At 67.1% G+C, this 57,142-nt stretch carries 52 protein-coding genes and 1 pseudogene (1 of these 53 cut by a window edge); 29 read left to right on the plus strand and 24 right to left on the minus strand.

What is annotated here, in order from left to right:
* Positions 1–108 precede the first annotated feature (108 nt).
* From AC5Y4D_RS09175 to AC5Y4D_RS09210, 8 genes are all read right to left on the minus strand, one after another.
* Positions 109–525 carry a ketosteroid isomerase family protein gene (locus AC5Y4D_RS09175; RefSeq protein ID WP_499943596.1) on the minus strand — a complete coding sequence of 139 codons (417 nt, stop codon included), beginning with the start codon at positions 523–525 and terminating at the stop codon, positions 109–111.
* A 7-nt stretch (positions 526–532) separates the two neighbouring features.
* Positions 533–1,660 (minus strand): NDMA-dependent alcohol dehydrogenase, encoded by a 1,128-nt coding sequence (locus AC5Y4D_RS09180; protein ID WP_499943595.1) that lies wholly within the window; start codon positions 1,658–1,660, stop codon positions 533–535.
* Positions 1,661–1,810: 150 nt separating this feature from the next.
* Positions 1,811–2,356: a nuclear transport factor 2-like protein gene (locus AC5Y4D_RS09185; RefSeq protein ID WP_500036987.1), complete on the minus strand. Its 546-nt coding sequence runs from the start codon at positions 2,354–2,356 to the stop codon at positions 1,811–1,813.
* Between the two features lie 2 nt (positions 2,357–2,358).
* Positions 2,359–2,565: a ferredoxin gene (locus AC5Y4D_RS09190; protein ID WP_499943593.1), complete on the minus strand. Its 207-nt coding sequence runs from the start codon at positions 2,563–2,565 to the stop codon at positions 2,359–2,361.
* Between the two features lie 5 nt (positions 2,566–2,570).
* Positions 2,571–3,929, minus strand: coding sequence for a lanosterol 14-alpha demethylase (cyp51, locus tag AC5Y4D_RS09195; RefSeq protein ID WP_500036988.1), 1,359 nt, complete (start codon positions 3,927–3,929; stop codon positions 2,571–2,573).
* Positions 3,926–4,750, minus strand: coding sequence for an SDR family oxidoreductase (locus AC5Y4D_RS09200; RefSeq protein WP_500036989.1), 825 nt, complete (start codon positions 4,748–4,750; stop codon positions 3,926–3,928). The genes cyp51 and AC5Y4D_RS09200 overlap by 4 nt, the downstream gene beginning before the upstream one ends.
* 10 nt (positions 4,751–4,760) lie before the next feature.
* A complete protein-coding gene (locus AC5Y4D_RS09205) occupies positions 4,761–5,978 on the minus strand; it encodes a cytochrome P450 (RefSeq protein ID WP_500036990.1) in 1,218 nt (405 codons plus the stop codon).
* Positions 5,975–6,601 (minus strand): TetR/AcrR family transcriptional regulator, encoded by a 627-nt coding sequence (locus AC5Y4D_RS09210; RefSeq protein WP_499943589.1) that lies wholly within the window; start codon positions 6,599–6,601, stop codon positions 5,975–5,977. The genes AC5Y4D_RS09205 and AC5Y4D_RS09210 overlap by 4 nt, the downstream gene beginning before the upstream one ends.
* 191 nt (positions 6,602–6,792) lie before the next feature.
* On the opposite strand from AC5Y4D_RS09210, the gene AC5Y4D_RS09215 reads away from it, so the two are divergent.
* The 5 genes from AC5Y4D_RS09215 (at position 6,793) to purD (ending at position 11,700) form a co-directional block, all read left to right on the plus strand.
* Positions 6,793–8,262, plus strand: a complete 1,470-nt coding sequence (locus AC5Y4D_RS09215) for an aldehyde dehydrogenase (RefSeq protein WP_500036991.1) — start codon at positions 6,793–6,795, stop codon at positions 8,260–8,262.
* Between the two features lie 11 nt (positions 8,263–8,273).
* Entirely contained in the window at positions 8,274–9,026 is a 753-nt protein-coding gene (locus AC5Y4D_RS09220; RefSeq protein ID WP_499943587.1) for an SDR family oxidoreductase, read from the plus strand.
* Positions 9,023–9,877: an NAD(P)-dependent oxidoreductase gene (locus AC5Y4D_RS09225; protein ID WP_500036992.1), complete on the plus strand. Its 855-nt coding sequence runs from the start codon at positions 9,023–9,025 to the stop codon at positions 9,875–9,877. Before AC5Y4D_RS09220 ends, AC5Y4D_RS09225 begins: the two co-directional genes overlap by 4 nt.
* Positions 9,877–10,314, plus strand: coding sequence for a carboxymuconolactone decarboxylase family protein (locus tag AC5Y4D_RS09230; protein ID WP_500036993.1), 438 nt, complete (start codon positions 9,877–9,879; stop codon positions 10,312–10,314). The genes AC5Y4D_RS09225 and AC5Y4D_RS09230 overlap by 1 nt, the downstream gene beginning before the upstream one ends.
* Positions 10,315–10,431: 117 nt before the next feature.
* A complete protein-coding gene (gene purD / locus AC5Y4D_RS09235) occupies positions 10,432–11,700 on the plus strand; it encodes a phosphoribosylamine--glycine ligase (protein WP_500036994.1) in 1,269 nt (422 codons plus the stop codon).
* 5 nt (positions 11,701–11,705) lie between these two features.
* Here the strand turns inward: purD and AC5Y4D_RS09240 are convergent, their stop codons facing one another.
* The 3 genes from AC5Y4D_RS09240 to AC5Y4D_RS09250 form a co-directional block, all read right to left on the minus strand.
* Positions 11,706–13,259, minus strand: coding sequence for a serine/threonine-protein kinase (locus AC5Y4D_RS09240; RefSeq protein WP_500036995.1), 1,554 nt, complete (start codon positions 13,257–13,259; stop codon positions 11,706–11,708).
* A 127-nt stretch (positions 13,260–13,386) separates the two neighbouring features.
* Positions 13,387–14,970 (minus strand): gamma-glutamyltransferase family protein, encoded by a 1,584-nt coding sequence (locus AC5Y4D_RS09245; RefSeq protein ID WP_500036996.1) that lies wholly within the window; start codon positions 14,968–14,970, stop codon positions 13,387–13,389.
* Between the two features lie 106 nt (positions 14,971–15,076).
* Positions 15,077–15,988 carry an alpha/beta hydrolase-fold protein gene (locus tag AC5Y4D_RS09250; protein WP_499943582.1) on the minus strand — a complete coding sequence of 304 codons (912 nt, stop codon included), beginning with the start codon at positions 15,986–15,988 and terminating at the stop codon, positions 15,077–15,079.
* A 55-nt stretch (positions 15,989–16,043) separates the two neighbouring features.
* Here AC5Y4D_RS09250 and AC5Y4D_RS09255 point away from each other — a divergent pair, with 55 nt between their 5' ends.
* The 7 genes from AC5Y4D_RS09255 to AC5Y4D_RS09285 all read left to right on the plus strand — a co-directional run bounded on the left by AC5Y4D_RS09255 (position 16,044) and on the right by AC5Y4D_RS09285 (position 26,430).
* Entirely contained in the window at positions 16,044–16,703 is a 660-nt protein-coding gene (locus AC5Y4D_RS09255) for a TetR/AcrR family transcriptional regulator (protein ID WP_499943581.1), read from the plus strand.
* 264 nt (positions 16,704–16,967) lie between these two features.
* Complete coding sequence (locus AC5Y4D_RS09260; RefSeq protein ID WP_500036997.1) at positions 16,968–17,393, plus strand: DUF2510 domain-containing protein; 426 nt, start codon at positions 16,968–16,970, stop codon at positions 17,391–17,393.
* Between the two features lie 62 nt (positions 17,394–17,455).
* Entirely contained in the window at positions 17,456–18,874 is a 1,419-nt protein-coding gene (gene purB, locus AC5Y4D_RS09265; protein WP_499943580.1) for an adenylosuccinate lyase, read from the plus strand.
* Positions 18,871–20,109 (plus strand): cytochrome P450, encoded by a 1,239-nt coding sequence (locus tag AC5Y4D_RS09270; protein ID WP_500036998.1) that lies wholly within the window; start codon positions 18,871–18,873, stop codon positions 20,107–20,109. The genes purB and AC5Y4D_RS09270 overlap by 4 nt, the downstream gene beginning before the upstream one ends.
* Before the next feature lie 78 nt (positions 20,110–20,187).
* Positions 20,188–21,921 (plus strand): fatty acyl-AMP ligase, encoded by a 1,734-nt coding sequence (locus tag AC5Y4D_RS09275; RefSeq protein ID WP_500036999.1) that lies wholly within the window; start codon positions 20,188–20,190, stop codon positions 21,919–21,921.
* A gap of 88 nt (positions 21,922–22,009) precedes the next feature.
* Complete coding sequence (locus AC5Y4D_RS09280; protein WP_499943577.1) at positions 22,010–22,276, plus strand: acyl carrier protein; 267 nt, start codon at positions 22,010–22,012, stop codon at positions 22,274–22,276.
* The gene (locus AC5Y4D_RS09285; protein WP_500037000.1) at positions 22,276–26,430 is read left to right on the plus strand and encodes a type I polyketide synthase; all 4,155 of its coding nucleotides are present in this window, start codon (positions 22,276–22,278) and stop codon (positions 26,428–26,430) included. Before AC5Y4D_RS09280 ends, AC5Y4D_RS09285 begins: the two co-directional genes overlap by 1 nt.
* Here the strand turns inward: AC5Y4D_RS09285 and AC5Y4D_RS09290 are convergent.
* Positions 26,411–27,028, minus strand: coding sequence for a hypothetical protein (locus AC5Y4D_RS09290; protein WP_499943574.1), 618 nt, complete (start codon positions 27,026–27,028; stop codon positions 26,411–26,413). The genes AC5Y4D_RS09285 and AC5Y4D_RS09290 overlap by 20 nt on opposite strands.
* Before the next feature lie 74 nt (positions 27,029–27,102).
* Here AC5Y4D_RS09290 and AC5Y4D_RS09295 point away from each other — a divergent pair, with 74 nt between their 5' ends.
* Positions 27,103–28,008 carry a phosphoribosylaminoimidazolesuccinocarboxamide synthase gene (locus tag AC5Y4D_RS09295; RefSeq protein ID WP_499943573.1) on the plus strand — a complete coding sequence of 302 codons (906 nt, stop codon included), beginning with the start codon at positions 27,103–27,105 and terminating at the stop codon, positions 28,006–28,008.
* Complete coding sequence (locus tag AC5Y4D_RS09300) at positions 28,005–30,104, plus strand: S9 family peptidase (protein ID WP_499943572.1); 2,100 nt, start codon at positions 28,005–28,007, stop codon at positions 30,102–30,104. The genes AC5Y4D_RS09295 and AC5Y4D_RS09300 overlap by 4 nt, the downstream gene beginning before the upstream one ends.
* Here AC5Y4D_RS09300 and AC5Y4D_RS09305 read toward each other — a convergent pair.
* Positions 30,101–31,663 carry a DHA2 family efflux MFS transporter permease subunit gene (locus tag AC5Y4D_RS09305; RefSeq protein ID WP_499990117.1) on the minus strand — a complete coding sequence of 521 codons (1,563 nt, stop codon included), beginning with the start codon at positions 31,661–31,663 and terminating at the stop codon, positions 30,101–30,103. The two genes, AC5Y4D_RS09300 and AC5Y4D_RS09305, sit on opposite strands and share 4 nt — an antisense overlap.
* Before the next feature lie 110 nt (positions 31,664–31,773).
* Between AC5Y4D_RS09305 and AC5Y4D_RS09310 the strand changes: the two genes are divergently transcribed.
* Positions 31,774–32,478, plus strand: coding sequence for a DUF2334 domain-containing protein (locus tag AC5Y4D_RS09310; RefSeq protein WP_499943571.1), 705 nt, complete (start codon positions 31,774–31,776; stop codon positions 32,476–32,478).
* A gap of 24 nt (positions 32,479–32,502) precedes the next feature.
* Complete coding sequence (locus AC5Y4D_RS09315; RefSeq protein ID WP_500037108.1) at positions 32,503–34,197, plus strand: FAD-binding dehydrogenase; 1,695 nt, start codon at positions 32,503–32,505, stop codon at positions 34,195–34,197.
* A gap of 90 nt (positions 34,198–34,287) precedes the next feature.
* Here the strand turns inward: AC5Y4D_RS09315 and AC5Y4D_RS09320 are convergent, their stop codons facing one another.
* Positions 34,288–34,926: an MBL fold metallo-hydrolase gene (locus AC5Y4D_RS09320; RefSeq protein WP_500037001.1), complete on the minus strand. Its 639-nt coding sequence runs from the start codon at positions 34,924–34,926 to the stop codon at positions 34,288–34,290.
* On the opposite strand from AC5Y4D_RS09320, the gene AC5Y4D_RS09325 reads away from it, so the two are divergent.
* The 4 genes from AC5Y4D_RS09325 (at position 34,903) to purQ (ending at position 37,448) form a co-directional block, all read left to right on the plus strand.
* Positions 34,903–35,646 carry an ATPase gene (locus AC5Y4D_RS09325; protein WP_500037002.1) on the plus strand — a complete coding sequence of 248 codons (744 nt, stop codon included), beginning with the start codon at positions 34,903–34,905 and terminating at the stop codon, positions 35,644–35,646. The genes AC5Y4D_RS09320 and AC5Y4D_RS09325 overlap by 24 nt on opposite strands.
* Positions 35,647–35,693: 47 nt before the next feature.
* Positions 35,694–36,446, plus strand: a complete 753-nt coding sequence (locus AC5Y4D_RS09330; protein WP_500037003.1) for an LLM class flavin-dependent oxidoreductase — start codon at positions 35,694–35,696, stop codon at positions 36,444–36,446.
* A 91-nt stretch (positions 36,447–36,537) separates the two neighbouring features.
* A complete protein-coding gene (purS, locus tag AC5Y4D_RS09335; protein WP_499943566.1) occupies positions 36,538–36,777 on the plus strand; it encodes a phosphoribosylformylglycinamidine synthase subunit PurS in 240 nt (79 codons plus the stop codon).
* Complete coding sequence (gene purQ, locus AC5Y4D_RS09340) at positions 36,774–37,448, plus strand: phosphoribosylformylglycinamidine synthase subunit PurQ (RefSeq protein ID WP_499943564.1); 675 nt, start codon at positions 36,774–36,776, stop codon at positions 37,446–37,448. Before purS ends, purQ begins: the two co-directional genes overlap by 4 nt.
* A 3-nt stretch (positions 37,449–37,451) precedes the next feature.
* Here purQ and AC5Y4D_RS09345 read toward each other — a convergent pair whose 3' ends face one another.
* Both AC5Y4D_RS09345 and AC5Y4D_RS09350 read right to left on the minus strand, forming a co-directional pair.
* The gene (locus tag AC5Y4D_RS09345) at positions 37,452–38,843 is read right to left on the minus strand and encodes a WS/DGAT/MGAT family O-acyltransferase (protein WP_500037004.1); all 1,392 of its coding nucleotides are present in this window, start codon (positions 38,841–38,843) and stop codon (positions 37,452–37,454) included.
* 14 nt (positions 38,844–38,857) lie between these two features.
* A complete protein-coding gene (locus AC5Y4D_RS09350; RefSeq protein WP_499943562.1) occupies positions 38,858–39,670 on the minus strand; it encodes a lysophospholipid acyltransferase family protein in 813 nt (270 codons plus the stop codon).
* Between the two features lie 155 nt (positions 39,671–39,825).
* Here AC5Y4D_RS09350 and AC5Y4D_RS09355 point away from each other — a divergent pair, with 155 nt between their 5' ends.
* Positions 39,826–40,908 carry an NAD-dependent epimerase/dehydratase family protein gene (locus AC5Y4D_RS09355; protein WP_500037005.1) on the plus strand — a complete coding sequence of 361 codons (1,083 nt, stop codon included), beginning with the start codon at positions 39,826–39,828 and terminating at the stop codon, positions 40,906–40,908.
* A 3-nt stretch (positions 40,909–40,911) separates the two neighbouring features.
* Here the strand turns inward: AC5Y4D_RS09355 and AC5Y4D_RS09360 are convergent, their stop codons facing one another.
* The 5 genes from AC5Y4D_RS09360 to AC5Y4D_RS09380 all read right to left on the minus strand — a co-directional run bounded on the left by AC5Y4D_RS09360 (position 40,912) and on the right by AC5Y4D_RS09380 (position 45,911).
* Positions 40,912–41,382 (minus strand): YbjN domain-containing protein, encoded by a 471-nt coding sequence (locus tag AC5Y4D_RS09360; protein WP_500037006.1) that lies wholly within the window; start codon positions 41,380–41,382, stop codon positions 40,912–40,914.
* 97 nt (positions 41,383–41,479) lie between these two features.
* Positions 41,480–42,502, minus strand: a complete 1,023-nt coding sequence (locus AC5Y4D_RS09365) for a TIGR03619 family F420-dependent LLM class oxidoreductase (RefSeq protein WP_500037007.1) — start codon at positions 42,500–42,502, stop codon at positions 41,480–41,482.
* Positions 42,489–43,943 carry a dihydrolipoyl dehydrogenase family protein gene (locus tag AC5Y4D_RS09370; RefSeq protein ID WP_500037008.1) on the minus strand — a complete coding sequence of 485 codons (1,455 nt, stop codon included), beginning with the start codon at positions 43,941–43,943 and terminating at the stop codon, positions 42,489–42,491. Before AC5Y4D_RS09370 ends, AC5Y4D_RS09365 begins: the two co-directional genes overlap by 14 nt.
* 94 nt (positions 43,944–44,037) lie before the next feature.
* Entirely contained in the window at positions 44,038–44,841 is an 804-nt protein-coding gene (locus AC5Y4D_RS09375) for a family 1 encapsulin nanocompartment shell protein (protein WP_500037009.1), read from the minus strand.
* On the minus strand, positions 44,838–45,911 hold the full coding sequence (locus tag AC5Y4D_RS09380; protein ID WP_500037109.1) for a Dyp-type peroxidase: 1,074 nt from the start codon (positions 45,909–45,911) through the stop codon (positions 44,838–44,840). Before AC5Y4D_RS09380 ends, AC5Y4D_RS09375 begins: the two co-directional genes overlap by 4 nt.
* A gap of 7 nt (positions 45,912–45,918) precedes the next feature.
* On the opposite strand from AC5Y4D_RS09380, the gene AC5Y4D_RS09385 reads away from it, so the two are divergent.
* The 4 genes and pseudogenes from AC5Y4D_RS09385 to AC5Y4D_RS09400 all read left to right on the plus strand — a co-directional run bounded on the left by AC5Y4D_RS09385 (position 45,919) and on the right by AC5Y4D_RS09400 (position 50,342).
* Positions 45,919–47,187 (plus strand): M18 family aminopeptidase, encoded by a 1,269-nt coding sequence (locus tag AC5Y4D_RS09385; protein WP_500037110.1) that lies wholly within the window; start codon positions 45,919–45,921, stop codon positions 47,185–47,187.
* An 11-nt stretch (positions 47,188–47,198) separates the two neighbouring features.
* A pseudogene (locus AC5Y4D_RS09390) lies at positions 47,199–47,306 on the plus strand (VOC family protein); the annotation flags it as partial.
* A gap of 19 nt (positions 47,307–47,325) precedes the next feature.
* Complete coding sequence (gene purL / locus AC5Y4D_RS09395) at positions 47,326–49,611, plus strand: phosphoribosylformylglycinamidine synthase subunit PurL (RefSeq protein WP_500037010.1); 2,286 nt, start codon at positions 47,326–47,328, stop codon at positions 49,609–49,611.
* 149 nt (positions 49,612–49,760) lie between these two features.
* Complete coding sequence (locus AC5Y4D_RS09400; protein ID WP_500037011.1) at positions 49,761–50,342, plus strand: hypothetical protein; 582 nt, start codon at positions 49,761–49,763, stop codon at positions 50,340–50,342.
* A 15-nt stretch (positions 50,343–50,357) separates the two neighbouring features.
* Here the strand turns inward: AC5Y4D_RS09400 and AC5Y4D_RS09405 are convergent, their stop codons facing one another.
* Positions 50,358–51,566, minus strand: coding sequence for an MCE family protein (locus tag AC5Y4D_RS09405; protein WP_500037012.1), 1,209 nt, complete (start codon positions 51,564–51,566; stop codon positions 50,358–50,360).
* 19 nt (positions 51,567–51,585) lie between these two features.
* Here AC5Y4D_RS09405 and AC5Y4D_RS09410 point away from each other — a divergent pair, with 19 nt between their 5' ends.
* From AC5Y4D_RS09410 to purM, 3 genes are all read left to right on the plus strand, one after another.
* Entirely contained in the window at positions 51,586–51,972 is a 387-nt protein-coding gene (locus tag AC5Y4D_RS09410; RefSeq protein ID WP_500037013.1) for a sterol carrier family protein, read from the plus strand.
* A 132-nt stretch (positions 51,973–52,104) separates the two neighbouring features.
* On the plus strand, positions 52,105–53,637 hold the full coding sequence (gene purF / locus AC5Y4D_RS09415) for an amidophosphoribosyltransferase (protein ID WP_500037014.1): 1,533 nt from the start codon (positions 52,105–52,107) through the stop codon (positions 53,635–53,637).
* A gap of 73 nt (positions 53,638–53,710) precedes the next feature.
* Complete coding sequence (gene purM / locus AC5Y4D_RS09420) at positions 53,711–54,775, plus strand: phosphoribosylformylglycinamidine cyclo-ligase (protein WP_500037015.1); 1,065 nt, start codon at positions 53,711–53,713, stop codon at positions 54,773–54,775.
* A 60-nt stretch (positions 54,776–54,835) separates the two neighbouring features.
* On the opposite strand, the gene AC5Y4D_RS09425 is transcribed toward purM, so the two are convergent.
* Both AC5Y4D_RS09425 and ygfZ read right to left on the minus strand, forming a co-directional pair.
* The gene (locus AC5Y4D_RS09425; RefSeq protein ID WP_499943543.1) at positions 54,836–55,009 is read right to left on the minus strand and encodes a DUF3073 domain-containing protein; all 174 of its coding nucleotides are present in this window, start codon (positions 55,007–55,009) and stop codon (positions 54,836–54,838) included.
* A 165-nt stretch (positions 55,010–55,174) separates the two neighbouring features.
* Entirely contained in the window at positions 55,175–56,260 is a 1,086-nt protein-coding gene (gene ygfZ, locus AC5Y4D_RS09430; protein ID WP_500037016.1) for a CAF17-like 4Fe-4S cluster assembly/insertion protein YgfZ, read from the minus strand.
* 131 nt (positions 56,261–56,391) lie between these two features.
* Between ygfZ and AC5Y4D_RS09435 the strand changes: the two genes are divergently transcribed.
* A protein-coding gene (locus AC5Y4D_RS09435) for an aminodeoxychorismate lyase (RefSeq protein WP_500037111.1) crosses the window boundary here: on the plus strand, positions 56,392–57,142 show its 5' portion. It continues 122 nt past the right edge of the window; 751 of the gene's 873 nt are visible here — the first part of the coding sequence; it begins with the start codon at positions 56,392–56,394; the stop codon falls past the right edge of the window.

The following is a 57,142-nucleotide window of genomic DNA, read 5'->3' on the forward strand; positions in this document are numbered from 1 at the left end:
TCCACGGCCGCGCAGACGAAAAAGCCCCCGAAAACCTGCGGTTTTGGGGGCTTTTGCGTCTGCTCGCGCAAGGGACGGGCGCAGGGGACGGGCGCAAGGGGCGGGGCGCTACTCCTGGCCGAACTTCATCATGTCCAGGTTCCAGTACCCGCGCATGTTGGCGATCAGTCCCTCGTCGTTGACGTGGTAGGTGAACACCCCGCGCACCGAACTGGTGACGCCGCCCTCGAACTTGCTGTCCAGCACCAAGATATGGGCGATCTCGTCGGGTGAGCTGGACGGAAACGTCTCCTCGCAGGTGATGGTCAGGTTGTTGGCCGCGATGTTGGTGTCGTAGAAGACACCGACAGCCTCCTTGCCCCGCACCCCGTTGCCGTCGGGGTTGGTCACGGACTTGCCGATCGGGTCCTCGATGACGACGTCGTCGGCCATCAGTGCCAGCCAGCCCTCCCGGTCGTGTGCTTGCACACAGCGCCATGACGACTGTGACGCTGCCAGCGCCGGGGATGGCGCGGTCTGAGTCATCGCGGGCCTACCGGTCGGCGTCGGTGTAGCGGATTACGCCGCGAATGTTCTTGCCCTCCAACATGTCCTGGTAGCCCTCGTTGATCTGCTCCAGGCGGTACTGGGTGGTGACCATGTCGTCCAGGTTCAGCTTGCCGGCCTTGTACATCGCCAGCAGCTGGGGGATGTCGTACTGCGGGTTGCCGCCGCCGAAGATGGTGCCCTGCAGGTTCTTCTGCATCAGGGTCAGCATCGCCAGGTTGAGCGTCACGTTGGTGTCGAGCAGGCTGCCGATGGCGGTGGCCACGCAGGTACCACCCTTGGCAGTGATGTTGAGGTAGTTGTCGATGTCGGCGCCGTGCAGCTCGCCGACCGTCACGATCACCTTGTGCGCCATCAGGCCGTAGGTCACCTCGGCGATGCCCATCAGCGCGGCGTTGATGTCGGGGTAGACGTGGGTGGCGCCGAACTTCAGTGCCTGGTCACGCTTCCACTCCACCGGGTCGATCGCGAAGATGTAGCGGGCCCCCGCGGCCACCGCACCCTGCAGCGCGGCCATGCCGACCCCGCCCACACCCACGATCGCGGCGTCCTGGCCCGGCCGGATGTCGGCGGTGCGCACCGCCGACCCGTAGCCGGTGGTGACGCCGCAACCGACCAGCGCAGCCACCTCGAACGGCACCGACGGGTCGATCTTCACCACCGAGCTGCGGTGCACGACCATGTAGGGCGAGAACGTCCCCAGCAACGTCATCGGGAAGACGTTCTGTCCGCGGGCCTGGATGCGGAAGGTGCCGTCGGAAACCGCCGCCCCGCCGAGCAGGCCGGCGCCCAGGTCGCACAGGTTGCGCATGCCGGCCTGGCAGGTCGGACACTGTCCGCAGGACGGGATGAACGAGAGCACCACGTGGTCACCCGGCGCAAGGTCCTCGACTCCGGGGCCGACTTCCGTGACGATCCCGGCGCCTTCGTGCCCGCCCAGCACCGGGAATCCGGCCATCGGGATGCCACCGGTCACCAGGTGATGGTCGGAATGGCACATCCCGGCCGCTTCCATCTGGATCTTGACTTCGTCCTTGACGGGGTCGCCGATCTCGATTTCCTCGATGGACCAGGGCTGGTTGAACTCCCAGATCAGTGCGCCTTTTGTCTTCACGATGAATTCGACCCCATTTCGCCGTTGAATTGAGAGTGCCCGGCACCTATCTTGCCTGGCACGGTGGTGACGAGTGCCACAGGGCACTTCTGACCGCCAGCATAGCCCCCATAACAAATCAAATGCTTGGTTGGGTGCCCAGCACGGAGCTCACCAGATCGGGACGGGTGTCTGACCCAGCGGGTAGTACCCGGGCAGCTTCTCACCGGCCAGGCTGCGCTCGATGCGCTTCTGCATGCCCGGGGACAACTTGCCGGCTTTCATCAGGTCCAGGTACAGGGCCTGCACATGGCCGAAGTCGAAGAAGTCGCGCTGCCATTCGATCTTGGCGTCGGCGTTGAGCCGGAACCAGCTGCCGCCGATGCCGTAGATCTCGGACTGGCCGCCGTCGGAGTCGAGGGCGACCTGTTTCCAGAAACCGACGATCTCGCCCTGCTTGTCGTCGATCAGCACCTTCTGGTACGGGTACTGCCAGTTCTCCAGGCCCTCCATCTCCAGCCCGAGTGCGATGTCGCGGATCTCGTCGATGCCGACGCACATCACGTCCTCTTTGGGCCCGATGTTCCAGCCGTAGGTGGCGTCCTCGGCGTAGAAGTCGGCCAAGCCCTTCCAGTCGCCTTCACGCTCGGCCACCCGGTTGGCTTCCAGCCACCGCTCAACCCAGTCGTCCAATAACTCTCGGGGGTGCGACGCCATTGTCAACCTTTCTCTTTGATGAATATCGCTTGGGTAGGGCACATTTCGACGGCGCGCTCGACTTCGTCGCGGGCGTCGTCGGACGGTTCGGCGTCGAGGATCTCGACCTTGCCGCGTTTGGGCACCCTGAAGTAGTCGGGCGCCTCCAGTTCGCACATGGCATGGCCCTGGCACAGATCCAGATCGACTTCGATCCTGAACGAGCCCATGCGCGTCAGGCCCGCGTGCGCTTGCGGTAGCGGACCTTGGCCGGCCGGGCCAGCTGAACCACCATCTTGGAATGGTCGTTGCGGTAGCTGTCGGCGGGCTGAGCCATCTCGAAGTCGTACTCGCGCAACAGAACCGAGAAGATCGCCTTGATCTGCATCTGGGCGAACGCGGCGCCGACGCAGCGGTGCCGGCCGGCGCCGAACGGAATCCAGGTCCACCGGTTGGCCATGTCGGCCTGCTCGGGTTTGTTGTAGCGCTCCGGCCGGAACGCATCGGGGTCCGGGAAGTCTTCGGGTATCCGATTGCTGATCGCAGGTGACGCAGCCACGAAGTCGCCCTTGTGGATAGGGAAGCCCTGTACCTCGAACTCGCCCTGGGCGACCCGCATCAGGATGATCAGCGGCGGGTGCAGCCGCAGTGTCTCCTTGACGACGTTGTCCAGCTTCGGGATCGAGCGCAGCGCATGGAAACTCACCTCTTGGCCGTCGGCGTAGAGCTCGTCGAGCTCGGCTTGCACCTCCGCGTAGGCGTCAGCGTGCCGGATCAGTTCGATCAGTGTCCACGCCGACGTCCCGGAACTGGTGTGGTGCCCGGCGAACATCAGCGAGATGAACATGCCGGTGACTTCGTCGGCGGAGAACCGCGGGTTACCCTCCTCATCCTTGATGGACACCAGCACGTCGAGCATGTCGCGGTCGCTCTTGTCCTTGGGCGGGTTGGCCAGCCGGTTGTCCATGATCTCCTGAACCAGCGCAACGAGTTTCACGCGCGACTCGTCACGCAGCCGGAAGCTCTCGATGTCCAGGTAGGGGTCGACGTAACACAACGGGTCGGTGCCACGCTCGAGGTCGTGGTAATACTGCGCGAATCGGTGGTCGAGCTGGTTGCGGAACTTCTCGCCGATCAGGCACGCCGTGGAGGTGTAGATGGTCAATTCGGCGAAGAAATCGAGCAATTCGATCTCACCCTCGTCACCCCAGTCAGCGATCATCCCGTTGACCTGGCGCTCGATGGTGGCGGCGTGGCCCTTCATCTGCTCACCGCGAAGTGCGGAATTGTGCAGCATCTCCTTGCGCCGCTCCGGGCTGGCGTCGAACACCACACCCTTGCCGAAGATCGGCGTCATGAACGGGTAGGCCTCGGCCTGGTCCAAATCCTCGTCGGCAGAACGGAAGAAGAACTCGTTGGCCTCCGCGCCGGACAGGAAGATGACGTGTTTGTCGACCAGCTGGAACCATCCGACGTCGCCGCACTCCTCGCGGATGCGCTTCATCAGGCCGATCGGATCGGTCCGGAACTCCTCGAGATGGCCGTGCTCTTCTTCACCGCCGGAAACCCGGGGCACCACTGCGGTTGAGGTCATTTCGGCATCCCTTCTTCGCCGAGCGCGAGCTTCTGGCGTTCTGTGGTGGCGGTCAACGGAGCTTCGGGCTGGAGCTCCATGTTCGCGACGAAGCCGCCGCGGGGTGTCTCGGCGACGAACGTGATGGCGCGCGCCAGATCGGAGGCGCGCAGGAAGTAGTCATGCCGGGCCTGGCCCCACTTGGCCCAATCCTCCAGCGCGGGACCGATTTTCTCGGCCGGCAGGCTCCAGCCCATCGACGTCTTCGTCGGACCGGGGTGCACGATCGAGGCCCGCACCCCGGTGCCCTCGAGCTCCATCTGGAAGTTGGTGACCATCGCGACCAGCGCCGCCTTGGCCGCGCCGTAGGCACCCATATGCGGTCGCTGGCGCAGCGCGACGTCGGAACCGACGAAGATCAGATCGCCGCGCTGGCGGTCGAGCATGCCGGGTAACACGGCGGCGGCCAATCGGTTTGCGCCGACCAGATGGATCTGCAGCTGAGACTCGAACTCGTCGGTGGTGATCTCGGCGAGTTTGCCGAAATAGGTGTCGCCGGCACCGGCTACCAGCACCTCGATGTCGCCGAGGGCATCGACCGACTGTGCGACAAAGGATTTCACCGAGTTCGGGTCGGTGACGTCCAGGTGGAATCCGACCGCCTCACCGCCGTCGGCGTTGATCTTGCCGACGATGTCGTCGAGCTTCTCGACGCGACGCGCCCCCAGAGCGACGGGAAAGCCATGCGCGGCCAATTCGATGGCGGTGGCTTCCCCGATGCCGGAGGAGGCTCCGGCCACGATGGCCGGCCGGCGTTCGGGTAGCGGAGCGAAGCGGGGCATCTGAGGTCCTTCAGTGAGTTTGAAGAGTCATCGGTAGGTGGGCGAACCCGCGGACATTGCTGGAGTGGACGCGGACAGCGTTGGCTTCGTCCACTTCGTACCCGCGGATTCGCTTGAACAGCTCGGTGAGTGCCACCCGGGCTTCCATCCGGGCCAGGTGCGCGCCCAGGCAGAAGTGGGCGCCGCTGCCGAAACTCAGTAGCTTGGAGCCGATCTCGCGACCGATCACGTAGTCGTCGGGGTTGTCGAACACCCGCTCGTCGCGGTGCGCCGAGCCGGGCAGCAACAGCAGCACATCGTTCTCCGGGACGGTGGTGCCGTAGAGCTCCAACGGTCCGGAGACCACGCGCGCCAGGATCTGGCTGGAGGTGTCGTAGCGCAGGGTTTCCTCGACCCACAACGGGATGCGGGACAGATCGGCATACACCGGGGTCAGCTGGTCGGGGCATTTGTGCCCCCAGAATGCCGCGTTGGCAAGGAGTTTGGTGGTGGTCTCGTTGCCGGCGATCACCATCAGGAACATGAAGCCGAGGACTTCTTCGTCGGTGAGCCGGTCGCCGTCGATCTCGGCTTCCAGCAGTGCCGAGGTGAGATCGTCGGTCAGCTTCTTGCGACGCTCGGCGATCATCTCCTGGTAGTAGACGATCAGGTTGATCGAGGCCTCGATCGCAGACGCCGGAACGTCGTTCACGCCGTCCTCGCGGTGCATGACGCCGTCTGCCATGGCCCGGATGCGGTCCCGGTCGGGCTCCGGTACTCCCATCAGCTCCGAGATGACGTCCATCGGCAGTTTGCCCGCGAACTCGGCGACGTAGTCGACGGTGCCGGATCCGGCCTTCTCCAGCATGACGTCGAGATGCTGCACGGCCAGTTCGGTGACGCGGGGCTCGAGCTCGCGAATCCGGCGCGGGGTGAAGCCTTTCGACACCAAGGTCCGCAGCCGCAGGTGTGCGGGGTCGTCCATCGCCAGGAACGACATCGTCTTGGACGCGTGCGGTCCGCGGGAGATGGGATCCAGCGCGACGCCGTCGCGATTGGACAGCGTGGTGCTGTTGCGGAAACCCTGGTGCACGTCGCTGTGCCGCGACAGAGCCCAGAAGCCGAGTTCTTCGTTGTGGTAGAGCGGCGCGTGGTCGCGCAACCGCTGGTAATACGGGTACGGGTCCTCGTGGAAGTCGTAATCGTAAGGATCCAGCACCAACTCGGAATCACCGACCTGGGTTGTCATGTTGCACCGCCTTTTTCGGCTCCGGCGAGAATGAGGTTCACGACGCCGGCCAGTCGGTCGGCGATCTCGTGGTAGGTGAATTCGCCGCTGCCGGCCTGCACCAGCGCGCCGAAGAACGCCATCTGCAGCGCGGCCACGGTGCCGGCTTCGGCGCCCGGCCCGATGGCCGATGCGATACGGCGGTGGATCTCCGCGCCGATCCGGTCGCGGGCGGCGCGTACCGCGGGATCGGTGCCGCCGCTGAGCAAGGCGGCCGTGCACGCGGCTCCCACCTCGGGTTCATCGGCGACCACCAGCGCCAGATGGCGCAACGCCTGATCCACCCGCGCGCGCATCGGGTCGTTGACGTCGGTGAAGTAGGGGACCTTGCGCACCAGATCCAGGTAAACCTCGGCGATCAGGTGGTTTTTCGACGAGAAGTAGGTGTAGGCGGTGGCCGGCGCCACCTTGGCCCGGGCGGCCACCATACGCACCGTCAGGTCGGCGTAGGAGTTCTCCCGCATCGTGGCCATGCCGGCGGCCAGCACCTTGCGGAACGTCTCTTCCTGACGGCGGTTCCGCGGCATTCTCCCGGCCGGGTGCTGGGCCTGGGCTGCGTCCGAAACCAGTGCATCGCTGGACACATGTCCAAACTAGAGGATGATCGCGACCCTAAGCAAGCCCCGTGGCCAAACCCGCATGTCAGGCCGACGCGTTCGCGTACTGCGAGCTGACCTGCGGGATCGGGTCTTGCACCGCCGCGGACCGTGGGGCTATGGTGCGATGCGAAGATATCGGACAGCTGTCCATTGAAGATGATTCTCGGGAGTGGCAGATGGCCCTGTTGGCCGACGGCGTTAGCGCACTGTTCATCGACGGCAAGTTATCGGAGGGCGGCGCGGGCACCTTCCCGACCGTCAACCCGGCCACCGAGGAGGTGTTGGGTCTCGCCGCCGACGCCGACGCTCAGGACATGGGTCGTGCGATCGAAGCCGCGCGCCGGGCTTTCGATGACACCGACTGGTCGCGCAACACCGAGTTGCGGGTGCGTTGCGTTCGCCAGCTGCGGGAAGCCATGCAGCAGCACATCGAAGAGCTGCGCGAGATCACGATCTCCGAAGTCGGCGCGCCGCGCATGCTGACCTCGATGGCCCAGCTCGAGGGGCCGGTTAACGACCTGGCGTTCGCCGCGGACACCGCCGAGTCCTACGAGTGGAACCAGGACCTCGGTCAGGCGGCGCCGATGGGCATCCCCACCAAGCGCACCGTCGCCCGGGAGGCGGTCGGCGTCGTCGGCGCCATCACGCCGTGGAACTTTCCGCACCAGATCAACCTCGCGAAACTAGGTCCCGCCCTGGCCGCGGGCAACACCGTCGTCCTCAAGCCCGCGCCCGATACACCGTGGTGCGCAGCGGTTTTGGGGGAGCTGATCGCCGAACACACCGATTTTCCGCCCGGCGTGGTGAACATCGTCACCTCCAGCGACCACAGTGTGGGGGCGTTGTTGGCCAAAGACCCACGGGTGGACATGATTTCGTTCACTGGTTCCACCGCCACCGGCCGCAGCGTGATGAGCGACGGTGCCGTCACCATCAAGAAGGTCTTCCTGGAGCTGGGTGGCAAGTCGGCTTTCGTAGTGCTCGACGACGCCGACCTGGGGGCGGCCGCCGGGGTTGCCGGCTTCTCGGTGTGCATGCATGCCGGGCAGGGTTGTGCGATCACCACCCGACTGGTGGTGCCCCGGGCCCGTTACGACGAGGCGGTCGCCATCGCGGCGGCAACGATGGGCGGCATCCGGGCCGGTGATCCCACCAACCCGAAAACGATTTGCGGACCGCTGATTTCGGCCCGGCAGCGGGACCGGGTGCAGGGTTACCTGGATTCGGCGGTCGCCGAGGGCGGCACGTTCGCGTGCGGTGGCGGCCGGCCCGAAGGCCGGGACGTCGGCTTCTTCATCTCACCGACCGTGATCGCGGGTCTGGGCAATGATGCCCGTGTGTCGCGCGAGGAGATCTTCGGGCCGGTGCTCACCGTGATCGCCCACGACGGCGACGACGACGCGGTGCGCATCGCCAACGACTCGCCCTACGGGTTGTCCGGCACCGTGTACGGCGCCGACCCGGACCGGGCCGCAGGCGTCGCCGCCCGGATCAGGGCAGGAACCATCAACGTCAACGGCGGTGTCTGGTACTCCGCGGACGCGCCGTTCGGCGGGTACAAGCAGTCCGGCAACGGCCGTGAGATGGGCCTGGCCGGTTTCGAGGAGTACCTGGAAACCAAACTCATTGCGACAGCAGCGAATTAGAGGAGATCTGGGTGGGACAGTTCGACAACAAGGTAGCTATCGTCACGGGGTCCGGTGGCGGCATCGGTCAGGCCTATGCCGAGGCGTTGGCTCGCGAGGGTGCGGCGGTGGTGGTGGCTGACATCAACGCCGACGCGGCCGAGGGAGTGGCCAAGCAGATCGTCGCCGACGGCGGCACCGCCATCAGCGTCCCGGTGGACGTGTCGGACCCGGCGTCGGCCAAGGCGATGGCCGACCGCACGCTGGCCGAGCTGGGTGGCATCGATTACCTGGTGAACAACGCCGCGATCTTCGGCGGCATGAAGATCGACTTCCTGCTCACGGTGGACCCCGAGTACTACCGGAAGTTCATGAGCGTCAACCTCGACGGCGCGCTGTGGTGCACCCGCGCGGTCTACAAGAAGATGGCCAAGCGCGGTGGCGGGGCCATCGTCAACCAGTCGTCGACCGCGGCGTACCTGTACGCGAACTACTACGGTCTGGCCAAGGTCGGCATCAACGGTCTGACTCAACAACTTTCGCGCGAACTGGGCGGGCAGAACATCCGGATCAACGCGATCGCGCCGGGCCCTATCGACACCGAGGCCAGCCGGACTTCCACGCCCAAGGAGATCGTCGACGACATCGTCAAGGGTCTTCCGCTGTCCCGCATAGGCACACCCGAGGACTTGGTGGGGATGTGTCTGTTCCTGCTGAGCGACCAGGCTTCCTGGATCACCGGGCAGATCTTCAACGTCGACGGCGGACAGATTTTCCGGCCATGACCGAACTGAAGCTCGGCTACATCGGCCTGGGAAACATGGGCGCGCCGATGGCCACGAAGATGACCGAATGGCCTGGCGGAGTGACGGTTTACGACATCCGGACCGAGGCGATGACGCCGCTGGCCGAGAAGGGTGCCGGCCTGGCCGACAGCGTCGCCGACGTCGCCGCCGCCGACATCGTCCACATCACCGTGCTCAATGACGCCCAGGTGCGTGAGGTGGTCGGCGAGTTGGCCGGCAAGGCCAAGCCCGGCACGGTGATCGCGATTCACTCGACCATCAGCGACAGCACCGCCGCCGAGTTGGCCGCTGAACTCAAACCCCAAGGCATCCATATCGTCGACGCGCCGGTAAGCGGCGGCGCGGCTGCTGCGGCCAAGGGTGAGCTGGCCACGATGGTGGGCGCCGAACGCGAGGTCTACGAGCGGATCAAGCCGGCGTTCAAACATTGGGCATCGGTGGTCATCCACGCCGGCGAGCCGGGTGCAGGGACGCGAATGAAGTTGGCCCGCAACATGTTGACGTTCACCTCCTATGCGGCGGCGTGCGAGGCCATGAAGCTCGCCGAGGCGGCCGGGCTGGATCTGCAGGCTCTGGGCAGGGTGGTGCGCCACACCGACGCGCTGACCGGCGGACCGGGGGCCATCATGGTGCGCGAAGACATGAACGACCTGGAGCCGGACAATTTCCTGTACCAGCCCTTCCTGCACACCCGGGGCCTCGGCGAGAAAGACCTGAGCTTGGCGCTGGCACTGGGAGACGCGGTGTCGGTGGATCTCCCGTTGGCCCGAATCGCCTACGAACGACTGGCCGCGAGCCTTGGCGTGCCGCACACATCGAAGGAGTCGTGATGGACGAGCTGCGCCGCAAGGGCCTGGACAAGATGAACGAGGTCTACGGCTGGGAGATGCCCAACATCGAGGGCGACGCGTACTTCGACCTCACCGTCGATCACCTCTTCGGCTCCATCTGGACCCGCCCGGGATTGTCGATGCGCGACAAGCGCATCATGACGCTGACGGCGGTGACCGCGGTAGGCAGCCGCGATCTGGCCGAGATCCAGATCAACGCCGCGCTGCTCAACGAGGAGCTGTCCGAGACCGAACTCAAGGAGATGGCGCTGTTCCTCACCCACTATCTCGGGTTCCCGCTGGGTTCGGCGCTCAACGGTGCGGTCGACGCCGTCGTGCGGAAGCGCAGGAAGGCGGCGGCCGAGGGTGGTGAAGAGGACAAGAAGGGCAATGTCGACAGCGCGGTGAAGATGCATCGGGGGGACAAGCGCGATTAGTGCGCAATTGATCGGCCGGTTGCCGAGCAGACACAAAAGCCCCTCATTTCGGCACGAAATGGGGGCTTTTGCGTCTGCTCGCGCAAGGGGCGGGCCTTGCGGCTAGTGTGACGTGTCGTGCGAGTCCTGGTGATCGGTTCCGGTGCCCGTGAACATGCCCTATTGCTGGCGCTGAGTAGAGATCCCGAGGTGACGGGCCTGATCGTCGCGCCCGGTAACGCGGGCACCGCCCGGCTGGCCGAGCAGCACGCCGTCGACATCACCTCCGGTGACGAGGTGATCACGCTGGCCCGCAAGGTAGCCGCCGACCTCGTGGTCATCGGTCCCGAGGTCCCTCTGGTGCTCGGTGTGGCCGACGCGGTACGCGCCGCCGGCATCACCTGCTTCGGCCCTAGCAAAGGTGCCGCCCTGATCGAGGGCTCCAAAGCATTCGCCAAAGATGTGATGGCCGCGGCCGGGGTGCGTACCGCGTCGAGTGAAATAGTCGACAATCCATCGCATTTGGACGGCGCGCTGGACCGATTCGGGCCGCCTTCCGGCGACCCGGCCTGGGTGGTCAAGGACGATTCGTTGGCGGCCGGCAAAGGTGTGGTGGTGACTTCGGACCGCGATACCGCCCGCGCGCACGCAGCCGCCTTGCTCGAGGCCGGGCATCCGGTCTTGTTGGAGTCCTTCCTGGACGGACCCGAGGTGTCGCTGTTCTGCGTGGTGGACGGTGCGACCGTGGTGCCACTGCTTCCCGCGCAGGACTTCAAGCGGGTCGGCGATGGCGACACCGGCCCCAACACCGGCGGCATGGGCGCCTATGCGCCGCTGGGCTGGCTGCCCGACACCGTCTACGGCGAAATCGTCCACCAGATCGTCGAACCCGTTGCGGCGGAGATGGTTCGGCGTGGCAGCCCGTTCAGTGGACTGCTCTATGCCGGTCTGGCGATCACGTCCAACGGTCCCGCGGTCGTCGAATTCAACTGCCGCTTCGGCGATCCGGAGACCCAGGCGGTGCTGGCACTACTGGATTCGCCGCTAGGACAGTTGCTCCACGCCGCCGGCAGCGGAAAGCTGTCCGACTTCGGTGAGCTGCGTTGGCGGGACGGTGCGGCCGTCACGGTGGTGCTGGCCGCGGAGAACTATCCCGGTCGCCCCCGGGTCGGGGACGTCGTCGTCGGCTCGGATGCGGAGGGTGTGCTGCATGCGGGAACGGCACGTCGCGACGACGGTGCGATCGTGTCGTCCGGCGGCCGGGTGCTCTCGGTGGTCGGCACCGGTGCCGACCTGTCACAAGCCCGCGCGCAGGCGTACCAGATCCTCGGTTCGATCAAGTTGCCCGGCAGCCACTTTCGGACGGACATCGGCCAGCGGGCCGCCGAAGGCGCGATCAGCGTCTGAGCGTTCTACTGCTGATATTGCGGGCAGTACACGCTGATTGCCGCGTTTACCCCCGCCGCGGCCTGCGAAGGCGTGATTCCCTCGTTGCCGTTCACGGTCGCGTTCGCGACGTCGTTGGGGCTGGCACCGTTCTGCAGGACCGTGCAGGCGTTACGGCCGGTGGCGACCGCGACCGACGGGTCGGTGACGGTGACACCGGGAATCCCGGACATGAGATTCAGGTAGGCCTGGTCGGGACTGGGCGCCGGTTGCTGCGGGGCAGGGGCTGCCGGTTGCGCGACCGGCGCCGGGGCCTTCGCAGCGGGCGCGGGCGTCGCCAGAGTCGGCGCGGGCGCCCGCGGGGCTGCCTCGGGTGCTCGCGCGGCCGGGGCGGCCGCAGGCGCGGGAGCCGGGGCGGGCGCCGCAGTCGGAATCGGTGCCGCTTGCGGTGCGATCGGTGGCGCATTCTGCACCATCGGTTGCGGCGGCGCCGACATCGCAGATCCCTCCGCCGCCGTGGTCTTGCTGCTGCCGGGGTATCCGCTGGCGCCGACGGCGGTGAGCGCGACAACCGCGGCCGCGGCCGCGAAAGTTCCCCACCGTTTGCGTCGTGGCCGTTGGTCGGCGTCGACGGAGCCGGCGCTCTTGGGCGGCCGGACCGCGAGGGGTCGGGGCATGGTCGTCGCCGAGGCTGCCGGGTGGCGCCCGGAACGGACCGCCTCTTCGAAGGCTTCGGCGAATTCCGTGCAGGTGGCGAATCGGTCGGCAGGGTCTTTGGCAAGGGCCACGGCCAGCACCGGGTCGAACACCCTGAGCATCGGGTGTGTCTCGGCCAGTGGCGGAGGCGGGGCCGACAGGTGGCGCCCGATCACGACGGCCGGGTTGGTGTGCGGGAAGAGCGGTGATCCGGTCAGCAAGTGGTAGACGGTCGCCGCCAGAGCGTATTGATCGGCGCGCCCGTCGATCTCTTCGTCCGTCAGCTGTTCGGGTGCGGCGTAGGGCAGCGTGCCGATCGTCATGTTGGTCGCGGTCAGGCCGCTGGTGTCGCCGAGCGCCCGGGCAATCCCGAAATCGCTCAACAGGATTCGTTGGTCGCCGTCTGCCGGCTCGGCGAGCAGGATGTTCGCCGGGCTGACATCGCGGTGCATCAGGTCGTGCTGCTGATGTGCGTAGTCGAGTGCGGTGGCGATAGCAGTGAGGATCGGCGCCACCTTCTCGGCGGGCATGCCCACCGGGTAGTGCTCGCGGACCAGGGTCGCCGCGTCGGTTCCGTCGACGAAGTCCATCGCCAGCCAGAGTTGACCGTTGAACTCCCCGCGGTCGTTGACCCGCACGATGTTCGGATGCCACAGTGCGGCCGCCAGGTCTGCCTCCCGGACGAAGCGCCGGCGATAGTCCTCGTCAGCCGAGACGCCGCTGCCCAGTACCTTGAGCGCTTCCAGGCGGGGCAGCCGCGGATGCTGAGCGAGATAGACCTCGCCCATCCCGCCGGATCCCAGAAACCGGACAATCGTGTATCCGGCGAACACTTCTTCGACCCTCAACCCGATGCCGGGACTTACCTGAATCAACCCAATCACCGCACCGTTCGTAACCGCCCGGCGCACCCTCCAGCACCAGGCCCACGGATCAGGGTATAGCGCTGTTCACTGTCTGGCTACCTTCTGTTAACCAAAACATACCTAATACTTAAAGTTCGGTTACCAGTCAGAAGGCGACGGCTTGCCCGTCCCGCCGTGGATCGCTCACGGCGAGATAGCCCTCGTCCAGTCGCCAGATCGCCTGGCAGCTGCCGAACGCGTTGTAGTCGTCGACGACCAGCAGCTCGTGTCCGCGCCGGCGCAACTCGTCGAGGGTGGACGGCGCGAACCCTTTCTCGCAGGCGACCTGCAGTCCCTGGATCCACCGGAACCGTGGGCCGTCGCAGGCCGCCTGCGGATTCTGTCCGTAGTCGGCGATGCGGACCATCACCTGGACATGACCTTGCGGCTGCATCGGCCCGCCCATGACCCCGAAGCTCATCACTGGCGACCCGGCTTTGGTCACGAACGCGGGAATGATGGTGTGATAGGGCCGCTTACGCGGACCGACCCGGTTGGGGTGACCCGGTGCCACAGCGAAACCGGAGCCGCGATTCTGCAGTGCGATGCCGGTGCCCGGCACCACTACTCCGGATCCGAAGCCCATGTAGTTGGACTGGATCATCGACACCATCACGCCGGAGGCGTCGGCGGCGGTCAGATATACGGTGCCGCCCCGAGGTGACCCGGCCGACGCCGGCAGGGCGCGAGCCGGATCGATCAGGGCAGCCCGCGCTTCGAGGTATTGGCGGTCCAACAGCTGGTCCGGACTCACCGTCATGTGGTCGATGTCGGCGAGATGAGCCTGCGCGTCGGCGAAGGCGAGCTTGAGCGCTTCGATCTGCAGATGCACGCTGTCGGCGGAATCGACGGCCCACGACGACAGATCGAAGTGCTCGAGAATGCCCAGCGCGATCAGCGCGACGATGCCCTGGCCGTTGGGCGGTATCTCGTGCACCGTGTACCCGCGGTAGTCCCCGTCGATCAAGCCGACCCAATCGGCGCGGTGGGCGGCCAGATCGGTGGCCAGCATCGCGCCGCCGTGCGTGGCCGAATGCGCTTCGAGCCGGTCGGCCAGCTCCCCCCGATAGAAGACTTCGCCCTCGGTCGCGGCGATTTTCTCCAGCGTGGCAGCGTGATCGCGCAACGTGACCACTTCACCCGGCCTGGGCGCTCGTCCATTCGGCATGAAAGCGGCGGTGAATCCGGGTTGGGTTGCGAACACCGGGACCTGAGCCGCCCACTGCGACGCCACCGTCGGTGACACCGGGAAACCGTTGCGGCCATAGGCGATTGCAGGTGCGAAGAGACGCTCGAATGGCAGCTTGCCGAACTCGGCGTGCAACCCGGCCCAGGCCGACACCGCACCGGGCACCGTCACGGTGTTCCAACCCATCGCTGGAACCGGTTGTCCGGCAAAGTATTCCGGTGTCCAAGCCGCCGGCGAGCGGCCCGAGGCGTTGAGGCCGTGCAGTTCTTTACCGTCCCAGACGATGGCGAAGGCGTCCGCTCCTATGCCGTTGGACACCGGTTCGACGACGGTGAGCGTGACGGCGGTTGCGATGGCCGCGTCGACGGCGTTGCCACCGTCGGCGAGCATGCGCAGTCCGGCCTGGGCGGCCAGGGGTTGCGACGTACAGACCACGTTCGCGCCCAATATCGGCATGCGTGGCCAGGCGTAGGGGAAGTCCCAACCGAACGGTGTGCTCACGCCCGGATCGTCGCACGTCCGCGAAAAGACGCAAAAGCTCCCGTTTCCGGCCGGAAACGGGAGCTTTTGCGTCTCCCCGCAAGCGGGAGGTGCCCCCAGCTCGGCACTATGCGGTGAGCAGCGGAGCCAGCCAGGTGAGTTCGGCCGGGAGCTGAGAGCTCCAGAAACCGCCGTTGTGGCCACCCGGGGAGAACCCGCCCGCCGGCGGATTGGGCAGCTGGGCGATGAACTGCTTGGTCGCGCCGTAGAAGGGATCGCTGTCGCCACAGTCGATCCGGATCGGGATCGACCCCAGCGCCGGCATCCCCCAGACCGAGTTGGCCGCGTAGTCCTCCGGCCCGTCGAACGCGCCGGGCGCCGCCGCCCCCGCCGACGTCCACAGCGCCGGGCTCACCGCGCAGATCGCCGCGGTACGGCCCGCGCCGAGGCGCCCGCCCAGCAACAAAGCGCCGTAGCCGCCCATGGACCACCCCAGAAACGCCACCCGCGAGGTGTCCAGACCCTGGCCGTCCAGCAGCGGAAGCAGCTCGCTCAACACCATCGCCCCGGCGTCCTCGCCCGAGGCCCGCTTGTGCCAATAGCCACCGCCGCCGTCGACCGCGACCACCGCGAATGGCGGCAATCCCGCGTTGACGGCCTGGGCCAGACCCTGCTCGACGCCGCCGGCCATCACGGTGGCCGCGTCGTTGCCCTTGCCGTGCAGCGCGATGACGGGACGAAGCGGCTTGGTCTGGCCGGGCGGACGCGCGATGGCCCAATTGGTGGATATCCCGCCGCGCGCGGCCGAGTTGAACGAGCCGGTCACCATCGTCGGCGCCACCTGTCCGGCGGGTGCCGGATCCAGCGGCCGTGTCGGAGCCAATGGAACGTTTGTGCCAGTTCGGGGCATAGGGGCGGCGTCGGACGTGCGTGCCGCAAACAGCACGTCGAGCGCATATGCGCCGACTGCACCGCATGCCGCGCTGGCGCCGAGGCCCAGTACGGTGCGGCGACTGATGTCAGGCATGCGGGCCATCATGCCATGTCCGTTTGGCGAAAATGGCAATGCTGTACCACTTTGACTGGCAGCATGGGTGGGCGTGACAGCAGCAGTTACTCCAAAAGGAGAACGTAGGCGGTACGCGCTGGTGAGCGCTGCCGCCGAGCTGCTCGGCGAGGGCGGGTTCGAAGCGGTGCGGCACCGGGCAGTTGCCCGCCGGGCCGGTCTGCCCTTGGCGTCTACCACGTATTACTTCTCGTCACTCGACGATTTGATCGCCCGCGCGGTCGAACACATCGGGATGATCGAGGTGGCGCAACTGCGGGCCAGGGTCAACGGCCTGTCGCGGCGGCGTCGGGGGCCTGAGACCACCGCCGAGGTGCTGGTCGATCTGCTTGTGGGGGACGTGTCCGGACCAGGACTCGCCGAGCAACTGATATCCCGATATGAACGGCACATCGCCTGTACCCGGCTGCCCGCTTTGCGGGAGAGCATGCGCCGCAGCCTGCGGCAACGGGCGGAGGCGGTCGCCGAGGCCATCGAAAGATCAGGCCGGTCGGTTCAGATCGAACTCGTGTGCACGCTGATCTGCGCGGTCGACGGCTCGGTGGTGTCTGCGCTGGTCGAGGGCCGTGACCCGAGGGCGGCGGCGTTGGCGACGGTGATCGATCTGATTGATGTGCTCGCACCGGTCGATCAACCACAGATACGGATCATCAGCGCGCCCGCGGCCACTGACGGCGTGACGATGTAGCTTCGGGTCGCCGCGGCGCCGGAGGTGACGTCGGCGCTCGGCGCACATCAGCGGTCGGGTTGCGTCCGCCCGGGCGAGGCCGGCCCCGGCGAAACGCGTACCTACGGCGAATCGGGACCGCCAGGCATGGTTTGCAGGTCGCACGGGTATCCGCCCAAAAGGACTTGGCAAACCGCCCCGGCGCAAGGACGAGCATTGAGCTGCCCGAACGGACACACCAATCCGCCGGGTCAGCGGTTTTGCGGACGCTGCGGAGCGATGCTCGTGTCCGATGCGTCAGCCCTGACCCGTCCGATGAATCCGTTCGTCCCACCCCCACCATCGTCGCGACCGAGCCCGCCCTACGGCGGGCCGTCGCAGCAGCACGCACCGTGGCACGGTCCGCCGGGGTGGTTTCCCGATCCGGGTGGAACGAAATGGCAGCGGTATTGGGACGGTCAGCGTTGGACTGCCTACGCGCCTCCTGCGGGCGATCCGATACAACAGTTCTGGCGGAGGCTGAGTAGCAACACGAAAGTTGTCCTGGGCCTGGCCGTGGCCGCGGTGATGTTGATCTTCATCGTCGTGGTCGTACAGGCGGAGCCGTGGCACAGCCAGCGGTACAAAGACTGTAGAGCAGCGGCCGAGGCGCACGGCTACAGAGGCGCGGAACGGGACGCGTTCATCGACTTCTGCGTCGACACCGGCTGAGAGCGACGTGCGGCGACCCGAGCGAACGTACGGAGTCGCGCGCGACCGTAAGCTAGCTGTCTGTGAGCATTCCGAATGTGCTGGCCGCGCGGTACGCCAGCGCCGAGATGGTGGCGATCTGGTCGCCCGAGGCCAAGGTGACTGCGGAACGGCGGCTGTGGCTGGCCGTGGTCCGGGCGCAGGCCGAACTCGGGGTGCCGGTACCGGCCGAGGCGATCGCCGACTACGAGCGGGTGCTCGACGATGTGGACCTGGCTTCGATCGCGGCACGGGAGCGGGTGCTGCGGCACGACGTCAAGGCCCGCATCGAGGAGTTCAACGCACTGGCCGGTCACGAGCACGTGCACAAGGGAATGACCAGCCGCGACCTGACCGAGAACGTGGAGCAACTGCAGATCAGGCGTTCGTTGGAAGTGGTCTTTGCGCACGGGGTCGCGGTGGTGGCGCGGTTGGCCGAGCGCGCCGTGACCTATCGCGACCTGGTGATGGCCGGGCGCAGCCACAACGTCGCCGCGCAGGCCACCACGTTGGGCAAGCGGTTCGCCTCGGCCGCGCAGGAGACGCTGATCGCGTTGACCCGGTTGCGCGAGTTGATCGACCGTTACCCGTTGCGCGGCATAAAGGGCCCGATGGGCACCTCCCAGGACATGCTCGACCTGCTCGACGGGGATGGCGCCAAGCTGTCCGAGTTGGAACGCTCGATCACCGAATTCCTAGGCTTCTCAACGGTTTTCGATAGTGTCGGGCAGGTGTATCCGCGTTCGCTGGACCACGACGTGGTCTCCGCGCTGGTGCAGTTGGGCGCCGGCCCGTCGTCGCTGGCGCACACCATCCGGCTGATGGCCGGCCACGAGTTGGTCACCGAGGGGTTCGCCGAGGGACAGGTCGGCTCGTCGGCGATGCCGCACAAGATGAACACCCGTAGCTGCGAACGGGTCAACGGCCTACAGGTGGTGTTGCGCGGCTACGCATCGATGGCCGCCGAGCTGTCCGGTGCGCAGTGGAACGAGGGTGATGTGTTCTGTTCGGTGGTGCGCCGGGTTGCGTTGCCGGACAGCTTCTTTGCGATCGACGGCCAGATCGAGACGTTCCTGACGGTGCTCGACGAGTTCGGTGCGTATCCCGCGGTGATCCAGCGCGAGCTGGACCGCTACCTACCGTTCCTGGCGACCACCAAGGTGTTGATCGCGGCGGTGCGCGCGGGCGTGGGACGCGAAGTCGCGCATCACGTGATCCGCGAGCATGCGGTCGCCACCGCGCTGGCCATGCGCGAACGGGGCGCCGAGCCCGACCTGCTGGACCGGCTGGCCGCCGACCCCCGGTTGCCGCTGGACCGGGCCGCGCTGGACGCCGCGCTGGCCGACAGGAAGGCATTCGTCGGTGCCGCCGGGGACCAAGTGGACGAGGTCGTAGCGCTGGTCGAGAAACTCGTCGAGCGCTATCCGGAGGCGGCCAAGTACACGCCCGCGGCGATCTTGTGACTGTGGCGCTCACCCAGATCGATTTCACCGATCTGGACAACTTCGCCCAGGGTTTTCCGCACGACTTGTTCGCCGTGCATCGTCGCGAGGCACCGGTGTACTGGCACGAACCGACCGACAACACCCCGGACGGCGAAGGCTTCTGGTCGGTGGCCACCTACCCCGAAACCCTTGCCGTGCTGCGGGATCCGGTGACCTACTCGTCGGTGACGGGCGGTGACCGGCCGTTCGGCGGCACGTTGCTGCAAGACCTGGCCATCGCCGGTCAGGTGCTGAACATGATGGACGACCCGCGGCACTCGCAGATCCGCCGGCTGGTCAGCTCCGGGCTGACGCCGCGGATGATCACCCGCGTCGAGGACGACCTGCGCAGCCGGGCCCGCCGGCTGCTGGACGCGGTGGTGCCCGGTGAACCGTTCGACTTCGTGGTCGAGATCGCGGCCGAACTGCCGATGCAGATGATCTGCATACTGCTCGGAGTGCCGGAGTCCGAACGCCATTGGCTGTTCGAGGCCATCGAGCCGCAGTTCGACTTCGGCGCCTCCCGCAAGGCGTCGCTGGCGCAGCTCTCCCTGGAAGAAGCCGGGACGCGGATGATCACCTACGGCCAGGAGCTGATCGCCGCCAAACGCGCCGAGCCGACCGACGACATGTTGTCTGTGGTCGCCAACGCCACCGCGCCCGGAGCCGACGACGCGATCATGTCCGACCTGGAGTTGTACCTGTTCTTCAGCCTGCTTTTCAGCGCCGGCGCGGAGACCACCCGCAATGCGGTCGCGGGCGGGTTGTTGGCGCTGGCCGAGCATCCCGCCCAATTGCAGGCGCTGCGGGCCGATTTCGGCCTGTTGCCGACGGCGATCGAGGAAATGGTCCGGTGGACTTCTCCGTCGCCTTCCAAACGGCGCACCGCCACCCGCGACGTCTGCCTCGCCGGACAATCGATCGAGGCGGGCCAGAAGGTGCAGATCTGGGAAGGATCGGCCAATCGGGACGACGATGTCTTCGACCGCGCCGGCGAATTCGACATCACCCGAAAACCCAATCCCCACTTGGGTTTCGGACAAGGTGTGCACTACTGCCTGGGGGCGAACCTGGCGCGCCTGGAGCTGCGGGTGCTCTATGAGGAGCTGCTGTCCCGGTTCGGCGCCGTCCGGCTGGCCGAGCCGGTCGAATGGACCCGCAGCAACCGGCACACCGGTATCCGGCACCTGATCGTCGAATTGCGCGACGCCTAGGCTCAGCCGGATTCCGCCTATTCGGCCGGTACCGGTTTACGATGACGCCGTAGAAGAGGCCTGGCCACAGGAGCGGCGATGAATGAAGCACAGCCAGACACCGCGCACCCCGATCTGGTCGCCTGCTTTCGATCTCAATTCGAGAATTACTGCGACACAAGAAGATTCACGTTCCTGTCCGAGTCCCGACGAGACCTGATCCCGGGGGTCACCACGTTCGGGGAGCTGGACCGGCGCGCCCGCGAAGTGGCGGTGTGGCTTGATTCCTGCCCGCAGGCCGATCGCCCGGTGCTGCTGTTGTTCGAGCAGGGCATCGAATTCTGGATCGGTTTCCTGGGTTGCGTGTACGCCGGTGTCGTCGCTGTCCCCGCGCCCCTGCCCCACGACGAGCGAAGCCTGCAGCGCGTTGCCGGGATATTGCGCGACGCCGACACCAGCCTCGCGCTGACCAGCGCCGGCCTGCGCGACATGCTCGCCGCGGGCATCGACGGTCTCGGACTCGACCGCCAGGTCTGCTGCGTAGCCGTCGACGACGGCGCGCTGGCGGACTCCGGCGAGTGGACCATGCCGGACGTCTCACCCGAGAGCGTCGCTTTCCTGCAGTACACGTCGGGCTCGACCGGTGACCCCAAAGGTGTTGCGGTCACTCATGACAACGTCCTGAACAACGTGGCCGCCCTGGCACAGGCTCTCGAGGTGACCGCTGAATCGGTTGTCGTCGGCTGGATCCCACACTTCCACGACATGGGCCTGGTGAGTGTGCTGGTGGCCTATTTCAGCGGCAGCGATGTCGTGGGCATGTCGCCGCTGGCGTTTCTGAAACAACCGATCCGGATGCTGAACGCGATCAGCGACTATCGCGGCACGCATGCCGCAGCACCGAACTTCGCCTACGATCTGATCGCGCGGCGGCTGACACCGGAGCAACTCGCCGGCCTGGATCTCTCGTCGTGGCAGGTGGCGCTCAACGGTGCCGAGCCCGTCCGCCGCCGCACCATCGAACGACTACAGGACTTGCTTGCTCCGGCCGGCTTCGCGGCCTCGGCCGCCCGTCCCGCGTATGGAATGGCCGAGGTGACGCTGCTCGCCACCGTCAGCCGCGGTGTCCAGCGTTACCTCGACGCCGATGCCGACGACCTCGAGCGGAACCGGTACACGCCCGGGGCGGGACGTTCGGTCAGCCTGGTCAGTTCCGGTCCACCCGGACCCGGCATCGAGGTACGCATCGTCGAACCGGACACGCTGGAGTGCCTGCCCGAAGATCGCGTCGGCGAAATCTGGTTGCGGGGCCGCAGCGTCGCCGGCGGTTACCACAACCGTCCCGCGGAGACGGCGGAGCGATTCCGCGCTCGCACCGCCGGGGGCGAAGGTCCGTACCTGCGCACCGGCGACCTCGGCTTGCTGCACGACGGTGAGTTGTACGTCACCGGGCGGCGCAAGGATCTGCTGATCGTCAACGGCCGCAACCTGTACCCACAGGACATCGAAGAGTTCGTGCAGACCGTGCACCCCGCGCTGGCCGGTTCGCGCGGAGTCGTCGTCTCGGTCGATGTCGACGACGCCGAGCGACTCGTAGTGATCCAGACCGTCAAGGACGGCTTACTGGCCGAGACGACCTACGACGAACTCGCCACCGCGCTCAAGCGCGCCGTCGCACGCGCCTTCGAGGTTCCGTCCCCAGGTGTGGTGTTCGTCGGACGCGCCGGAATCCACCTCACGACAAGCGGAAAGGTGCAGCGCGCCTCGATGCGCACAGCTTTCCTGAAATCCGAACTCACCGACGTTCTGCACGCCAGCCCGGTCCCCGGCTGAGGGCTCCAAGAAACTCTTTAGAACGCTTCAAGCCCTGCGCCTCAAAGTCTTTGCAACAGCAGTTCCGCAACGACTCGAGGAGCAGGCCATGATCGCGAACCACCGCCCGATATTGCGCTGGCTGACCGCCACTCTCGCCTCGTCTCTGGAGGTCGCACCCTCTACGCTTGACCCCATGGTCCCGTTGGCCGACATGGGTGTCGACTCGGTTCGCGCGGTCGGTCTGGTCGGCGAGATGGAGATGTTCTACGACATCGACGTCGATCCGACGCTGATCTTCGATTACCCGACCTTGTCCCACATCGCCGAGTACATCAGCTCGGCCCTAGTGGAGCAGTCAGAAGCCGTCGCGTAATGACCGACATCGCCGTCGTCGGATTGGACTGCCGGTTTCCGAAGGCGAGCGACCCGGCCGCGCTGTGGCGGCTGCTGATGGGCGGCGAGGACGGCATCGACGAGATCCCCGCGTCCGCGCGGTGGGACGCCGCCGCGCTGCAGCAAGACGGGACCATCAACCACCGCAGCGCAGGTCTGATCGCCGACGCCGACGCTTTCGACAACGACTTCTTCGGTATCCCGCCCCGCGAAGCCGAAGCCATGGACCCGCAGCAGCGGTTGCTGTTGCAGACCGCTTGGCGCGCAATCGAAAACGCCACCCTGGATCCGCGTGGCCAGGCCGGTTCCCACACCGGGGTGTATGTCGGCGTGATGGCCAACGAATGGGCGCACCTGCACATGCGCGACTACGGCCGGATCACCGCCCAAACCGGCACGGGCAACGGCTATTTCATGACGGCGAATCGGCTGTCCTATCAGTTCGACTTCAAAGGCCCCAGCCTTGCTGTCGACACCGCCTGCTCCTCGTCACTGGTCGCGGTGCACCTGGCGGCCCAGGCGCTGTGCAACCACGAGTGCGACCAGGCGTTGGCCGCCGGGGTCAACCTGACGCTCACCCCGGCGCTGAACGCGTTCTACACCCAGGCCGGTCTGGCCGCGCCGGACGGAAGGTGCAAGCCGTTCAGCGCATCCGCCGACGGGATCGGCCGGGGCGAAGGCGTCGCGGCGATCGTGCTGCGGCGACTGGCTGACGCGCTCGCCGAGCGGTTGCCCGTCTACGCGGTGATCAAGGGCAGCGCGGTCAACAGCGACGGCCGCAGCAACGGCATCACCGCGCCGAACCGCTGGGCGCAGCAACAGCTCGCCGCCGCGGCGTACCGCGCCGCCGGCATCGTCCCGGCGCAGATCACGTTCCTGGAAGCGCACGGCACCGGCACCCTGTTGGGCGACATGATCGAGGCGAGAGCACTTGCCCACGCCCACCGCCGCGGACGGGAAAAGCCTTGTGCGATCGGCTCGATCAAGGGCAACCTCGGCCACACCGAAGGCGCCGCGGGTATCGCCGGCCTGATCAAGGTGGTGCTCAGCCTGCACCACCGGGTGGTCCCGCCCACCCGATTCGCCGACGACGAGAACGCACAGCTGAAGCTGCGCGACGGTGGCCTGCGGTTGCTTGCCGAGCCGATGGAGCTGCCGGACGAGGTCGTCTACGCCGGGGTCTCCAGCTTCGGCATCGGCGGCACCAACAGTCACGTGGTGCTCGCCACTGCCGTCCCGGAAGGCGCCGCCCCGGCCGCCGCCGGCAGTGGTGTGCTGACGCTGTCGGCCGATTCGTTGGAAGGATTGCAGCGCAACGCTGTTCGGCTTGCGGACGACCTCGAGAACAGTACTGTGCCGCTCGCGCAGCAGTGCTGGTCGACCAACAGGATCAAGGCCATGGGCAAGGTGCGCATGGGGATGGTCGTCGACGACCGCGCTTCAGCGGTCGAGTCGCTGCGCGGTGCGGACTTCGACACCGGCACCGCGGGCGGCATGTCGGCGGGCTGGCTGTTCAGCGGTCAAGGCACCCAATATCCGGGTATGCACACGGCTTTCGCCGCAGCCGGCGCGACCTTCCGCGACGCGTTCGAGCGAGTCGAGACGACGATGCTGCCCTATCTCGGCCTGCGTCTCGGGGAGGTGATGGACGACGACCGCATCCACCGCACCGAATTCGCCCAGCCGGCGATATTCGCCGTGCAGTACGCGCAGGCGCAGGCGCTCCTCCAGGCCGGGGCCCAGCCCGCCTGGCTGCTCGGCCACAGCATCGGTGAATTCGCTGCCGCCGCCGTCGCCGAGGTCATCAGCCCCGACGACGCGTGCCGGCTGGTCGTGGCACGCGGACAACTGATGCAGCAACTGCCCGACGGTGGCGCCATGTTGGCGGTCCGCGCACCGCTCAGCGAAATTCCCGACCTGCCAGTCGATCTCGCCGCAGTGAACGGAACCGAGGAGTTCGTGCTGTCCGGGGCGCGCGGTGACATCGAGCGGGCGGCGACGATCCTGACCGGGTCGGGTGTCGAGGTGCGCCGGCTCAACGTGTCGCACGCTTTTCACTCGGGGCTGATGGAACCGATGCTCGCGCAGTTCGCGGCGGTCGCCGCGCAGTGCTCCTACCAGTCACCGGCAGTCCCGATCTTCTCCACCCGGCACGGCAGAGAGCTCGGTGACGACGAACCCATGGACGCCGACTACTGGACGGCGCACATCCGCGCCACCGTCCGGTTCGCCGATGCGGTGACCGACGCACTGGGAGCCCAACCCACACACCTCGTCGAGTTCGGATCCAAGCCGACGCTGGGTCCCATGATCACCCGGTCGCATCCTGATGCGCCGCCCACGCTGAGCCTCGCCAACGGCATCACCGAAGCCGTCGTCGCGCTCTACCGCGACGGGCTGAATCCCGAATGGAGCGCCCTGTATCCCCCGCAGGCCAGGTTCACGCACCGACTCAGCGGCTACGAATTCACCCGCAAGCGCTTCACCATCACCGAACAAGCCGGCCCACCCGGCATCGCCACGCCCAGCACCGGCAAGGAGTCCACGATGGACAACCTCATCGCCCTGTTCCGCGAGCAAGCCGCGGTGCTGGCCGCCTGCCAGGGAGCCGAACTGCCGGCCGGACAACCCGAATCGGAGGCGGCGGCCGACGTGGCGGATCTCGTGCGGGCCGAGATCGCGCGCCTCAGTGGGTTCCCCGTCCAGCAACTGCGCCCGGGCCGGTCCATCGTCGGGGACCTGGGCTTCGACTCCATCATGGTGACCAACCTGATCAGCGGCCTGCAGCGCCGACTCCCAAGCGCGGCAGTCGATCTGGCGGCGTTCGGGCCTCAGACGACAGTCGGCGACGTGATCGTCATGGCCGGCGGACAGGGGTCCGCGTCGGCGGCGGAAACGGCCGCGCCGCAGCCTGCCGTCACCCCACAGTTCCGCATCGGCGATTTCGAGGAGGTCAAAGCGCTGGCCGACCGGATCGCGCAGGTCGAAGCCGCCGGCATCGACAATCCCTACTTCGTCGTCAACGACGGCGTCACCACCGGTACATCGTTCATCAATGGCGTTGAGGTGGTCAACTTTTCGAGCTTCAACTACCTCGGCATGTCCGGTCACCCGCGGGTGGCCGAGGCCATGGCGGACGCGGTGCGGCGCTGGGGCAGCTCCTGCTCGGCGTCGCGGCTGCTGTCCGGTGAGAAGCCGATCCACCGCGAACTCGAGCAGGAGTTGGCGAATCTCCTTGGCACGCAGGATGCTTTGGCACTGGTCAACGGCCACGCCACCAACGTCACCGTGATCGGGCACCTGCTCGGCGAAAGCGACCTCGTCATCCACGACAGCCTCGCGCACGACAGCATCGTGCAGGGCTGCAAGCTATCCGGGGCCACCCGTCGACCCTTCCCGCACAACGATCCCGCCGCGCTCGACGAACTGCTCGGCAACATCCGCCACCAATATCGCCGGGTGCTGATCGTCATCGAAGGCATCTACAGCCAAGACGGCGACATCGCCGACCTGCCCGCCTTCATCGACGTCAAGAACAAGCATCAGACGCTGCTGATGATCGACGAGGCACACAGCATCGGTGTGATCGGCACGACCGGCGGCGGCATCGGCGAGCACTTCGGCGTCGACCGGGACGACGTCGAATTGTGGAGCGGCACCATGTCGAAGGCGCTGGCCGGTTGCGGTGGCTACGTCGCCGGCAGCCGGGAGCTGATCGAATTCCTCAAGTACACGACGCCGGGCTTCATCTTCAGCGGCGGCCTGCCGCCTGCCATCGCGGCGGCGGCGCTGGCCGCGATCAGGGTGATGCGCAGCGAGCCCAGCCATCTGCGGCGGCTGCACGAGCTGTCGGCGCTGTTCCTGCGCCTGGCCCGCGCCGCGGGTCTGGACACCGGCGACAGCGAGGGCACCCCGATCGTCCCGTGCATCGTCGGCAGTTCGCTGACGGCGCTGCAACTGTCGAATGCGTTGCTCAAGCGCGGCATCAACGTCAACCCCATCCTGTATCCGGCCGTGCCGGAAGACCAGGCGCGGCTGCGGTTCTTCATCACCAGCTGCCACACCGAAGAGCAGATCCGGTATGCGATCGCGGCGCTCACCGAGGAGCTGGCGATCATTCCGTGCGGAACCTGATCCCGGCCGCCCGCAGCTCCAGGGCCGCGAGTCCCCGCATCACGACGGGATCTTCGTAGCGCCACCCGCCGACCGGGTCCGCACTGACCGCGGCCAGCTTCGCCGGGGAACGATTGGCCAGCGCGCGCAGCGCCAGCAGCTGCTGACCCGCGGCGGTGCCGGCCAGCGCTGTCACGATCCACTTGCGCCGGAAGAAGCGGACGCGCAGGTACAGCCACGGCATCGTGACCGCCAGGATGGGCGGCAACGCGACCGCCAACGCCAACACCCAGGCCAGCCAGCTCGCGGTGGTGTCCAGGTTGTGCCCGGCGCCCGCGATGTCCAGCGCCGCCTCGCTGGCCGCGTTGAGCGGCTGGCTCAGCGCGTCACCCAACAACGGAACGTTGTGTGCGCTGTGCCCGGCCGACGCCAGGTTGCCCGCGACCCCTTTCGAACCGGCCTCCACTTGCCGTCCCGCCTCGGCGATCGTCGCGATGGCCTCGTGGACGGCGAAACCGACGAGCACCCAGATCACCGTCCACACCGAAACGATGATGTCGCTCATCAGTTGACCGAACAGACGGACGGGCCGGGTCGAGTAAGGCAGATAGCGGGTCATGACACCGATACCAGCACAGCCGGCAGCAGAATGGGATTGTCTTTTCCCGCGGCGGCGCCCGATAGGCTGACCCGATGCGACCCGCATTGTCCGATTACCAGCATCTGGCCAGCGGCAAGGTGCGTGAGATCTACCGCGTCGACGACGACCATCTGCTGCTGGTCGCCACCGACCGGATCTCGGCGTACGACTACATCCTGGACAGCACCATCCCGGACAAGGGCCGCATCCTGACCGCGATGAGCGTGTTCTTCTTCGGTCTGGTGACGGAACTCGACGGGGTGCCCAACCACCTGGCCGGACCGCCGGACGATCCGCGCATCCCCGACGAGGTGCTGGGCCGCGCGCTGGTGGTGCGCCGGCTGGAGATGCTCCCGGTGGAATGCGTGGCCCGCGGCTACCTGACCGGCTCAGGGTTGTTGGACTACCAGGCCACCGGGAAGGTCTGCGGCATTCCGCTGCCGCCCGGGTTGGTGGAGGCCAGCAAGTTCAGCACGCCGTTGTTCACGCCGGCGACCAAGGCCGCGCTGGGTGACCACGACGAGAACATCGACTTTGACCGGGTGATCGAGCTGGTCGGCGATGTGCGCGCCGAGGAGTTGCGCGACCGCACCCTGCAGATCTACGGGCAGGCCGCCGACCACGCGCTGAGCCGGGGAATCATCATCGCGGACACCAAATTCGAGTTCGGCACCGATCCCCAGGGCAACCTGGTGTTGGCCGACGAGATCTTCACGCCGGATTCGTCGCGCTACTGGCCGGCCGCCGACTACCGCCCGGGTGTGGTGCAAACCGCGTTCGACAAGCAGTTCGTCCGCAACTGGCTCACCAGCGCCGAATCGGGCTGGGACCGGCACGGTACCGAGCCGCCGCCACCCCTGCCCGACGACATCGTCGACGCCACTCGCGGTCGTTACATTGAGGCATACGAACGGATTTCGGGTCTGCGGTTCGGCGACTGGATCGGTCCCGGCGCATGACGCAACGGCTCTCGCCGCCGGTCGCCAAACGTTTGGACACCCGTCGCGAACATCACGGTGACGTCTTCGTCGACCCCTACGAATGGCTGCGCGACAAGGAAAGCCCCGAAGTCCTCGCCTACCTCGAGGCCGAGAACGCCTACGTCGACGCACAGACCGCCGATCTGGATCCGTTGCGGCAGAAGATCTTCGAGGAGATCAAGGCGCGCACCAAGGAAACCGACCTGTCCGTGCCGACCCGTCGCGGCGACTGGTGGTACTACGCGCGGACCTTCGAAGGCAAGCAGTACGGCGTCCACTGCCGTTGTCCGGTCACCGATCCCGACGACTGGACCCCGCCGCAGTTCGACGAACACACCGATATTCCCGGCGAGCAGGTGCTGCTCGACGAGAACGTGGAAGCCGACGGTCATGACTTCTTCGCGCTGGGTGCGGCCAGCGTCAGCCTGGACGCCGAACTGCTGGCCTACTCCGTCGATGTCGTCGGCGACGAACGGTACACGTTGCGGTTCAAGAACTTACGCACCGGTGAGGTCTATCCCGACGAAATCCCGGGCATCGGCGCCGGCGCGACCTGGGCGACCGACAATCGCACCGTCTACTACAGCACGGTCGACGAGGCGTGGCGCCCGGATACGGTGTGGCGCTACCGACTCGGCGCGGGGGAGCCGTCCGAGCGGGTCTATCACGAACCCGACGAACGGTTCTGGCTGGGGGTCGGGCGCACCCGCAGCAACGCCTATGTGCTGATCGGGGCGGGTTCGTCGGTCACCTCCGAGGTGCGCTACGCCGACGCGGCCGATTCCCACGCGGAGTTCACCGTCGTGTTGCCCCGCCGCGAGGGTGTCGAGTACTCGGTCGAGCACGCGGTGGTCGGCGGCGAACAGCGGTTCCTGATCCTGCACAACGACGGTGCGGTCAACTTCACCCTGGTCGACGCCCCGGTGGACGATCCGAGCCGGCAACGCACCCTGATCGCGCACCGCGACGACGTCCGGTTGGACGGCGTGGACGCCTTCGCCAATCAACTGGTGGTCAGTTACCGGCGCGAAGCACTGCCGCGAATTCAGTTGTGGCCGTTGCAAGCCGGCGGCGATTACGGGGAGCCCGAGGAGATCGCCTTCGATTCCGAGCTGATGTCTTCGGGGTTGGGCGCCAATCCGAACTGGGACTCACCGAAGCTGCGGGTCGGGGCCGGGTCCTTCGTGACGCCGGTGCGCATCTACGACATGGACCTGGTCACCGGGGAACGCGCCCTGCTGCGGGAACAGCCGGTGCTCGGCGGATACCGTCGCGAGGACTATGTGGAACGGCGGGACTGGGCGGTCGCCGACGACGGCGCCCGCGTCCCGATCTCCATCGTGCACAAGGCTGGTATCGAATTCCCGGCACCGGCAATGGTTTACGGCTACGGCGCGTATGAGTTGTGTGAGGATCCGCGGTTCTCCATCGCCAGACTGTCGCTGCTGGATCGCGGAATGGTGTTCGTGGTCGCCCATGTGCGCGGCGGCGGCGAGATGGGCCGGCTGTGGTACGAGCACGGCAAGCTGTTGCAGAAGAAGAACACCTTTACCGACTTCATCGCGGTCGCAACGCATCTGGTGGACTCCGGACTGACCCGCCCGCAGCAGCTGGTGGCCCTCGGCGGCAGCGCGGGTGGACTGCTGATGGGAGCGGTGGTCAACATGGCGCCGGACCTGTTCGCCGGGATACTGGCGCAGGTGCCTTTCGTCGACCCGTTGACCACGATCCTGGATCCCTCGCTGCCGCTGACCGTGACCGAGTGGGACGAGTGGGGAAATCCCCTGGACGACGGTGACGTGTACGCGTACATGAAGTCCTACTCGCCGTATGAGAACGTGGCCGAACGGCCCTATCCGGCCATCCTGGCGATGACGTCGCTGAACGACACCCGGGTGTACTACGTGGAGCCGGCCAAGTGGGTCGCGGCGCTGCGGCACAGCAACACTGACGGAAAGCCGGTGCTGTTGAAGACGCAGATGAAGGCCGGCCACGGCGGGATCAGCGGTCGCTACGAGCGATGGAAGGAAACCGCGTTCCAGTACGCCTGGCTGCTGTCGACCGCCGGTGGTTAGCCGGCTGGGCGTTTGGGCAGGAATGACGCGGGGATCAGGGTCGTGATCAACAGGACTGCCGCGATCGTCAATACCACTGTGTAACAACGCGAAAGATCCTGCAGCAGATGGCTGGCGAAATCGGCATCGAGGGTCCGCGGGGGTATGGCGTTGGGATCGACGGGAACCTGGCGCCGTACGGCCTCCTGACGGAGCCGCACGAGTTCGTTTGCCGCGGTGATGTTTTGGCTGCGGTTGAACTGGCTGGTGAGGACCATCGACATCAGCGCCGTCCCGATCGAACCGCCCACCTGAAGGTTGACGCTGATCAACGTCGACCCGCGGGCGATCTCGTGCGGAGCCAGCGCCTGCACCGAAGCCCCCGACAGCGGCATCATGGTGCAACCCGTTCCCATGCCCATGACGACCAGGGCTGCCACCATCAGCGGCAGGTAGGCGGACTGCCGGGCGACAGCGAGGGTGAAGATGCTGAGCCCCACCGCGATCAGTGAGATGCCGAACAGGACGCTCTTGCCGGGACCTTTGCGGTCCATGAAGATCCCGGCCCACGGCATGGTCAGCATCGCACCGATGCCCTGCGGGATCAGGTGCAGGCCGGATTGCATCGGCGTCAGGTGCATGACCTGCTGCAGATAGCTGGGGAGCAGCAGCATGGAGCCGAAGAAGGCGACCGCGAACAGAAAGCCGGTGATGTTTGCGTTGGTGACCACCGGATTCTTGAACAGCCGCAGGTCCACGAGCGGGTGATCGGCGCGGAACCAGGCGTGGAACAGGAACGCGACGATCAGGATCAGGCCGATGGTCACCGGTATCAACACGTGCCGGTCGGCCACGCTGCCGCGTCCGGGAATGGAGGAGACCCCGAACAGGAAGGTGGCCAGACCGGGGGAGAGCAGCAGAGCTCCGACCGCGTCAAACGTCTCCGAGGGCGCCGGATCGTCCCGCGGAAACACGTACGCGGCAAGGACGAACGCGCACAACCCGATCGGCAGATTGATCAGGAAAATCCAGGGCCAGCTGAAGGCGCCGATCAGCCAGCCTCCGACGATCGGACCGCCGATCGGGCCCAGCAACATAGGAATGCCCAGCACCGACATAAGCCGGCCCAACCGCTTCGGGCCCGCCACGCGGGTCAGGATCATGAACCCCAGCGGCATCAGCATTCCGCCGCACATGCCCTGTACCGCACGAAACACATTGAGCAGCAGAATGTTCGGCGCGATTGCGCACAACAGGGAGCCCACCATGAACGCCAGCACCGAACCCATCCACAGGCGTTTGGTGCCGAAGCGGTCGGCGGCCCAGCCGGCTATCGGGATGACGGTGGCCAGCGCCAGCGTGTAGCCGGTCATGGTCCAGCCGACCACGGCCTGCGTCGACTCGAACTCGGCGATGAAGGTGCGTTGCGCGACGCTGACGACGGTGCTGTCCAGGCCCATCATCATCGAGGCGAGAATGCAGACGCCGGCTATCCGCAGGGTCGCTGCGTCCAGCTTGTCGGGGTAGTCGACGGTCTCGACGGGTGTGGCAACTGCCTCGTCCATGGCGTTGCTGAGCATATCTAATCGATCGGGCCTGCCCCGACGCGTCGTCCGTTTCGGGCGCGATAGACGCCTGCCGGCAGCGTGTCCTTCACCGTCTCGACATCTGACCTCGGCAAACTACAAGCGTGTCTGGAAAATTGATCGTCTCGGTCTCGGGGATCGGCGAACACACCCTGGACGACGTGCAGGACTTCTGCGCGGAGATGGATGCCCGCTCCGTCCCTGTCTCGTTTCTGGTGGCACCCCGCCTTGGTGAGCAATACCGCTTGGACCGCGACCCCCACACCGTCGACTGGCTGACCGCGCGCCGCACGAACGGAGACGCCCTGGTCCTGCACGGTTACGACGAATCGGCGACCAAGAGGAGGCGCGGGGAGTTCGCCACCCTGCACGCCCACGAGGCCAACCTGCGGCTCAAGGGCGCCGACCGGGTGCTCGAGCATCTGGGGCTACGCACCCGACTGTTCGCCGCGCCGGGTTGGCTGGTCTCGCCGGGAGTCGTCAAAGCCTTGCCGGCCAACGGTTTCCGGCTCCTCGCTGATGCCTACGGGGTGACCGATCTGGTGCGGCACAGTACCGTGCGGGCGCGGGTGCTCGGGATCGGCGAAGGTTACCTGGCCGAGCCGTGGTGGTGCCGGATGGTCGTGATCTCGGCCGAGCGGACCGCCCGGCGCGGCGGGGTGGTCCGGATCGCGGTCGCGGCGCGGCACCTGCGTAAGCCCGGGCCGCGGCAGGCCATGCTGGACGCCGTCGACCTGGCCCTGATGCAGCAGTGCACGCCGATGGTCTATACCTGGCAGGCCGACAAGGCGGTTCTGGACGCCGCTTAGCGCTCGTTGAGGGCCGCCGTGCGGGTGGCACTAACCTGTACCGACATGAGCGATGCGAGTCCCGTCCCGGACGGGTTCGAAGCCGACGCGATCATCGTGGGAGCCGGACTGGCCGGGCTGGTTGCCGCCTGCGAGCTGGTCGACCGCGGGTTGCGGGTGCTCATCGTGGACCAGGAGAACAGCGCCAACGTCGGCGGGCAGGCGTTCTGGTCGTTCGGCGGCCTGTTCTTCGTCGACAGTCCCGAGCAGCGCCGGCTCGGGATCCGCGACAGTCACGAACTGGCCCTGCAGGACTGGTTGGGCACGGCCGCCTTCGATCGGCCCGAGGACTACTGGCCCGAGCAGTGGGCGCATGCCTACGTCGATTTCGCGGCGGGAGAGAAACGCAGCTGGCTGCGGGCCCGCGGGCTGAAGCTCTTCCCACTGGTCGGCTGGGCCGAGCGGGGCGGTTACGACGCTCAGGGACACGGCAATTCGGTGCCGCGCTTTCACATCACCTGGGGCACCGGGCCCGCGCTGGTCGAGATCTTCGCCCGGCAACTGCGCAACCGGCCCAATGTACGGTTCGTCCACCGCCACCAGGTCGACCGGCTGATCGTGGAGCGGGAGGCGGTGACCGGCGTGCGGGGCACCGTGCTGGAGCCCTCCGACGAGCCGCGCGGCGTGCCGTCGTCGCGGAAGGCTGTGGGCAAGTTCGAGTTTCGGGCCTCGGCGGTGATCGTCACCAGCGGCGGCATCGGCGCCAACCACGACCTGGTGCGCAAGAACTGGCCGCGGCGCATGGGCCGCGCGCCCAAGCAGCTACTCAGCGGGGTGCCGGCACACGTCGACGGCAGGATGATCGGCATCGCCCAGAAAGCCGGCGCGCGGGTGATCAATCCCGACCGGATGTGGCACTACACCGAGGGCATCACCAATTACGACCCGATCTGGCCGCGGCACGGCATCCGGATCATCCCCGGCCCGTCGTCGTTGTGGCTGGACGGCGCGGGCAACCGGTTGCCGGTCCCGCTGTATCCGGGGTTCGACACGTTGGGGACCCTGGAGCACATCGCTCAGACCGGCTATGACTACACGTGGTTCGTGTTGAACGCCAAGATCATCGAGAAGGAATTCGCGCTGTCCGGGCAGGAGCAGAATCCCGACCTGACCGGGCAGAGCGTTCGGCAGTTGCTGCGCTCCCGTGCGCGATCCGGTCCACCCGGTCCGGTGCAGGCGTTCGTCGACCGGGGAGTGGACTTCGTCAGCGCGGACTCGTTGCGCGACTTGGTCGATGCCATGAACGGGTTGCCCGACGTGCAACCGCTGGACTACGACGCCGTCGAGGCTGCCGTCACGTCCCGGGACCGCGAGGTGGCCAACAAGTTCACCAAGGACGGACAGATCACCGCCATCCGCGCGGCCCGTACCTATCTGGGCGACCGACTGGGACGGGTGGTGGCGCCGCACCGCCTGGTCGACCCCAAGGCCGGGCCGCTGATCGCGGTCAAACTGCACATCCTGACCCGAAAGACGTTGGGCGGCATCGAAACCGACCTGGATTCTCGGGTGCTGAAGTCGGACGGCACTCCCGTCACCGGTCTGTATGCGGCCGGCGAGGTCGCGGGTTTCGGCGGCGGCGGTGTGCACGGTTACCGGGCACTGGAGGGGACGTTCCTGGGCGGCTGCATCTTCTCGGGACGCGCGGCGGGTCGCGGCGCCGCCTCCGACATCACCTGAGTTGCGCGAGCAGACGCAAAAGCCCCCATTTCGTGCCGAAATGAGGGGCTTTTGCGTCTGCTCGGCACTAAAAGGTGACCGCCCTCGGCGCTAGAAGGTGACCGCGTCCTCCTCGGGGAGTACCTGAAAGTCGGTGCTGGTCATCTCGGTCAGGCGGCCGTAGTAGATGCCGCGCGCATCGGGCGCCACGATGCCCTGGTGGATCGGCACCGCCCGCGCGGGGTTCACCGCGCGCAGGTAGTCGACGGCCTCGGAGATCTTCATCCAGGGCGCCGCCGCGGGAGTGGCCAGCACGTCCACCGGCTCGTCTGGCACGAACAACGCGTCACCGGGATGCATCAGCCGGGCGGGGTGCTCGCCGTCGCCGACCAGATACGAAATGTTGTCTATCACAGGGATTTCCGGGTGGATGACGGCGTGACGCCCGCCGACCGCCCGGATGGTCAGCTGCCCCACCGACAGCTCGTCGCCGACGTGCACCGCGCGGCACGGCTCACCCAGCTGCGCGGTGGTCTGCGGGTCGGCGTACAGCGCGGCTTCCGGGTTGCCGTCCAGCAACGCCGGCAGCCGGGACACGTCGACGTGGTCGGGGTGCTGATGCGTGATGACGATGGCGGACAAGCCCGTGATGCCCTCGAATCCGTGCGCGAAGCTGCCGGGATCGAAAAGCAGCTTGGTTGGACCGAACTCGGCGAGTAGGCAGGAATGCCCGAAATGGGTCAGTTGCATGTTTACGATTGTGCCTTGATGGGGGCGGTGCAGCTGAGGATGTTTCTGGCGACGATGATGGTCGCCGGCAGCCTGGTCCTCGCCGTGGCGAAGGTGATCGTAGCGACGCCCGCGCACGCCGACCCGCAAACGTGTCCGCCGATCTGCGATCAAATCCCGGCGACGGCCTGGATTCAGCACCAGTCGGTGCCGCTCGACGCGGTGTACCGGTGGCCGGCCTTGGCGGGTGTGGCCGTGCCCATGACCGGCGGTGCGCCGACACCCCAATTCAGGTTCGAGCAGGTCTGCAACACCCCGGCCTTCCCGCGGGACAGCCGCGACTCCGCGGTCTCGTCCCGCGCGCTGGTGACTCATTCCGACGGCCAGTGGCAACTGCAGGCGCTGATCCTGCACTGGCGCGGCGACACCGCTCGGGGCGGCGCCGTCGCGGCGTCGGTGTACGGCACCGCGGTCGCCGCGCTGCGCGGCTGTCAGCTCGGCGCCCCCGCCCAGTCGCCATCGGTCACCGACGACGAGCCGACGCGCATGGCCGCGGTGATCAGCGGACCGGTCGTCATGCACACCTATCTGGTGGCGCACGTGGCCAGCAGCACGATCAGCGAGCTCACGTTGTGGACGACGGGGTCCCCGGAGGTGCCGTGGCCGGTGCTCTCCGACGCCGCGGTCCTGGACGCCATCACCGCCCCGTTGTGCGAGGCCTACCTCGGCTCCTGCCCGTGAACACTGAAATGTTCTCTGCTGCTGCGGCTTTCCGGTAGGTTCGGCGAATGGTCACCGTCGACGTGCTGTACAGCGCGGCCATCCATCCGTGGCCGGAGCTGCGGGACAAGGTACTGCGCGCCGAAGCTGAGGGGTTCGGCACGGCGTGGGTGTTCGACCACCTGTCCGGTGCGATGCTCTCGGGAACCCGGATGCTGGAGTGCTTCACGCTGGCCGGTGCGCTGGCCGCGGTCACCTCGTCGATCCGGATCGGCACCCTGGTGGTCAACGCGGCCAACCGGCCGGCCGGAGTCACGGTCGCGGCGGCCGCTTCGGCGCAGGAGATCAGCGGCGGGCGCTTCGTGTTCGGCCTCGGGGCCGGCGCCGCGCCGAGCAGTCCGTGGTCCCGGGAGCACCACCTCCTCGGCATCCCGCTGGCCGACTCGATGCCGCTGCGTCATCAGCGCCTGATCGAGGTGCTGGACCTGTGCGACGCCCAGTGGAACCCCGCCAGGGAAGCGACCTGGACCGGTTTTCCGTTGCCGACGCCCAGGCCGCCGGTATTGCTCGGGGTCAACAGCATTGCGCTGGCCGAGATCGCCGGTGCCCGGTGCGACGCGCTGAACGTAAACCTCGAGCATCCCCGCATCGCCGAGTTCTTCCAGGCGGCCCGGACCGCGCGCGCCCGATCGTCCCGATCCGCAGACCCGCTGACGCTCAACGCCTGGACCGCGCTGTCCGAAGCCGCCCTGGACCCCGCCGGCGAAGCGCACCGACGGATCACCGACCTCGGCGGCGACGGACTGATTCTGGTCGCCTGACCACACCCCGCCGATCGCCGGTAGAGTTGGCTCCGGCCTGCCGCCTGGACTGTTGTCTGCCGGGTGGACCCACTTTCGACAGGAGGAGCGCGTGGCCCGGGTGGTCGTGCACGTGATGCCCAAAGCGGAGATTCTCGACCCGCAGGGTCAGGCGATCGTCGGCGCACTGGGGCGCCTCGGACATCCGGGGATCTCAGATGTGCGGCAGGGCAAGCGGTTTGAGTTGGAGGTCGACGACTCCGTCGACGACTCCGTGCTTGCCGAGATCGCGGAATCGCTACTGGCGAACACCGTGATCGAGGACTGGACGATCAGCCGGGACCCGCGGTGACCGCCCGTATCGGCGTCATCACCTTTCCCGGCACCCTCGACGACGTAGATGCCGCCCGCGCGGCGCGACTGGCCGGAGCCGAGGCCGTCAACCTCTGGCACGCCGATGCCGACCTCAAAGCGGTGGACGCCGTGGTGGTGCCCGGCGGGTTCTCCTACGGGGACTACCTGCGCGCGGGGGCGATCGCCCGGTTCGCGCCGGTGATGGGCGAAGTGGTCGCCGCGGCCGGTCGCGGCATGCCGGTACTGGGAATCTGCAACGGTTTCCAGGTGCTGTGTGAGGCCGGGCTGCTGCCCGGTGCCCTGACCCGCAACGCCGGCCTGCACTTCATCTGCCGCGACGTGTGGCTACGCGTGTCCTCGACGTCGACGGCGTGGACGTCTCGTTTCGAGTCCGACGCGGACGTGCTGATCCCGCTGAAGTCCGGTGAGGGCCGCTACGTAGCGCCGAAAGAAACCATCGACGAGCTGGAAGGCGAGGGCCGGGTGGTGTTCCGCTACCGGGACAACCTCAACGGCTCTCTCAACGACATCGCCGGTATCAGCTCGGCCAACGGTCGCGTCGTCGGGCTGATGCCGCACCCCGAACACGCCACCGAAGCGCTGACCGGTCCTTCCGACGACGGGCTGGGCCTGTTCTACTCGGCGCTAGACGCGGTGCTGACGGCCTGAGACTCAGGCCGACAGACTCACGTAAGACCCTGCGGCCGTGCGCAATTCGTCGAAGGAGGCGCTGATCGCGTCGGTCGCGTCGTGCGGGTCGGCGAATGTCCGGTCGTCGGTGAGTACCGCGACGCCGAGCTGGTCGGCGTAACTCCAGACGGTGATGTTGACCGGTGCGCCCGGTGACAGCACGCCCGTGGAGTAGATCTCGGTGACCGGCGCGCCGCCGAAGTGGCCACGCCGACGCGGTCCGATGACGCTGGACACCGCGACGTTCATGATCTTGTTGGGCGCGTGGCGCCGGCCCAGCCACCGGAACATCGCCGGGGCGACGGCGGCCGGCAGGTAGTTCATCAGTCGCCCGTACAGCCTGAGGCCGAGTAGTTCGTGATCTTCCTTGGCCACCCGGGTGGCCAACGCCACCAACCGCACCCGTTCCATCGGGTCGGCGACGTGCACCGGCAGTGACACCGACAGACCGCTGATCTCGTTGCCGCTGACGCGGTCTGACTTGTCGGTGGCCGTCGGGACCGACGCGATGATCGGACGATCGGCGATCCCGTCGTAGTCGAGCAGCAGCGTCCGCAGACCTCCGGCGGCGGTGGCCAGGATCAGGTCGTTGATGGTGACACCCAAGTCTGCTGCGGTCGTCTTCACATCGGCCAACGGCAATGCGGCGCTGGCGAATCGCCGCTGCGGCGACACAACGTGGTTGAGGAAGGTGGGCGGAGCGTCGAACCCGGCGGCCAGATCGGGATGGCTGCCGCGCTCGCGGGCGCGGCGGCGCACCCGGGCCATCCCCAACGCGGCGTCCTTGACCAGACCCGGCAGTTCGGCGATCTGCCGCAAATGGTCACGCATCGCCTGGCGCACCAGCGTTGCGAACGTCGTTGTGCCGCTGCCTTCTTCGTCCGCGACGAGGGTCATCTCGGTCAGATCCATGGCGCGCGCCAGCAGGTTTGCCGAAGCGACGCCGTCGGCCAGCGAGTGGTGCACCTTGCCGATCACGGCGTACCGACCGTCGGCCAGCCCTTCGGCGAAGTGGAACTCCCACAGGGGTCGGCTACGGTCCAGTGGCGTGGACGCGATCTCGCCGATCACCCGATCCAGTTCGCGGCGTCCGCCCGGTGTCGGGATCTGCACCCGCCGTAGGTGGTAGTCCAGATCGACGGCGCAATTCTCTTGCCACATCGGGTGATTGAGCCGCCACGGCACCTCGACCAGCCGGTAGCGCAGGGGCTCCAGCTGGTGCAGTTTGCGCTGCAGATGCCGCCGGAAGACCTCGAATCCGAACGTTCCGTCGAAGCCCGACGCGTCGATGACGGTCACCTTCAAGGTGTGCGTGTGCAGATTGGGCGTCTCGCTGTAGAGCAGCATCGCGTCCATGCCGTTGAGCCTTCGCACGTCACAGCCTCCGATCAGCCCAGGATGGGCAGCCGGCGCTGGCCGGCCAAGCGATCCAACGCTTCCTGCATGACCGCACGGACATGGGCGTCGACCTCGGCGACATCGGGATCCTCACCGAACTCGGCGAGGATGTCGATCGGCTCGAGCACCTCGGTGACCACCTTGGCGGGCAGCGGCACGTTCGGCGGGAAGAACACGCTCAGACCGAACGGAAAACCGAAGCTGACCGGCAGGATGTCTGACCTGAACCTGTTCAGGCCCAGGCGACGGGCCAGCCAGTTGCCGCGGGTCAGGAACAGTTGGGTCTCCTGAGCGCCGATCGACACCGTCGGAACGATCGGCACCCCGGCCTCGATGGCCGTCCGGACGTAGCCGGTGCGTCCGTTGAAGTCGATGGTGTTCGCGCTGAACGTGGGCCGGTACGAGTCGTAGTCGCCGCCGGGAAAAACCAACACCAGCGCGCCGGAGTGCAGCGCTTCGGCGGCGTTCTCCCGGCTTGCCTCGATCACCCCGAGGCGGCGCAGCCAGCCGTCGATGGGTCCCATGAACAGGCCGTAGTGGCCCAGGGTGTACACCGGCCGGTCGTAGCCGAAAGCGTCGTAGTAGGCCGGGGAGAAGATGAACACGTCCGGGGTGAACATGCCACCGGAGTGGTTGGACACCACCAACGCACCGCCGGCCGGCGGGATGTTGTCGAGGTTCCGCACCTCCGCGCGATGCCAGACTTTCATCGCGGGCGCGACGGCATCGATGACCTGCTTGGTGAACGCGGGATCCCACTTGGCGATCTCGCGGTGGTCAGGGGTGTTGCTGGCGGCGCCCATGAATGTTCTCCGATTGCGTTTGATACCCGGCCTGTGATGGGAATTACCCCTTTAGACCTCTCTACGTCCGTAGAAAACATGCTACTCTCAAATTAAGAGAATGTCATTATCACCCTATGTGGCATACCGCACATATGGCGAGGTCAGGGGAGAGAATGCCCGAGAAAGTTCTGGTCACCGGAGGATTCGGACTCGTCGGTTCGCAGACCGTACGACGGCTGGCCGCGGACGGCCATCAAGTGGTCGCCACCGACATCGGTACCTCCGCCCAGCGCAAAGCCGCCAGGGCACTGCCGGCGGGCGTCCAGGCGCGCTGGGCCAACCTGACCGACCCGGACGCCGTCACGAATTTGGTCGCAGAAGTCGAACCGACGGTGATCATCCATCTGGCCGCGGTCATCCCGCCGGTCATCTACGGCAAGCCTGACCTGGCGCGCCTGGTCAACGTCGACGCCACCGTGTCGCTGCTGCGCGCCGCCGAGTCGTGCCGGCGTCCGCCCCGCTTCATCCAGGCGTCCAGCAACGCCGTGCACGGCGCCCGCAACCCGCACCGTCACCACGAACTACTCACCGCTGAGAGCCCGGTGGATCCCTCGGATCTCTACGGCGCGCACAAAGCCGAGGCCGAGCAGCACGTCCGCCACTCCGGCCTGGACTGGGTGATCCTGCGACTCGGCGGCGTCATGAGCGTCGACCCCGGTGCGATGCCGTTCACCCTCGACGCGCTGTTCTTCGAAAGTGCGCTGCCGGCCGACGGGCGGATGCACAGCGTCGATGTCCGCGATGTCGCGGCCGCATTCGCCGCCGCGACCACCGCCGCACGGGATGCCGTGGTGGGCGAGATCCTGCTGGTTGCCGGCGACGACTCGCACAAGTTGCGGCAGGGCGAGGTCGGCGCCGCGCTCGCCGCCACCCGCGGCCTGAACGATGTGCTGCCGGTCGGCCGGCCCGGCAATCCCGACAGCGACGAAGACTGGTTCGTCACCGACTGGATGGACACCACCCAGGCTCAGCAGGTGTTGGCATTTCAGCAGCACAGCTGGCCGGACATGCTGGCCGAGATGCGTGCGGCGACCGGTTGGCGTCGGCATCCGATGCGACTGGTGGCGCCGCTGGCGCGGATGCTGCTGCGGCGACGTGCGGCGTACCGGGACGCGCCGGGCTGCTACGCCGACCCGTGGGGTGCGATAGGCCGCAAACTGGGCGAGCCGCGCGCGGACAAGGTGCTGATCGGCTGACCGTCAGCCGGCGTCGAGGAGCAACGGCGCGGTCGGCAGTTCGACGGCCGGGTCCAGCCTGCGGAAGAGGTCGATCGCGGCGCTGAGGGCGCGGTCGGCGAAGGCCGCGAAGTCGTCGAAGCTGACCTGCTCGCCGAACCAGCGGGACTGCTCGGCGGTGACGCCGATGCGCTGCGGATCCGACGATGCGTGCACGATCGCGGTGATGTCGCGGTTGTGCTCGTTCCAGGCGTCCACGCCCTCCGACAGCGCAACGCGTTCTGTGGCGGGAAAGAAGCACGCAGGCGTGATTCGGATCGTGCACACATCGGCGTGCAGGGCCGGGATCTCGAGGTGGACGTGCAGGCGCCGGCTGTCGGAGAGGACGAAGAAGAACTCGCCGTCGTGCCGGCCCCGGAAGAAACGCCGGCCGCGGCTATACAGATAACGTTCGATCAGGCTGGTGCTGAAGGGCTCGGCCGAAAGCGCAGTCATGGTAGCCATGCTGAGGCCGGCGGCTATGGGAATCCTTCTGCGACGGACAGCGATTGCCAAGAATCAGTTGAGAATTCACTGAGCGGCAGCGCCCAGCTCAGGCCGCCTTGATCGACGGGATGATCTCGCGCCCAACGACATCGAGATAATCGGACCGGACGACGTGCGGGATCGTGAAGAGGAACTGATCGATTCCGCAGCGTTGGTACTGCCCGATGCGCTCGACGCACCGTTCGGGGGACCCGACGATGAGTCCCGATTCGGGAATCGAAGCGAATTCCGCGCGGATCCGCGCTTCCTGCTCGACGGATTCGGTGGGTGCCAGCAACGCCGTCACCGACACCCGAAGCGTGCCGGGGTCACGCCCGGCCGACTCGCACGCCAGGTTCAGGAAGTCCCGGCGCCGGCTCACCTGCTCAGGTGACCACCACCGCACGTTGAGCCCCTGCGCCGAACGGGCGGCGATGGTTTGGACGCGGTCGCCTTCACCACCCACCCACAGCGGGGGATGGGGTTGCTGGACCGGCGGCGGATCACACACGGCACCGTTGAGTGTGTAGAACTGACCGGTGTAGCTGGGATTCGCCTCTGTCCACACCGCCCTGAGCACCTGCAGCGACTCCTCGAGTGCCGAGACCCGGTCGCGGACCGGCGGAAACGGGATGCCGTAGGCATTGAACTCGCGCTCGAACCAGCCCGCGCCCAGGCCCAGATCCAGGCGCCCGTCGGAGATGACGTCCAACGTGGCGGCCATCTTCGCCAGCACCGAAGGGTGGCGGTAGGAGTTGCACAGCACGCTGGTGCCCAGCCGCAGTCGAGTGGTGTCGCGAGCCAGCGCGCTCAGTGCCGTCCAGCACTCCAGCAAAGGCAGCGACGTGGGCTGCGCGCCGGAGTCGACACCGGCGGGTCCGTCGGCAATGCCGGCGTCCTTGACGTAGTCGTCGGGACTGATGGTCAGGAAGTGGTCGCACAACCACACCGAATCAAAGCCGTAGCGTTCCGCTTTCTGGGAGACGGCAACCATATCGGGGTACGCGCTCACCGCCAGGCCGTTGATCGTCAGAGCCAGGATGAGACCCACGCGAGTGTCGAAGAAACCGGCTCGGCTAGACGACGACATAGAACGAATCCCGGTAAGCCTCAAGGAGTCTCAGCCACAGCTCGCTGATGGTCGGGAAGCAGGGGACCGCATGCCACAACCGGTCGATGGACACTTCGCCGGCGACGGCGATGGTGGCCGCGTGCAGCAGTTCGGTGACACCCGGACCCACCAGGGTCACGCCCAGCACATGCCGGCTGTCCACGTCGACCACCATGCGGGCCCGACCGACATATCCGTCGGCGAAAAGCTTGGCGCCCGTGACGACATCGCCGATCTCGACATCGATGACCTTCGTGCGGCGGCCGGCCTGGGCGGCCTGCTCGGCGGTCAGTCCCACCGCCGCGGCTTCAGGGTCGGTGAAGAACGCCTGCGGCACGGCGTGATGGTCCGCAGTGGTCGCGTGCGCGCCCCACGGTTCGGTGTCCAGCGGTCGTCCCGCGGCGCGCGCACCGATGGCGGCACCGGCGATGCGGGCCTGGTACTTGCCCTGATGGGTCAGCAGCGCGCGGTGGTTGACGTCGCCGGCCGCGTACAGCCACCCGTCTTCGATTCCCTTGACCCGGCAGGTGTCGTCGACATCCAGCCAACTGCCCGGCGTCAGCCCGACCGTCTCCAAGCCGATGTGATCGGTGAGCGGTTTTCGGCCGGTGGCAAAAAGTATCTCGTCGACTTCCAGGTCGGTGCCGTCGCTCAACGCCAGCGACACCGGGCAATAGGGATAGGCCCGGCGCAGTTCCTGCACCGATACGCCCATCCGCACATCCACGCCCGCGTCGGCGAGTCCGCGGCCGACCAGCTCACCGACAAACGGCTCCATCTGGGGCAACAGCTGTGATCCTCGGACCAGCAATGTGACCTGAGCGCCCAATCCCTGCCAGGCCGTTGCCATTTCGACGCCGACGCCCCCGGCGCCGACGACGGCGAGCCGGTTCGGGACGTCGCTGCTGTCGGTTGCTTCGCGGTTGGTCCACGGCCGGGCGTCGTACAGACCCGGCAGGTCGGGTAACGCCGGCCGGCTCCCGGTACAGACGACTACCGCATGCCGGACCGACAACGCCACCTCCTTGCCGCCGGGTGTGGTGACCACAACTCGTCGCGGACCATCCAGCCGTCCGTGTCCGCGGATCAGTGTGGCGCCGATGCCTTCCACCCACTCGACCTGCCCGGTGTCGTCCCAGTCGCTGACGTAGCGGTCGCGGCGGGCGAAGACACCTCCCGGATGGATGGGGCCGATGATCGCCTGGCGCGCACCGTCGAGGCGGCGGGCGTCGGAGACGGCGAGGACCGGACGCAGCAGCGCCTTGCTCGGCACACAGGCCCAGTAGGAGCACTCGCCACCCACGAGTTCGCGTTCGACCACCGTGACGCTCAAGCCCGCGGCCCGTGTCCGGTCTGCGACGTTCTGCCCGACGGGACCGGCGCCGAGCACTACGACGTCGAACTCCTGCTCCTCCGGCATGCTTCAACGGTCCTTTCGGCTCGGTTCTTCTCAACGAAGCTACTCGGCGCGGCGCATGCGCCTGGCCGATTCGGGAGGGTGGATCCGGCTCGGGCTACGCCGGCGGCGCGAGCGCCACCGAAGCCTCGGCGGTGTAGCACAGGAAGGTCAGGGTCTCCTGCAGATACAGCTGCACGGTGTCGGCGTCGTGGCTGAGGTAGCCGATCGACACGTCGGTACCCAACTGCAGGTCGAAATCGCCGCCACGCGTGGTCAACACGAAAGCGCCGTCGATGGCCGGTGCCCAGATGATGTCCCCGTCCACCAGCCGGTGCAGGTGCTCACGGATGGGATAGCCGTGCTCGGTGGTCTCACTGACCTTGGTGTAGGCGTCAGCGGAAAGCAGGACCGAATACGGTCCGTCGACCCCGGCCAATCGCAACGACGACAGCGCCTGGGTGATCACGTCGGGAAAGTCACGCGCGTCCTCCGGCAGCGTGAGCGGCGGGTTGGAGCTGGCGCCGCGGATGCCTTCGATCGATGCCGGCCCATAGCCCTCGAAGATTCCTCGATCCTCAACGAACGCAAGCTTTTTGGCGGCTGCCTTGACCGGTTCCCAGTCGGCGTCATTGGAACCGCGCTCGACGTCGTCGATTTCCTTGCGCGACAGTACGAATGGCACTCGTAGCCGTACCAGGGGCCGGCTGTCCCGGAGGTGGGCGATCACGCCGTCGGCGGGGGACTCCAGGTCGAGGAGTCGCCCGGTGCTGACCGCCGCCGTCACCGGACCGCCGGGCTCGCTGACGTCGACCACCCTGCGACCCGCGATGTGTCGTTTGAATGTCCGGGTGGCCTCCAATTCGATCTCGGCCCAGGCGACTTCGGTGACTGGCGCCAGATCGCGATAGAGGTTGTTCATCGGGAGGTTCCTTTCAGGCTGCCGATTTGCAGTGAACCGTCGTGGGGTGGCGGGCCGGGTACCGCAACGGCCGGTCTATGTTGCGGCAGTGGCGGCGGATCGTCGAGGAAGTCGACAGTGGGGGAGAAGAACAGGCCGCCGGTGACGGCGGTGGAGAACTCCAGGATGCGGTCGGTGTTACCCGGGGGATCGCCCAGAAACATGTTGCGCAGCATCGTTTCGGTGACCGCGGGCGTGCGTGAGTAGCCGATGAAATAGGTGCCGTACTCGCCTTTGCCGACCGCACCGAACGGCATGTTGTGGCGCACGATCTTCAACTCGTCGCCGTCCTCGTCGGTGATGACGTTGAGCGCGACATGCGAATCGGCCGGCTTCGTGTTGTCGTCGAGCTCGATGTCTTCGAGCTTGGTTCGCCCGATCACCCGCTCCTGTTCGGTGACCGTCAACGAGTTCCACGACGTCATGTCGTGCACGTACTTCTGCACGTGCACATAGCAGGAGCCGGCGAAGTCGGGGTCTTCGTCGCCGATTGCCGTGGCGCTCACCGCGATCGGGCCGTCGGGGTTCTCGGTGCCGTCGACGAAGCCGAGCAGATCGCGGTTGTCGAAGAACCGGAAACCGTGCACTTCGTCGACGACGGTAACCGCACCGGCCATCGCCTCGAGGATGCGACCCGCGAGTTCGAAGCACATGTCCAGGCTCTCGGCCCGAATGTGGAACAGCAGGTCTCCCGGTGTGGCGGGTGCGGTGTGCCGCGGTCCCGCCAATGCGACGAACGGATGCAGCTCGGCCGGGCGCGGACCGGAGAACAGCCGGTCCCAGGCGTCGGAACCGACCGAGGCGATCGCCGACAAACGCTTGGCGGGCTCGCGGAATCCGATCGCGCGCACCAGGCCGGAGACGTCGCCCAACGCGTCGTGCACCGTTGCTTCGCCGCCCTCGTCGATGGTCGCCACGAGAAAGATGGCGGCGGGCGTCAGCGGTGCTAGAACGGGTTGAGGCTGAACCGGAGGCACGCTGCAGACCCTAACTCCAACGGTGCTGTCCGGGACAGCGATGATGGTGACCATGTCCGCCATGTCGGCGAGCGCCGCGGGTCTCGCTCAGTTCATCGACGCCTCGCCGTCGCCCTTCCACGTCTGTGCCACGGTGGCCGCGCGGTTGCTCGACGCCGGATACCGCGAACTCGACGAGACCGACCGTTGGCCGGCGCAGCCCGGTCGCTACTTCACCGCCCGCGCGGGGTCGCTGGTCGCCTGGCACGGCTTGGATGGTGTGACTCCGTTCCGGATCGTCGGCGCGCACACCGACAGCCCCAACCTGCGGGTCAAACAACATCCCGACCGGTCGGTGGCCGGGTGGAAGGTGGTGGCGCTGCAGCCATATGGTGGCGCGTGGCTGAACTCCTGGCTGGACCGCGACCTGGGTGTCAGCGGCAGGTTGTCGTTGCGGGACGGCACGACGGTGACTCACCAACTGGTCCGGATCGACGAACCCATCCTGCGGGTGCCCCAGCTTGCCATCCACCTGGCCGACGATCGCAAGGCGTTGACGCTGGACCCGCAGCGGCACGTCAACGGGGTATGGGGGGTCGGCACCGCGGTCGAGTCCTTTCTCGCCTACGTCGCCGGGCGTGCCGAGGTTTCCGCCGCCGACGTGCTGGGCGCCGATTTGATGACGCACGACCTGACCCCCTCGGCGGTGATCGGCGCGGACGCCAGCCTGCTCAGCGCGCCGCGGCTGGACAATCAGGCCAGTTGCTACGCGGGACTGGAAGCGCTGCTGAATGCTTCGCCCGGCGAGTTCCTGCCCGTGCTGGTGCTTTTCGATCACGAGGAGGTCGGGTCGACCTCGGATCACGGCGCGCAGTCCAATCTCCTGACGACCGTGCTGGAACGAATCGTGCTCGCGGGCGGCGGATCCCGGGAGGACTACCTGCGGCTGCTGCCGGCTTCGCTGCTGGCGTCGGCCGACATGGCCCACGCGACCCACCCGAACTATCCCGAGCGGCACGAGCCGGGCCATCTCATCGAGGTCAACGGGGGGCCCGTAGTCAAAGTGCACCCGAATCTGCGCTACGCCACCGACGGACGCACCGCGGCGGCTTTCGCGATGGCGTGCCGCCAGGCCGGAGTTGCGTTGCAGCGGTACGAACATCGCGCGGATCTGCCCTGCGGGTCGACTATCGGGCCGATGGCCTCGGCGCGCACCGGCATCCCGACCGTCGACGTCGGTGCCCCGCAACTTGCCATGCATTCCGCGCGCGAGTTGATGGGCGCGCACGATGTGCCCGCCTATGCGGCTGCGCTGAGCGCGTTCCTTTCGCCCGACTCGGCCCCGGCCTAGGGTCGTGGGCTATGACGCCCACACTGGAAATGGTCACCTTCGACTCCACCGATCCCGCGGCGTTGGCCGGTTGGTGGGCCGAGCAGTTCGACGGGACGAGAGTCAGCCGGCTTGTCGGGGTGAACCTAGACTGACTGCGTGACGAGCGCGCAGCCCTCATCGATCGACACCGTCGAGCACGCCGCTACCAGCCCCGACCAGCCGCAACCCTTCCACGAGTTGGGTCTCAAGGACGACGAGTACCAGCGGATCCGGGAGATCCTGGGCCGGCGGCCCACCGACACCGAGCTGGCGATGTATTCGGTGATGTGGAGCGAGCACTGCTCGTACAAGTCCTCCAAGGTGCATTTGCGCTACTTCGGTGAGACCACCACCGACGAGATGCGCACCGGCATGCTGGCCGGCATCGGCGAGAACGCCGGAGTCGTCGACATCGGCGACGGCTGGGCGGTCACCTTCAAAGTGGAGTCGCACAATCACCCCTCCTATGTGGAGCCCTACCAGGGCGCGGCCACCGGCGTCGGTGGCATCGTGCGCGACATCATGGCGATGGGCGCGCGCCCGGTGGCGGTGATGGACCAGCTCCGGTTCGGTGCCGCCGATGCGCCCGACACCCGTCGCGTGGTGGACGGGGTGGTCCGAGGTATCGGCGGCTACGGAAACTCCTTGGGACTGCCCAACATAGGCGGCGAAACCGTCTTCGACGCGAGCTACGCCGGCAACCCGTTGGTCAATGCGTTGTGCGTCGGTGTCCTACGACAAGAGGACCTGCATCTGGCGTTCGCCTCGGGCGCCGGGAACAAGATCATCCTGTTCGGGGCGCGGACCGGTCTGGACGGCATCGGCGGGGTGTCGGTGCTGGCGTCGGACACCTTTGACGCCGAAAACTCACGTAAGAAGCTGCCGTCGGTGCAGGTCGGCGATCCGTTCATGGAGAAAGTGCTCATCGAGTGCTGCCTGGAGCTCTACGCCGGTGGTCTGGTGATCGGCATCCAAGACCTGGGCGGTGCCGGATTATCATGCGCCACTTCGGAATTGGCCTCTGCTGGAGACGGTGGCATGGCCATCGATCTGGACACCGTACCGCTGCGGGCCAAGGACATGACCCCGGCCGAGGTGCTGTGCAGCGAGTCCCAGGAGCGGATGTGTGCGGTGGTGGCACCGGAGAACGTCGAGGCGTTCATGGCGGTGTGCCGCAGATGGGAAGTGCTGGCCACCGTCATCGGCGAGGTCACCGACGGAGACCGGCTACGCATCACCTGGCACGGGGAGACGGTCGTGGACGTACCGCCGCGCACGGTCGCCCACGAAGGGCCGGTCTATCAGCGTCCGGTCGCCCGCCCGGAAGCACAGGATGCCCTCAACGCCGACACGTCCGCCGGGCTGCCCCGCCCGTCCACCGGTGCCGAGCTGCGCGCGACTTTGCTTGCGCTGCTTGGCAGTCCGCATCTGTGCAGTCGAGCATTCATCACCGAACAGTACGACCGCTACGTGCGCGGCAACACGGTGCTCGCCGAGCACGCCGACGGCGGTGTGCTGCGCATCGACGAGGCGACCGGCCGCGGTATCGCGCTGTCCACCGACGCGTCGGGACGCTACACCCAACTCGATCCCTACACCGGTGCACAGCTCGCGCTGGCCGAGGCCTACCGCAACGTGGCGGTCACCGGCGCCACCCCGGTCGCGGTGACCAATTGCCTCAACTTCGGTTCGCCCGAAGATCCCGGCGTGATGTGGCAGTTCTCCCAGGCGGTGCGTGGGTTGGCCGATGGTTGTGCAGCTCTGGGCATCCCGGTCACTGGCGGCAACGTCAGCTTCTACAACCAGACGGGATCATCGGCGATCCTGCCGACGCCGGTAGTCGGCGTCCTCGGCGTGATCGACGACGTCGGCCGGCGCATCCCGACGGGGTTGGGCGCCGAACCCGGAGAAACCCTCATTCTGCTCGGCGATACCCGCGACGAACTCGACGGATCGGTCTGGGCGCAGATCGCCGGCGACCATCTGGGTGGCCGACCGCCCACCGTGGATCTGGCGCGGGAGAAGCTCCTGGCCGAGGTGCTCAGCGCGGCATCCCGGGACGGACTGGTGACCGCCGCACACGACCTCTCCGAGGGCGGGTTGGCCCAAGCCGTCGTCGAGGCGGCGCTGGCCGGTGAAACCGGTTGTCGCATAGTGCTTCCCGAGGGAGCAGATCCGTTCGTGACATTGTTCTCCGAGTCCTCCGGACGGGTGCTGGTCGCCGTGCCCCGCACCGAGGAGAGCCGGTTCCGGTCCATGTGCGAGGCGCGGGGATTGCCCGCCGTCCGCATCGGCGTCGTCGACCAGGCCTCGGACGGCATCGAGGTGCAAGGGCTGTTCACCGTCCCCTTGGCCGAATTGCGCGAGACCTCCGAAGCGGTGCTGCCGCGCTTCTTCGGCTAACGCCGCCGGCGAAGAAATACCCGGTTTCCGGGATTACCGCGGAAAGTCGCGGGTACTTGAGCGTCGAGGTCCTCGATCTTGCGGATAGCTGAGCCAGATGCACCGCCCCACCCGGCCATTTTCGATTGCACAGAGGCAGGGACGCAGCCATGGCCACAGCAAGCCTCCACCGCGCTGACACGGGTATCTCGCTGCAGAAGATCGACCGTTATGGCCACGAACGCCGGGTCATGGCGGCGGGTTGGACTGTTCTGCTGATCGTGATTGCCGTTCTGTCGGCCTGGGCTCATTACCGCACCGAACAACCGGATTCACCGGACAGCGAAGCGGTTGTGCCGACGCCCGAGTCGCTGGCGGCATGGCGCACCAAATCCGAGCCGCTGATCAGTCACCTGGTAGCCGAGCGAAACACCATTGCCGCTGCTGCCACCCGCCACGATGTCGCGGCCACGGCTGCGGCATGCCAATCCGCCGCCGGCGCGGTCAGCGAACTACACCAACAGCTGCCGAGTCCGGAGCGGGCGCTGAACAGAACGCTGCAGCAGGCAGTCACCGACTACGAGATCGGTCTGCCCTATTGCATCTCCGCTGCCCGCACCGAAGACGCCGCAGGAATGCTGCAGGCGGCGACCCATATCCGGCACGGAGACGCTTTCCTGCGCGAAGCCCTGGCCATTCTCGACCAGCACTGCCGCGGCGGCGGTCCCCGTGGCGGACTACTGATGGTGTAGAGCAGCGGGCACAGATCAGGGATTGATGGTGTAGTCACCGACCTGGCGACCCCACACGTAGTCGAGCATCAGCGGCGAGGGAAGTTCGAAGTGGTTGTAGGGCGCCAGACTGGCCCCGACGTCCATCACCAGCAGCGGGGCGGGCCACAGCTGACGGGTGACCGGCTGCCAGCAGCCAGGTTTGCCGCCGGGGCCGCCGCGTGCATTCACCCGGGGCAGGTTCTCCGGGTAGAAGTACGGCGGCGGAGCCCCGGTGATGCCGCCCGCCGAGTTCGCACCGAGCGCGTAGCCGTTGAACCCCAGTGCCGCACGGATTTTGGGTGCGACGTGGTCGTAGTTGCGCAATGTGCAAAAGACCTCGGGGCTGTACTCGTCGAGGAGCCGTGCGGTCGGTTCCAGGTCGACGGCTCCGCGGGTCAGGAAGGGCCCCGCCCGCTCGAATACCGGTGACCCGATGTTGCCCAAGCCCGCGGCGGCCAGTAACGCCTCGTCGAGGTCACCTTGTTGCCTGTCGACGGTGCGGGCCGTGGTCGCGGCGGCTTCGAGGGCCTCCACCACGTCTGGGACGGCGTCGGCGTAGGTGTCTCCCAGGGCCGCGAGGCGCTGAATATCCAAGCGGGCCTGCGGCAGTCGCGGGTTCAGGTCATCCAGGATGGCGTTGCCATTCGACAGCGAAGCGCCGAACTCGTCGCCCAACCCGGTCAGCGCCTGCGCGGCGGCGTTCAACGTCAGATTGAGCTTGACCGGGTCGACCTTCTCCGAGATGGCGGTGAGAGTTTCGAACAAGGTGTCGAACTCGGTGGTCACCTGGGTCGCGTTGATGACCGTCGAGGGTGTGACGTGTTGCGGTGACGGCGCGGATGTCGGTGAGCTCAGCGCTATGTACTTGTTGCCGAACACGGTCGTCGCCTTGATCTCGGCAGCGACGTTGGCCGGGATCTGCGGGATGTAGCGCGGATAGATATCCAGCACCAGCTGCGCTGCCGGGACGCCGTGGTGGGTGATCTCGGAGATTTGGGACACCCGGCCGATCTGCACGCCGTTGTAGGTGACCTTGGCGCCGGGGTCCATCACCAGACCCGCCCGCGGGGCGATCATCGTCAACTTGGTCTTCGGGGTGAAGTTGCCGCGGAATTGCCAATACAGCGACCCCAGCACGATCACCAGCACAATCAGCGCGAGCACGCCGATGGTCTTGAAAGGTGGCCGCGTCCGCGGGTCCATAGTTCTGAGACCCTAGGGTATGGCTGCCCGGAATAGCGCTGATCCGGCGAAGACTCGGCAGGCCGTGCTGGCCATTGCGGAATGGTTACGCGACGAGACCCGTCCCGGGCCGGACCGGGCTGAGCTCGGGACGGCTGTGCGACTTACCGCCCGCACACTGGCTGCCCTGGCGCCCGGCGCCAGCGTCGAAGTCCGGGTGCCGCCGTTCGTCGCGGTGCAGTGCGTCGCGGGGCCCCGGCACACCCGCGGAACACCGCCGAACGTCGTGGAGACCGACCCGCGCACGTGGCTGTTGGTGGCCACGGGGCTGATGGGTTTCGACGAGGCCTCCCTCAGCGGTCTGCTGCGTCTGTCGGGCAGCCGGTCGAGTGAGATTGGCCACCTGTTACCGGTGGTGCATATGTGACTTGACCTGCGTGTTTGGCGCGACACGCCGAAAATGAACGGGAATAACACGCCCGCCGAATTCGTCGCTACCGGCGGCAAAGCCGTAGACTCCGTTACCGTCACTACCCGCGCCCCAGGGAGCCGCCAAACCGTGACCGTGCAGCCCGAAGAAGACTTCAACTCGCCCCGTGAAGAGTGCGGTGTATTCGGGGTCTGGGCCCCGGGTGAAGACGTCGCCAAGCTCACGTACTACGGCCTGTATGCGTTGCAGCATCGCGGCCAGGAAGCCGCGGGCATCGCGGTCGCCGACGGATCCCAGGTTCTGGTGTTCAAGGACCTCGGTCTGGTCAGCCAGGTATTCGACGAGCAGACGTTGGCGGCCATGCACGGCCACGTCGCGATCGGGCACTGCCGCTACTCCACGACCGGGGACACGACCTGGGAGAACGCCCAGCCGGTGTTCCGTAACACCGCGGCCGGGACCGGAGTTGCCTTGGGGCACAACGGAAATCTGGTCAACGCCGCCGAGCTGGCGGCCCGGGCCCGCGACGCGGGGCTGATGGCCAGGCGGTGCCCGGCGCCGGCGACCACCGACTCCGACATCCTGGGCGCGCTGCTGGCGCACGGCGCGGCCGACTCCAGCCTGGAACAGGCTGCGCTGGAACTGCTGCCGACCGTCCGCGGTGCGTTCTGTCTGACGTTCATGGACGAGAACACCCTGTACGCCTGTCGCGACCCGCACGGGGTGCGGCCGTTGTCGCTGGGCCGGCTCGACCGCGGCTGGGTCGTCGCCTCCGAAACCGCCGCGCTCGACATCGTCGGCGCCTCCTTCGTCCGCGACATCGAGCCCGGTGAACTGCTGGCCATCGACGCCGACGGAGTGCGGTCCACCCGGTTCGCCAACCCGTCGCCCAAGGGCTGCATCTTCGAGTACGTCTATCTGGCCCGGCCGGACAGCGTCATCGCCGGGCGGTCGATTCACGGTGCCCGGCTGGAGATCGGCCGTCGGCTGGCCCGCGAATGCCCGGTGGACGCCGACCTGGTGATAGGTGTGCCGGAGTCCGGCACACCCGCCGCGGTGGGGTACGCCCAGGAATCGGGCATCCCCTACGGCCAAGGCCTGATGAAGAACGCATATGTCGGGCGAACATTCATCCAGCCGTCTCAGACGATCCGGCAGCTCGGCATCCGGCTCAAGCTCAATCCGCTCAAAGAAGTGATCCGCGGGAAGCGGCTCATCGTCGTCGACGACTCGATCGTGCGAGGTAACACCCAACGCGCGCTGGTGCGCATGCTGCGTGAGGCCGGCGCGGTGGAGGTGCACGTGCGGATCGCCTCACCGCCGGTGAAATGGCCGTGCTTCTACGGCATCGACTTCCCGTCGCCGGCCGAGTTGATCGCCAACGCCGTCGAGGACGAAGGCGAGATGCTCGAGGCGGTGCGGCACGCGATCAACGCCGACACGCTGGGATACATCTCGCTGCGCGGGCTGATCGCGGCCACCGAGCAACCCGCCTCGCGGTTGTGCACGGCGTGTTTCGACGGCACCTACCCGATCGAGCTGCCGAGTGAGAGCGCGCTGGGTAAGAACGTGATCGAGCACATGCTCGCCACCGCCGCGCGCGGGGCCGGCCTGGGCGAGTTGTCCGGCCAGCAAGTCCCGGAAGTTCCCGTCTCGCGCTGACGATTACGACTCTCGGCGCGCAATCGGTGGTGACGCGTACCGCCGTGGCCGGCTACCGGTAGCCTTTATCGCGATGACGGATCCCGAAGGCGTCACTTACGCATCGGCCGGGGTGGACATCGAGGCCGGTGACCGCGCCGTCGACTTGTTCAAGCCGCTGGCAGTCAGGGCCACCAGACCCGAGGTACGTGGTGGGCTGGGCGGATTCGCCGGGCTGTTCGCCTTGCGTGGCGACTACCGCGAACCGGTGCTGGCGGCGTCCACCGACGGCGTCGGCACCAAGATCGCGGTCGCTCAAGCGATGGACAAGCACGACACCGTCGGGCTGGACCTGGTCGCGATGGTGGTCGACGACCTCGTCGTGTGTGGCGCCGAGCCGCTGTTCCTGCAGGACTACATCGCGGTGGGCCGCACTGTCCCGGAACGGGTCGCGGCGATCGTCAGCGGCATCGCCGAGGGCTGCGTGCGGGCGGGCTGCGCCCTGTTGGGGGGCGAGACGGCCGAGCATCCCGGCCTGATGGAACCGGACCACTACGACATCTCGGCGACCGGTGTCGGCGTGGTCGAGGCCGACGACGTGCTGGGCCCCGAGCGCGTCAAACCAGGTGACGTCATCATCGCAATGGCATCCTCGGGACTGCATTCCAACGGTTATTCGCTGGCCCGTTCCGTTCTCCTCGAGATCGACCGGATGAACCTCGCCGGTTATGTGGAGGAGTTCGGTCGCACGCTGGGCGAGGAGCTGCTGGAGCCGACCGTCATCTACGCCAAAGACTGTCTGGCACTGGCCGCCGAGACCCAGGTCCGCACGTTCTGCCATGTCACCGGCGGAGGGCTGGCCGGCAACCTGGCGCGGGTCATCCCGCACGGGCTGGTCGCCGAGGTGGACCGCGGCACATGGACCCCGGCGCCGGTGTTCGGCATGATCGCCCAGCGGGGCCGGGTAGCGCGGGCCGAGATGGAGAAGACCTTCAACATGGGGGTGGGCATGATCGCCGTCGTCGCCCCCGAGGACACCGATCGCGCCCAGGCGATACTGACCGCGCGGCACCTGGACTGTTGGGTGCTGGGCACCGTGGGCAAGGGAGGAAAAGAGGGCCCTCGGGCCAAGCTCGTCGGACAGCACCCGCGTTTCTAGGCCCAGACGTCAAGCCGACCGTGCCGTTGCGATGTGCAGGGCACGGTCGGGTGGTGAGGTCTAGCGGCGCCAGTCGTCCTGGTCGTCGTATGAATCGTCGTCCGCGTGGTCCGACTCATCGGTGCTCGTCCCTGACAGCTCGCGCTGCAGCCGCGTGAAGTCCGTCTGCGGGGAGCTGTACTTCAGTTCTCGAGCAACCTTGGTCTGCTTTGCCTTAGCCCGGCCGCGGCCCATGGGGGAACCCCCTCGCGAAATAACGGAGCGGCCTAACAAGTAGGCGGCTCCGATCTCTTAGTGTCATTGTCCTGCCGACAGCTTACCGTGCCCGGTGCCCGAACGTCGGCTCGCCCTGCCTGGGGACACCGACCGGCCCGGGGATGTCGTCGACGTCACAGTCGATCAACGGCCACCGCCGCGCAGCCGCTCCACGGCGAGCCGTCCGGCGCCCACCTCGTCGACTGGCGGCAGTGATTCGGCGTCGATCACCGCGGCGACCTCGCCGTCGGCGCCGGCCGTCAGCTCGGTGTCGCCGGGTATGCCGCGTTTGAGTAGCGCCAGCGCTATCGGGCCCAGGTCGACGTGCTCGACGACCGTTCCCAGCCGCCCGACCGTGCGCCCACCGGCAAGGACCGGGTCGCCGGTAGACGGCCGGTCCACCGAGCCGTCGAGGTGCAGCAGGACCAGCATCCGGGGCGGTTTGCCCAGATTGTGCACCCGCGCGACCGTTTCTTGTCCCCGGTAGCAGCCCTTGTCCAGATGCACTGCGCCCTCGCCGGGGCCGCCGATCCAGCGCACTTCGTGCGGGATGGTGCGCTCGTCGGTGTCCACGCCCAGCCGCGGACGCAGGGCGGCCACCCGACGAGCTTCATAAGCCCACACCCCGGCCGGGCGCACACCGAGGCGCCGCTGCCAGTCGCCCGATTCGCCGCGCGGCACCAGCAGGTCCAGTTCGACCGGCCCGTCCGCAACGCTGGGCATACGTCGCACAAAACCACCACCGGTCAGCGGCACCGAGTGCCCTTCGGCCGGTAGCGCGTCCAGTCTCAGCGCGTCGAGCACCGTTGTGTCTGCCAGCCGTGGACCGAGCAGCGACAGCACCGCCAGGTCCGCGGCCGCGGGTGTGACGTCGGACCAGAAGACCATCCTGGACAGGTAGTTCAGCAACGGCTCGCCCCGCCACGGCTCGGTGTCGAGGTAGGTGGTGCCGCCCAGCTCGGTCTGCAACCAGTGGTCCTCGACCCGGCCTTGCCCGTCCAGACTCAGATTCTGGGTGCACGCGCCTTCGGGCAGTGCGCTGACGTGCTGGCTGGAGATGTTGTGCAGCCAGGATTGCCGGTCGTTGCCGGTCAGGGCCAGCACGGCGCGATGCGAGCGGTCCACCAGGATGGCGTCGGTTTCGCCGGCCCGCTGTTCACCCAGCGGATCACCGTAATGCCAGATCGCACCGGTGTCGGGTCCGGGATCCGGGGCAGGGACTGGGTTCACACGTCAACCTTACGGCGACGGCTCTGGGCCGCCCGAACGTCACGCTGGCGTGACGCTCGACGTCGACAGTCACGCCAGCGCGACACACGCCGGGAACGACGGGGTAGCTAGGCTGACCCCTCATGGCCGCTGTGGTTGTCACGCTCGACGGCGCGATCGTCGATCCGGGAACGCCGCTGCTGCACGCCGACGACCTGGCCGCGGTCCGCGGTGACGGGGTGTTCGAGACGCTGCTGGTGCGCGACGGCAGGGCATGCCTGATCGAGTCGCACCTGCAACGGCTGACCCAGTCCGCCAAGCTGATGGACCTACCCGAACCTGATTTGCCCGGCTGGCGTCGCGCGATCGACGTCGCGACCCGACAGTGGGTCGCGACCACCGGTGCGGAAGCCGCGATGCGGCTGGTCTACAGCCGCGGCCGGGAGAGCGGTTCGGCCCCGACCGGCTACGTCGCGGTCAACCAGGTGCCGGAACGAGTGGCCGCGGTGCGCCGTGACGGCGTATCGGCGATCACCCTCGAAAGAGGGTTGCCGGCCAAGGGAATCGATGCGATGCCCTGGCTGCTGGCCGGCGCCAAGACGCTGTCTTACGCGGTGAACATGGCGGTGTTGCGCCACGCGTCCCGCCGGGGCGCGGGTGATGTCGTGTTCGTCAGCACCGACGGTTACGTCCTGGAGGGTCCGCGCTCGACGGTGGTCATCGCGACCGACGGCGAGAACGGCAAGCCCTGTCTGTTGACCCCGCCGCCGTGGTTTCCCATCCTGCGGGGAACCACCCAACAAGCGCTGTTCGAGGTCGCGCGCGGCAACGGCTACGACTGCGACTACCGTGCCCTTCGGGTTGCGGATCTGTTTGCGGCTCAGGGTGTTTGGTTGATATCGA

This window comes from Mycobacterium sp. NGS67 (assembly GCF_059812185.1).

Coding starts and splice junctions, on each gene's coding strand:
- AC5Y4D_RS09175 (WP_499943596.1), bottom strand. CDS start 525: ATGACTCAGACCGCGCCATCCCCGGCGCTGGCAGCGTCACAGTCGTCA.
- AC5Y4D_RS09185 (WP_500036987.1), bottom strand. CDS start 2,356: ATGGCGTCGCACCCCCGAGAGTTATTGGACGACTGGGTTGAGCGGTGG.
- AC5Y4D_RS09190 (WP_499943593.1), bottom strand. CDS start 2,565: ATGGGCTCGTTCAGGATCGAAGTCGATCTGGATCTGTGCCAGGGCCAT.
- cyp51 (WP_500036988.1), bottom strand. CDS start 3,929: ATGACCTCAACCGCAGTGGTGCCCCGGGTTTCCGGCGGTGAAGAAGAG.
- AC5Y4D_RS09200 (WP_500036989.1), bottom strand. CDS start 4,750: ATGCCCCGCTTCGCTCCGCTACCCGAACGCCGGCCGGCCATCGTGGCC.
- AC5Y4D_RS09205 (WP_500036990.1), bottom strand. CDS start 5,978: ATGACAACCCAGGTCGGTGATTCCGAGTTGGTGCTGGATCCTTACGAT.
- AC5Y4D_RS09215 (WP_500036991.1), top strand. CDS start 6,793: ATGGCCCTGTTGGCCGACGGCGTTAGCGCACTGTTCATCGACGGCAAG.
- AC5Y4D_RS09225 (WP_500036992.1), top strand. CDS start 9,023: ATGACCGAACTGAAGCTCGGCTACATCGGCCTGGGAAACATGGGCGCG.
- AC5Y4D_RS09230 (WP_500036993.1), top strand. CDS start 9,877: ATGGACGAGCTGCGCCGCAAGGGCCTGGACAAGATGAACGAGGTCTAC.
- AC5Y4D_RS09250 (WP_499943582.1), bottom strand. CDS start 15,988: ATGATGGCCCGCATGCCTGACATCAGTCGCCGCACCGTACTGGGCCTC.
- AC5Y4D_RS09275 (WP_500036999.1), top strand. CDS start 20,188: ATGAATGAAGCACAGCCAGACACCGCGCACCCCGATCTGGTCGCCTGC.
- AC5Y4D_RS09280 (WP_499943577.1), top strand. CDS start 22,010: ATGATCGCGAACCACCGCCCGATATTGCGCTGGCTGACCGCCACTCTC.
- AC5Y4D_RS09285 (WP_500037000.1), top strand. CDS start 22,276: ATGACCGACATCGCCGTCGTCGGATTGGACTGCCGGTTTCCGAAGGCG.
- AC5Y4D_RS09290 (WP_499943574.1), bottom strand. CDS start 27,028: ATGACCCGCTATCTGCCTTACTCGACCCGGCCCGTCCGTCTGTTCGGT.
- AC5Y4D_RS09295 (WP_499943573.1), top strand. CDS start 27,103: ATGCGACCCGCATTGTCCGATTACCAGCATCTGGCCAGCGGCAAGGTG.
- AC5Y4D_RS09300 (WP_499943572.1), top strand. CDS start 28,005: ATGACGCAACGGCTCTCGCCGCCGGTCGCCAAACGTTTGGACACCCGT.
- AC5Y4D_RS09305 (WP_499990117.1), bottom strand. CDS start 31,663: ATGCTCAGCAACGCCATGGACGAGGCAGTTGCCACACCCGTCGAGACC.
- AC5Y4D_RS09325 (WP_500037002.1), top strand. CDS start 34,903: ATGCCCGAAATGGGTCAGTTGCATGTTTACGATTGTGCCTTGATGGGG.
- AC5Y4D_RS09320 (WP_500037001.1), bottom strand. CDS start 34,926: ATGCAACTGACCCATTTCGGGCATTCCTGCCTACTCGCCGAGTTCGGT.
- AC5Y4D_RS09330 (WP_500037003.1), top strand. CDS start 35,694: ATGGTCACCGTCGACGTGCTGTACAGCGCGGCCATCCATCCGTGGCCG.
- AC5Y4D_RS09350 (WP_499943562.1), bottom strand. CDS start 39,670: ATGGGCGCCGCCAGCAACACCCCTGACCACCGCGAGATCGCCAAGTGG.
- AC5Y4D_RS09355 (WP_500037005.1), top strand. CDS start 39,826: ATGCCCGAGAAAGTTCTGGTCACCGGAGGATTCGGACTCGTCGGTTCG.
- AC5Y4D_RS09360 (WP_500037006.1), bottom strand. CDS start 41,382: ATGACTGCGCTTTCGGCCGAGCCCTTCAGCACCAGCCTGATCGAACGT.
- AC5Y4D_RS09365 (WP_500037007.1), bottom strand. CDS start 42,502: ATGTCGTCGTCTAGCCGAGCCGGTTTCTTCGACACTCGCGTGGGTCTC.
- AC5Y4D_RS09370 (WP_500037008.1), bottom strand. CDS start 43,943: ATGCCGGAGGAGCAGGAGTTCGACGTCGTAGTGCTCGGCGCCGGTCCC.
- AC5Y4D_RS09375 (WP_500037009.1), bottom strand. CDS start 44,841: ATGAACAACCTCTATCGCGATCTGGCGCCAGTCACCGAAGTCGCCTGG.
- AC5Y4D_RS09380 (WP_500037109.1), bottom strand. CDS start 45,911: ATGGTCACCATCATCGCTGTCCCGGACAGCACCGTTGGAGTTAGGGTC.
- AC5Y4D_RS09385 (WP_500037110.1), top strand. CDS start 45,919: ATGTCGGCGAGCGCCGCGGGTCTCGCTCAGTTCATCGACGCCTCGCCG.
- AC5Y4D_RS09400 (WP_500037011.1), top strand. CDS start 49,761: ATGGCCACAGCAAGCCTCCACCGCGCTGACACGGGTATCTCGCTGCAG.
- AC5Y4D_RS09405 (WP_500037012.1), bottom strand. CDS start 51,566: ATGGACCCGCGGACGCGGCCACCTTTCAAGACCATCGGCGTGCTCGCG.
- AC5Y4D_RS09410 (WP_500037013.1), top strand. CDS start 51,586: ATGGCTGCCCGGAATAGCGCTGATCCGGCGAAGACTCGGCAGGCCGTG.
- purM (WP_500037015.1), top strand. CDS start 53,711: ATGACGGATCCCGAAGGCGTCACTTACGCATCGGCCGGGGTGGACATC.
- AC5Y4D_RS09425 (WP_499943543.1), bottom strand. CDS start 55,009: ATGGGCCGCGGCCGGGCTAAGGCAAAGCAGACCAAGGTTGCTCGAGAA.